Annotated in this window: 48 protein-coding genes (1 of these 48 only partly in view); 22 read left to right on the forward strand and 26 right to left on the reverse strand. The window is 73.0% G+C overall.

From position 1 onward, the window contains the following. The 6 genes from MFF61_RS19515 to MFF61_RS19540 all read right to left on the reverse strand — a co-directional run. A partial coding sequence (locus MFF61_RS19515; protein ID WP_238237206.1) for an alkaline phosphatase PhoX occupies window positions 1-1500 on the reverse strand: 1500 nt, incomplete at its 3' end. 150 nt (window positions 1501-1650) lie between these two features. Continuing rightward, window positions 1651-2355, reverse strand: coding sequence for an FAD-binding oxidoreductase (locus MFF61_RS19520; RefSeq protein WP_238237208.1), 705 nt, complete (start codon window positions 2353-2355; stop codon window positions 1651-1653). A gap of 1 nt (window position 2356) precedes the next feature. Beyond that, complete coding sequence (locus tag MFF61_RS19525; protein ID WP_238237209.1) at window positions 2357-2962, reverse strand: sulfite oxidase-like oxidoreductase; 606 nt, start codon at window positions 2960-2962, stop codon at window positions 2357-2359. Window positions 2963-3032: 70 nt separating this feature from the next. Then, window positions 3033-3197, reverse strand: a complete 165-nt coding sequence (locus MFF61_RS19530; protein WP_238237210.1) for a hypothetical protein — start codon at window positions 3195-3197, stop codon at window positions 3033-3035. Window positions 3198-3207: 10 nt separating this feature from the next. Then, window positions 3208-3501 (reverse strand): hypothetical protein, encoded by a 294-nt coding sequence (locus MFF61_RS19535; protein ID WP_238237212.1) that lies wholly within the window; start codon window positions 3499-3501, stop codon window positions 3208-3210. A gap of 4 nt (window positions 3502-3505) precedes the next feature. Continuing rightward, window positions 3506-3886 (reverse strand): hypothetical protein, encoded by a 381-nt coding sequence (locus MFF61_RS19540; RefSeq protein ID WP_238237214.1) that lies wholly within the window; start codon window positions 3884-3886, stop codon window positions 3506-3508. Window positions 3887-4191: 305 nt separating this feature from the next. Between MFF61_RS19540 and MFF61_RS19545 the strand changes: the two genes are divergently transcribed. Further along, window positions 4192-4482, forward strand: a complete 291-nt coding sequence (locus MFF61_RS19545; protein ID WP_238237216.1) for a hypothetical protein — start codon at window positions 4192-4194, stop codon at window positions 4480-4482. A 60-nt stretch (window positions 4483-4542) separates the two neighbouring features. On the opposite strand, the gene cysK is transcribed toward MFF61_RS19545, so the two are convergent. From cysK to MFF61_RS19560, 3 genes are all read right to left on the reverse strand, one after another. Further along, window positions 4543-5526 carry a cysteine synthase A gene (gene cysK / locus MFF61_RS19550; protein WP_238237218.1) on the reverse strand — a complete coding sequence of 328 codons (984 nt, stop codon included), beginning with the start codon at window positions 5524-5526 and terminating at the stop codon, window positions 4543-4545. Window positions 5527-5789: 263 nt separating this feature from the next. Next, the gene (locus MFF61_RS19555; protein WP_238237219.1) at window positions 5790-7547 is read right to left on the reverse strand and encodes an ABC transporter ATP-binding protein; all 1758 of its coding nucleotides are present in this window, start codon (window positions 7545-7547) and stop codon (window positions 5790-5792) included. A 45-nt stretch (window positions 7548-7592) separates the two neighbouring features. After that, window positions 7593-10646 (reverse strand): ATP-binding protein, encoded by a 3054-nt coding sequence (locus tag MFF61_RS19560; RefSeq protein WP_238237220.1) that lies wholly within the window; start codon window positions 10644-10646, stop codon window positions 7593-7595. A gap of 235 nt (window positions 10647-10881) precedes the next feature. Here MFF61_RS19560 and MFF61_RS19565 point away from each other — a divergent pair, with 235 nt between their 5' ends. Then, window positions 10882-11346: a phasin gene (locus tag MFF61_RS19565; RefSeq protein ID WP_238237223.1), complete on the forward strand. Its 465-nt coding sequence runs from the start codon at window positions 10882-10884 to the stop codon at window positions 11344-11346. A 102-nt stretch (window positions 11347-11448) separates the two neighbouring features. Here the strand turns inward: MFF61_RS19565 and MFF61_RS19570 are convergent, their stop codons facing one another. Then, entirely contained in the window at window positions 11449-11661 is a 213-nt protein-coding gene (locus MFF61_RS19570) for a hypothetical protein (RefSeq protein WP_238237225.1), read from the reverse strand. A 121-nt stretch (window positions 11662-11782) separates the two neighbouring features. Here MFF61_RS19570 and MFF61_RS19575 point away from each other — a divergent pair, with 121 nt between their 5' ends. Beyond that, window positions 11783-12067, forward strand: coding sequence for a hypothetical protein (locus MFF61_RS19575; RefSeq protein ID WP_238237228.1), 285 nt, complete (start codon window positions 11783-11785; stop codon window positions 12065-12067). Between the two features lie 112 nt (window positions 12068-12179). Here the strand turns inward: MFF61_RS19575 and MFF61_RS19580 are convergent, their stop codons facing one another. The 5 genes from MFF61_RS19580 to MFF61_RS19600 all read right to left on the reverse strand — a co-directional run bounded on the left by MFF61_RS19580 (window position 12180) and on the right by MFF61_RS19600 (window position 17230). Beyond that, entirely contained in the window at window positions 12180-13826 is a 1647-nt protein-coding gene (locus tag MFF61_RS19580) for a porin (RefSeq protein ID WP_238237229.1), read from the reverse strand. Between the two features lie 407 nt (window positions 13827-14233). Next, window positions 14234-16045: an ABC-F family ATP-binding cassette domain-containing protein gene (locus MFF61_RS19585; RefSeq protein ID WP_238237230.1), complete on the reverse strand. Its 1812-nt coding sequence runs from the start codon at window positions 16043-16045 to the stop codon at window positions 14234-14236. A gap of 127 nt (window positions 16046-16172) precedes the next feature. Next, window positions 16173-16373: a hypothetical protein gene (locus tag MFF61_RS19590; protein WP_238237232.1), complete on the reverse strand. Its 201-nt coding sequence runs from the start codon at window positions 16371-16373 to the stop codon at window positions 16173-16175. Window positions 16374-16427: 54 nt separating this feature from the next. After that, the gene (locus MFF61_RS19595) at window positions 16428-16742 is read right to left on the reverse strand and encodes a polyhydroxyalkanoic acid system family protein (protein WP_238237233.1); all 315 of its coding nucleotides are present in this window, start codon (window positions 16740-16742) and stop codon (window positions 16428-16430) included. 113 nt (window positions 16743-16855) lie between these two features. Then, window positions 16856-17230: a septal ring lytic transglycosylase RlpA family protein gene (locus MFF61_RS19600; RefSeq protein ID WP_373324767.1), complete on the reverse strand. Its 375-nt coding sequence runs from the start codon at window positions 17228-17230 to the stop codon at window positions 16856-16858. Between the two features lie 344 nt (window positions 17231-17574). On the opposite strand from MFF61_RS19600, the gene MFF61_RS19605 reads away from it, so the two are divergent. The 9 genes from MFF61_RS19605 (at window position 17575) to lpxB (ending at window position 28940) form a co-directional block, all read left to right on the forward strand. Further along, a complete protein-coding gene (locus MFF61_RS19605; protein ID WP_283206015.1) occupies window positions 17575-18765 on the forward strand; it encodes a site-specific DNA-methyltransferase in 1191 nt (396 codons plus the stop codon). Between the two features lie 151 nt (window positions 18766-18916). Beyond that, complete coding sequence (gene dxr / locus MFF61_RS19610) at window positions 18917-20080, forward strand: 1-deoxy-D-xylulose-5-phosphate reductoisomerase (RefSeq protein WP_238237235.1); 1164 nt, start codon at window positions 18917-18919, stop codon at window positions 20078-20080. A 161-nt stretch (window positions 20081-20241) separates the two neighbouring features. Then, the gene (gene rseP / locus MFF61_RS19615) at window positions 20242-21402 is read left to right on the forward strand and encodes an RIP metalloprotease RseP (RefSeq protein WP_238237240.1); all 1161 of its coding nucleotides are present in this window, start codon (window positions 20242-20244) and stop codon (window positions 21400-21402) included. A gap of 355 nt (window positions 21403-21757) precedes the next feature. After that, complete coding sequence (gene bamA, locus MFF61_RS19620; RefSeq protein WP_238237241.1) at window positions 21758-24247, forward strand: outer membrane protein assembly factor BamA; 2490 nt, start codon at window positions 21758-21760, stop codon at window positions 24245-24247. Between the two features lie 186 nt (window positions 24248-24433). Further along, on the forward strand, window positions 24434-25492 hold the full coding sequence (lpxD, locus tag MFF61_RS19625; protein ID WP_238237243.1) for a UDP-3-O-(3-hydroxymyristoyl)glucosamine N-acyltransferase: 1059 nt from the start codon (window positions 24434-24436) through the stop codon (window positions 25490-25492). 144 nt (window positions 25493-25636) lie between these two features. Continuing rightward, a complete protein-coding gene (fabZ, locus tag MFF61_RS19630; protein ID WP_238237246.1) occupies window positions 25637-26101 on the forward strand; it encodes a 3-hydroxyacyl-ACP dehydratase FabZ in 465 nt (154 codons plus the stop codon). Beyond that, on the forward strand, window positions 26098-26928 hold the full coding sequence (gene lpxA, locus MFF61_RS19635; RefSeq protein ID WP_238237249.1) for an acyl-ACP--UDP-N-acetylglucosamine O-acyltransferase: 831 nt from the start codon (window positions 26098-26100) through the stop codon (window positions 26926-26928). The genes fabZ and lpxA overlap by 4 nt, the downstream gene beginning before the upstream one ends. 3 nt (window positions 26929-26931) lie before the next feature. Further along, on the forward strand, window positions 26932-27777 hold the full coding sequence (locus MFF61_RS19640) for an LpxI family protein (RefSeq protein ID WP_238237250.1): 846 nt from the start codon (window positions 26932-26934) through the stop codon (window positions 27775-27777). After that, the gene (lpxB, locus tag MFF61_RS19645; protein WP_238237252.1) at window positions 27774-28940 is read left to right on the forward strand and encodes a lipid-A-disaccharide synthase; all 1167 of its coding nucleotides are present in this window, start codon (window positions 27774-27776) and stop codon (window positions 28938-28940) included. Before MFF61_RS19640 ends, lpxB begins: the two co-directional genes overlap by 4 nt. A 131-nt stretch (window positions 28941-29071) precedes the next feature. On the opposite strand, the gene MFF61_RS19650 is transcribed toward lpxB, so the two are convergent. The 3 genes from MFF61_RS19650 to gltX all read right to left on the reverse strand — a co-directional run bounded on the left by MFF61_RS19650 (window position 29072) and on the right by gltX (window position 32953). Continuing rightward, window positions 29072-29605, reverse strand: a complete 534-nt coding sequence (locus MFF61_RS19650; protein WP_238237253.1) for a peroxiredoxin — start codon at window positions 29603-29605, stop codon at window positions 29072-29074. Window positions 29606-29871: 266 nt separating this feature from the next. Beyond that, window positions 29872-31164 (reverse strand): citrate synthase, encoded by a 1293-nt coding sequence (gltA, locus tag MFF61_RS19655; RefSeq protein WP_238237255.1) that lies wholly within the window; start codon window positions 31162-31164, stop codon window positions 29872-29874. A gap of 364 nt (window positions 31165-31528) precedes the next feature. Next, window positions 31529-32953, reverse strand: coding sequence for a glutamate--tRNA ligase (gltX, locus tag MFF61_RS19660; RefSeq protein WP_238237257.1), 1425 nt, complete (start codon window positions 32951-32953; stop codon window positions 31529-31531). Window positions 32954-33076: 123 nt separating this feature from the next. Between gltX and MFF61_RS19665 the strand changes: the two genes are divergently transcribed. After that, window positions 33077-35287: a ComEC/Rec2 family competence protein gene (locus MFF61_RS19665; RefSeq protein WP_238237259.1), complete on the forward strand. Its 2211-nt coding sequence runs from the start codon at window positions 33077-33079 to the stop codon at window positions 35285-35287. 6 nt (window positions 35288-35293) lie between these two features. Here MFF61_RS19665 and MFF61_RS19670 read toward each other — a convergent pair whose 3' ends face one another. After that, window positions 35294-36013, reverse strand: a complete 720-nt coding sequence (locus MFF61_RS19670; RefSeq protein WP_238237261.1) for a hypothetical protein — start codon at window positions 36011-36013, stop codon at window positions 35294-35296. A 259-nt stretch (window positions 36014-36272) separates the two neighbouring features. Here MFF61_RS19670 and MFF61_RS19675 point away from each other — a divergent pair, with 259 nt between their 5' ends. Then, entirely contained in the window at window positions 36273-36938 is a 666-nt protein-coding gene (locus MFF61_RS19675; protein ID WP_238237264.1) for a hypothetical protein, read from the forward strand. Between the two features lie 9 nt (window positions 36939-36947). Here the strand turns inward: MFF61_RS19675 and MFF61_RS19680 are convergent, their stop codons facing one another. The 3 genes from MFF61_RS19680 to MFF61_RS19690 all read right to left on the reverse strand — a co-directional run bounded on the left by MFF61_RS19680 (window position 36948) and on the right by MFF61_RS19690 (window position 39696). Then, complete coding sequence (locus MFF61_RS19680) at window positions 36948-38573, reverse strand: AMP-binding protein (RefSeq protein WP_238237266.1); 1626 nt, start codon at window positions 38571-38573, stop codon at window positions 36948-36950. Then, window positions 38570-39169, reverse strand: coding sequence for a nitroreductase family protein (locus MFF61_RS19685; RefSeq protein ID WP_238237267.1), 600 nt, complete (start codon window positions 39167-39169; stop codon window positions 38570-38572). Before MFF61_RS19685 ends, MFF61_RS19680 begins: the two co-directional genes overlap by 4 nt. 62 nt (window positions 39170-39231) lie before the next feature. Then, window positions 39232-39696, reverse strand: a complete 465-nt coding sequence (locus tag MFF61_RS19690; RefSeq protein WP_238237268.1) for an Lrp/AsnC ligand binding domain-containing protein — start codon at window positions 39694-39696, stop codon at window positions 39232-39234. 120 nt (window positions 39697-39816) lie between these two features. Here MFF61_RS19690 and putA point away from each other — a divergent pair, with 120 nt between their 5' ends. Further along, a complete protein-coding gene (gene putA / locus MFF61_RS19695; RefSeq protein WP_238237269.1) occupies window positions 39817-42906 on the forward strand; it encodes a bifunctional proline dehydrogenase/L-glutamate gamma-semialdehyde dehydrogenase PutA in 3090 nt (1029 codons plus the stop codon). Window positions 42907-42915: 9 nt separating this feature from the next. On the opposite strand, the gene MFF61_RS19700 is transcribed toward putA, so the two are convergent. Continuing rightward, window positions 42916-44088, reverse strand: coding sequence for a lactonase family protein (locus MFF61_RS19700; protein ID WP_238237271.1), 1173 nt, complete (start codon window positions 44086-44088; stop codon window positions 42916-42918). Between the two features lie 253 nt (window positions 44089-44341). Here MFF61_RS19700 and MFF61_RS19705 point away from each other — a divergent pair, with 253 nt between their 5' ends. Beyond that, window positions 44342-44701: a hypothetical protein gene (locus tag MFF61_RS19705; protein WP_238237273.1), complete on the forward strand. Its 360-nt coding sequence runs from the start codon at window positions 44342-44344 to the stop codon at window positions 44699-44701. A gap of 60 nt (window positions 44702-44761) precedes the next feature. On the opposite strand, the gene MFF61_RS19710 is transcribed toward MFF61_RS19705, so the two are convergent. Beyond that, a complete protein-coding gene (locus tag MFF61_RS19710) occupies window positions 44762-46525 on the reverse strand; it encodes a carbamoyltransferase family protein (protein WP_238237274.1) in 1764 nt (587 codons plus the stop codon). A gap of 236 nt (window positions 46526-46761) precedes the next feature. On the opposite strand from MFF61_RS19710, the gene frr reads away from it, so the two are divergent. The 3 genes from frr (at window position 46762) to MFF61_RS19725 (ending at window position 49030) form a co-directional block, all read left to right on the forward strand. Continuing rightward, on the forward strand, window positions 46762-47325 hold the full coding sequence (gene frr, locus MFF61_RS19715; protein WP_238237275.1) for a ribosome recycling factor: 564 nt from the start codon (window positions 46762-46764) through the stop codon (window positions 47323-47325). A 71-nt stretch (window positions 47326-47396) separates the two neighbouring features. Beyond that, window positions 47397-48182 carry an isoprenyl transferase gene (locus MFF61_RS19720; protein WP_238237276.1) on the forward strand — a complete coding sequence of 262 codons (786 nt, stop codon included), beginning with the start codon at window positions 47397-47399 and terminating at the stop codon, window positions 48180-48182. Continuing rightward, window positions 48182-49030: a phosphatidate cytidylyltransferase gene (locus tag MFF61_RS19725; protein WP_238237277.1), complete on the forward strand. Its 849-nt coding sequence runs from the start codon at window positions 48182-48184 to the stop codon at window positions 49028-49030. Before MFF61_RS19720 ends, MFF61_RS19725 begins: the two co-directional genes overlap by 1 nt. A 14-nt stretch (window positions 49031-49044) precedes the next feature. Here the strand turns inward: MFF61_RS19725 and MFF61_RS19730 are convergent, their stop codons facing one another. Beyond that, window positions 49045-51078 (reverse strand): AI-2E family transporter, encoded by a 2034-nt coding sequence (locus tag MFF61_RS19730; protein ID WP_238237279.1) that lies wholly within the window; start codon window positions 51076-51078, stop codon window positions 49045-49047. Window positions 51079-51334: 256 nt separating this feature from the next. Here MFF61_RS19730 and MFF61_RS19735 point away from each other — a divergent pair, with 256 nt between their 5' ends. From MFF61_RS19735 to MFF61_RS19745, 3 genes are read left to right on the forward strand one after another with little or no spacing between them, the layout of a single operon-like run. After that, a complete protein-coding gene (locus tag MFF61_RS19735) occupies window positions 51335-52720 on the forward strand; it encodes a lyase family protein (RefSeq protein ID WP_238237281.1) in 1386 nt (461 codons plus the stop codon). Then, complete coding sequence (gene pcaDC / locus MFF61_RS19740; protein WP_238237283.1) at window positions 52711-53892, forward strand: bifunctional 3-oxoadipate enol-lactonase/4-carboxymuconolactone decarboxylase PcaDC; 1182 nt, start codon at window positions 52711-52713, stop codon at window positions 53890-53892. The genes MFF61_RS19735 and pcaDC overlap by 10 nt, the downstream gene beginning before the upstream one ends. A gap of 39 nt (window positions 53893-53931) precedes the next feature. Then, window positions 53932-55647 (forward strand): adenylate/guanylate cyclase domain-containing protein, encoded by a 1716-nt coding sequence (locus tag MFF61_RS19745; protein ID WP_238237284.1) that lies wholly within the window; start codon window positions 53932-53934, stop codon window positions 55645-55647. Window positions 55648-55780: 133 nt separating this feature from the next. On the opposite strand, the gene MFF61_RS19750 is transcribed toward MFF61_RS19745, so the two are convergent. Then, window positions 55781-56544, reverse strand: partial view of a transglycosylase SLT domain-containing protein gene (locus MFF61_RS19750; RefSeq protein WP_238237286.1) — the 3' portion only. Its footprint extends 265 nt past the window's final position; only the last 764 of its 1029 coding nucleotides appear in the window; its start codon lies beyond the right edge, outside the window; its stop codon occupies window positions 55781-55783.

Genomic DNA, 56544 nt, shown 5'->3' on the forward strand with positions numbered 1-56544 from the left:
CAGGTAGTCGTCGCCGCCGCCACCCCGGAGGGTGTCGTTGCCTTCGCGGCCCCAGATCAGGTCGGCGATCAGGCTGCCGGTGAGGCTGTCGGCGCCGGCCGTCCCCTCGATGGTGCGGTCGATCGTCATCAGGTTGAGCTGCCCGCCCTCGACGATCTCGGTCTCGCCGAAGGGGTAGTGCGCCTGCACGTCGAGCAGGAAGGCCTGCCGGCCCGGACCGCCGAACAGGGTGCTGACATCGAGGATGCCGGAGGATTCCTCATCCTGGGTGAAGGGCGCCGTCAGGCCCGAGAAGCGCGCCGGGTCGTGCTCGGCCAGCTGGGTCAGGCTGCGGCTCGCCGGGTCGTACTGCCACACCTTGGCCAGGCGCGCGTTGTTGCCGGGATCCTCCTGGATGTAGACCTTGCCGTCCGCATCGACGGTCATGTTGTCGAACATCACCTGGCCTTCGAGGCCGGTAAGCACCTGCTTGACCACGCCGCCGAGTTCCGGGCGCCGCGCGTCGGTGAATTCGAGCGCCCACAGACGCGACGGGCTCGTGATGCCGTTCGTCGTCACGAAGTAGAAGCGGTTCGGGTTGGTGGGATCCCAGGCGCCGTCCTCGGGACGCAGGAACTCGGTCACCCCCTCGGCGGTGCTCTCGGCCTGCAGCTGGGCGCCGGTCAGCCGCGAGACATCGCCGTTCGGCCCCATCTCCTGCAGCGCGAAGGGGGTGCCGGCGGCCGCGACCGTGGTCGCGTTCGTCTCCAGGGCGAAGGCCGGAACCCGGATGCCGTAGAGCTTGCCGTTCGTCAGGCCCGCCTTCTCGATCTCGTTGCCGGTCGCCTGCTTGTCGCCGACGTAGAGGTAGAGCTGGCCCGGCGTGGCGTCGTCGGTGCCGATCGTCACCGTCTTGGTGCCGGTGAACGGGTTGGCGACGGAGTTCTCCCAGGAGAACTTGCCGAGCTTCGGCAGCTCGTAGACGCGCCCGGCCTCGGGGCCGTTGACGATCCACGCGAAGGCGCGGCCCTCGGCGCCGGTCTCCTCGCCGTTCATGAAGATGCGGGTCTGCGTGCCGAGCCCGCTCGCGGCGTCGTAGAACGCCGAGACGTCCGGCAGGTCGGCCGAGCACAGCCGCGCGAAGGCGGTCGTGCCCTGCACGTAGGCGCCGGTTGCGGCATTGTAGGTGAAGACCGTCTGGCCGAGGTCGCTGGCCGAGATCACACGCTGGGTCGCCTTGTCGACGACGAGGCGGGAGACGAACGCGCCGGCCGATCCGTGCGCCCGGACGACGCCGGCGGTCGGGGCGATCTCGTGGTTCATCAGCACCGTGACGGTGCCGTTGCCGTTGTCGAACGCGCCCAGGCCGTCGGGCACGCCGACCATCCGGTAGGGCGCACCTCCCGTGCGGGTGGAGCCGGCAACCGCGTCACCCGCGCTCAGGATCGAGGTGAAGCTGACGTCGCTGTTGGTGGGAACGAGATAGGGCGACTGCGTCGTCGATGGCCCGGTGGCGTTCATGACAGGGATCTCGGGTCACCACCCCCTCGGTGGCGCAGAGTCAGTGCCCGATGGGGCGTGACAGTTTGATGATAGTAATTCCAAAGTGGAGGCCGGCCGCCGACGGAGAGCGGACGCGGTGGCGCGACGGACACATGACGTTCGGGCAGATCAGCCGCCGAAGCGTTCGGTGCGGATGCGGCCGGCGGGCACCCCGGCATCGATCAGGAGGTCGGTCGCGGCGCTCACGAATCGGTTGCTGCCGCAGACGAAGCAATGGGCCGGAGCGCCGAGCCGGCCCAGGGCCTCGCTCATCCGCGCCGCATCGAGCCGCCGGCCGCCCGGCACGCGGGTGAGGTTCAGCATCAGCCCGAAATGCGGCTCCTCGGCGTCGCGCCGCAGCAACTCCGCCCGGGCGATGACCTCCTCCGGCACCCGCGCGGAGTAGACGAGGAGCGCCGGCACCTCCGGGGCGGCATGGGCGCGATGGCGCAGCATCGCGAGGAGCGGGACGACGCCCGAGCCGCCGCCCACGAGGAGGAGCGGTCCCCCCTGCCCCGTCTCCCAGGTGAAGGCGCCGATGGGGCCGCGCAGCTCGATCGTGTCCCCGACCGCCGCCACCTCGGCGAAGAAGCCCGAGACCTCCCCGTCCTCCAGGTGCTCGATCAGCAGATCGAAGCGGCCGCTCTCGTCCGGTCGCGATCCGATCGAGTAGCTGCGCTGGGCCTGGTAGCCGTCGGGCGCGGTGAGGCGCACGTCCACGTGCTGGCCGGCGCGAAACACGAAGGGGTGGCGGGGCGCGAGCGTGAAGCGGCGCACCCGCGGCGTCTCGGCCGCGATCGCGACGATCGCCGCCTCCTGCCAGGCGACGGCCATGTCAGTCGTCCGTGAACCGCTGCTCGCGCCAGGGATCGCCGTACATGTGATAGCCGCGCAGTTCCCAGAACCCGGCCTCGTCCTTCGCGGTGAAGCGCAGACCCTTCACCCACTTGGCACTCTTCCAGAAATAGAGATGCGGCACGAGCAGGCGCGCCGGCCCGCCGTGATCGGGCGGGATCGGCGCGCCCGCATAGGCGGTCGCCACCATGCCCCTGCCGCCCACGAGGTCCGCCACGGGTACGTTGGTGGTGTAGTCGTCGTAGCCCTCCGCCAGCAGGAAGGCCGTGGGCGCCGCGATGCCGGCTGCCGCCAAGAGGTCGTCGATCGACACGCCCTCCCAGGCGGTGTCGAACTTCGACCACTTCGTGACGCAGTGGATGTCGCCTTGCCAGCGGGTGCGCGGCAGGCCCTCGAACTCGGCCCAGGTCCAGCGCTTGAGGGGCTTGGCGCCGTGCGAGAGCGTGAAGCTCCAGCGCGCGAGGTCGATCCGCGGCGTCGGCCCGAGCTGCAGGACCGGAAAGTCCTCGGTCAGGTACTGGCCGGGCGGCAGCCGCTCCTCGACCGGCCGGGGCGGCCGGCGCCCGGTAAATCCTCGCGTGGCCATGCGCGTCTCCTCGCGTGCACCTTCACCATGGGAGATGGCGGAGAGCGCGCGGCCGTCGAGGGGACGAACCTCAGCTCGTGCCCGGATCGACCTCGTCGCCCTGCTTGTCATCCGCATGGGCGCCCGACGCGTTGGCGTCGCCCGTCCCGTCCTTGGGCACCGCGGCAACGCCCTTGAGGTCGTCGGCCGTGACCGGACGATCGGTGCGGGCCGGCTTCTCCTTGTCCTGGTTCATCGCCCTCTCCTCACCAATCCACGCGGCCCTTGGTCTTCTCGGTCCGGTATTCGCCGGCAGCGACCGGCTCGCCCTCGCGCGGTCCCTGGGCGGCCTTCTGATCGGAGTGACCGCCGGAGCTGCCGCCCACGGAGGTCGGCGGGCGGCCCGGCGTGCCGGCCTTCGACCACTCGCCCGCGCGGCTCGCCTCGTCGCGGCCTTCGCCCTCCTGGCCGGTGATCGCGGCCTGCTGCGGGGTCTGGTGACCGTCGCCGGCCGCGGGACCACCAGGCCGGCCGACCACGTCGTCGGGTTTGCGCGTCATGACCTCACTCGTCCGGCTGGCCGACCACGGCCGTGGCGCGATCGATCGCCACCGCGGCGGCCTTGTCCGCGGCGGCGGGTTTGGAGGATGGGTCGCTGATCCGCCGCAGGTTCTCCGGCGGCGTCTCGGCCTCGGTCGCCTCGACCGCATCGGTGGCGCCGATCGCGTCGAGCCGGTTGAAGTCCGACGCCGTGCGGGCGATCCGGGCCTCGTCCGTCGGATCGCTCTTCAGGTCGTGCTGCGTCCGCTGGGCCACGCCGACGTCCAGGGGACTGTCCTGGCCCAGGTCCTGCCCGTTGCGGTCCGTGTACGGGTCGAAATCGTGCAGCGAGGGCCGCGCCTCATCCGTCTTGGGCCGGTCCCCGGGCCGATCTGCCTTGGCCATCCGCGACTCCTCATCCGTGGACCCACTGTCCGGACCGGGACAACTCGGGGCCGGAGCCGAAGTTGCGGCGGGTTCCGCGAGTCGCGGGCCGAACACGTCCGGCAGCAGGGGCGGCGATCCGGATCGTCCGGGCATCGCGGGAACCCGGAAGCTTCGCGGTTCCTGCGCCCCTGTCGGGCGCGCACCGCATGGCAATCGCGGCGAAAATCGGGCGGCGCCCTCTTTCATCCCGGCGCCGCCTGGCGCAGTCTTGCGGCATGACGCCGCCGGGAAAGAGCGGCCTTGCGCCCCATGGAGGTACGCCGATGGTGATGCCGAACCGTCTCGTGAAATCCGCCTGGATCGCCGCCGAGGTGACACGGGACTCGGCCGAGAAGGTGCTGGTGGTGGAAGCCTACATCGCCGTGAGCCCGCTGGAGAGCGGCTACGACCCGGTGCGCTACGGGCACCTCGTGGAGGATGTCCGCCGCATCCTGGCCGAGAACCCGGACATCGACCGGGCCTCGATCCTGAGCGTGCATCGGGAATCGCGCTGCGCCGCCCTGTTCCGCCGTGCCGTGCCGGACTGCGAGGGCAAACCCGAGCTGGTGGCCTGACGACGAGCCCCGGCCTTCGCCTGAAGGCCGGAGCCCCGCCGCGGGAGCCCCGCCGCGGGATCAGATCCCCTCGAACAGCGCCGACGAGATGTAGCGCTCGGCGAACGAGCAGGCGACCGTGACGATCCGCTTGCCGCGGAACTCCGGCCGGGCGCCGATCTCGAGCGCCGCCGCCACGTTCGCCCCGGTCGAGATGCCGCCCGGGATGCCCTCCAGCCGCGACAGCTGGCGGGCGGTGTCGAAGGCGGTCTGGTTCGACACGGTGACGACCTCGTCGATCACCTCGCGGGCGAGGACGTTGGGGACGAAGCCGGCGCCGATGCCCTGGATCTTGTGCGGGCCGGGATTGCCGCCCGAGAGGACCGGCGAGTCCACCGGCTCGACCGCGATGACGCGCAGGTTCGGCAGCCGCGGCTTGATGACTTGGCCGACGCCCGTGATGGTGCCGCCGGTGCCGACGCCGGCCACGAAGGCATCGAGCTGCCCCTGGGTGTCGTTCCAGATCTCCTCGGCGGTGGTCTTGCGGTGGATCTCCGGGTTGGCCGGGTTGTTGAACTGCTGCGGCATCACCGAGCCGGGAATTTCCTTCAGCAGCTCCTCGGCCTTGGCGACCGCACCCTTCATGCCCTGCGGGCCGGGGGTCAGCACGAGTTCGGCGCCGAGGAAGGCCAGCATCTTGCGGCGCTCGATCGACATCGTCTCGGGCATGACCAGGATCAGCCGGTAGCCCCGCGCCGCCGCCACGAAGGCGAGCGCGATGCCGGTGTTGCCGGAGGTCGGCTCGACCAGCGTGCCGCCGGGCTTCAAGGTGCCGGAGGCTTCGAGCGCGTCGATCATGTTGACGCCGATCCGGTCCTTCACGGAGGCGATCGGGTTGAAGAATTCGAGCTTCAGCAGGATCTCCGCCTCGACCCCGCGCTCCTTGGGCAGGCGGTTGAGGCGCACGAGCGGCGTGTTGCCGATGGTCTCGGTGATCGACCCGTAGACGCGGCCGTGACCGGGCTTGCGGCCACTATCCTGGGTGGTGGAGGCGGCGTCGGCCATGAACATTCTCCTGAGGGCAGTCACGCTGGGGCACGGGCGCCCCGATCACCGCGCACGCCTAGCCCAAATCGGCCAAGGCGTCGAGGCATCCCGGGCGGCACGGCAGCGTCTTGTGGAAGAATCCTCTTCCACTGCGGGCAGCGCTCAACGGCACTCTACTTGGCGTTCGGATACTTCTTCTCCACCGTGCTCCAGCCGGAGAGGAAACATCTCCGCCGCGCCGTGAGGCAGGAAACAGAACCGCTGCCGTCCGTCTCACGCGGTCAGGCGGGCTCCATCCGCCCGAGCTGCGGCAGCACCGCCTCGGGCGGGCCGGAGGCGACGAGGCGCCCGCCCTCCAGCACGTGCACCACGTCGGCGCGCGCGAGGCTGGTGAGCCGGTGGGCGATCATCACCAGCGTGCGGCTGCCCGACAGGGCGGCGAGGGCCGCCATCACGGCCGCCTCGGTCTCCGCGTCGAGGGCGGAGGTCGCCTCGTCGAACACCAGGACGTCGGGATCGTGATAGAGCGCCCGGGCGATGCCGATGCGCTGGCGCTGTCCCCCCGACAGGCGCGCCCCCCGTTCGCCGACCCGCGTCGCGTAGCCCTGCGGCAGCGCCGCGATCACCTCGTGGATGCCCGCGAGGCGGGCCGCCCGCTCCACGGCATCCGGGTCCGGATCCTCAATCCCGAGCGCGATGTTCTCGCTCACCGTGGCGTCGATGAGAAAGACCTCCTGCGGCACGTAGCCGATCCGGTTCTGCCACGCGGGCAGCGTGCGCGCATCGAGCGGAACGCCGTCGACCCGGATGCTGCCCTGCGCCGGCGTGAGCAGGCCGAGCAGGAGCCCGATCAGCGTGGACTTGCCCGACCCCGTGCGGCCGACGATGCCGACCGTGCTGTGCGCACCGATGGTGAGGTCGAGGTCGCGCAGCGTCGGCCGGCCGGGCTCGTACGCGAAGGAGACGCCTTCGAAGCGGACCGCCTCCCGGAAGGGCAGCCGCCCCGGCTCGCGCGGAGGCGTCTCGCGCTCCGCCGCCAGCTCGCGCACCACCAGCGACACGGTCGGCAGGTGGAAGCGCAGCAGCGAGAGGGAGTTGAAGATGTTCTGGAAGGCCGGGAGCATGCGGTAGCCCGCAAAGGCGAACAGCCCGAGCAGCGGCAGCAGCGCGGCGGTATCGAGACCGCGCGCGAGCGCGAACAGCACCACCACGATCACGCCGCCGAAGGCCAGGGCCTCGATGACGAAGCGGGGCATCTGCCCGGTGAGGTGGCTTGCCGCGGTGGCGCGCGCGAAGGCGCGGGCGGGCGCGTCGAAGCGCCCGGCGAAGGTCCGCGCCCGGCCGTAGAGCGTCAGTTCCGTCAGCGCGCCGAAGGTCTCCTGCACCACCCGGAAGCGCCGCTCGTTGTCGGCGGTCGCCCGGGCGCCGAGGCGCGCGAGCCGCGCGCGGATCACGAGGTAGAGCGCGCAGTAGAGCCCGCCGAAGCCGAGGCCGAGCACCAGCGCGAGGCCGGGCGCGTACAGAACGAGGAACAGCGCGATCGCCGAGGCCGACACCACCCGCGAGGCGACGACGAGGCTCGGCGTCAGCACGCCCGCGACCAGCCGGTCGGTCTCGGAGAGGACGTTCTTGGCGAGTTCCGCGCTGTTGGTGCGGGCGAAGAACAACCGGTCGCGCGCCACGTAGCGGGCGAAGAGCCGCCGGGCGAAACCGTAGCCCGCGAGGTGCGCGAACAGCAGCTGCGCGTAGGTCAGGACCGCGTTGACGACGCTCGTCGCCAGGATGGCGAGGAGCGCGGCGAAGCCCATCGCCATCAGGAAGGCCCGGTCGTCGCCGAGCCCGAGCGCCGCGCGGATCCCCGCGATGTGCGGCACCCGGTCGAGGGCCGCGGGATTGCCGACGAGGGTCAGGAACGGGATGACGGAGGCGACCCCCACCATCTCGAACAGGCCGGCGAGCCCCAGACCGGCGGCGATCAGGGCGAGGCGCCGCCGGTCCTGCGGTCGCATCGCGTGGACGAGGTCGATTAGCGCACGCATGCGGGGGCGGTACGCGGACGCGGCCGGGGAGGCAAGGCGGCGCGTTCAGCCGGCGAGCACCCGGCCCGGTGGAAACAGCACCTCCACCAGGGTGCCCTCGTTCTTGCGGCTCGTGACGGTGAACGTGCCGCGGTTGGCCTCCACCAGCGCCTTGGTCAGCGGCAGCGCGAGCCCGCCGCCGAGGCCGCGCCGCTCGGGCGTCGTCACCACCTGCCGGAAGGGCTGGAGCGCGGTCTCGATCTCGTCCTGGGTCAGCCCGGCGCCGGTGTCGCGCACCCGCAGCGCCACGCCGCCGCGGTCGGTCATGGCGGTCGAGACGATCACCTGCCCGCCCGCCTCCGTGTAGCGGATCGCGTTGCCGATCAGGTGAAGGGAGGCCTGCCGCAGCGAGGTGAGGTCGGCCAGAACCGGCCGCAGGCCGGCCGCGAAGCTCGTGCGCACCACCACGCGCTGGCGCGCGGCCTGGGCCTGCAACTGCGAGACGCTGCCGCCCACGAGGTCGTTGAGGGCGACGCCCGCGAAGGTCAGGTCGAGCCGGCCGGCCTCGATCCGTGCGAGGTCGAACAGGTCGGTGACGAGGCCGAGCACGTGCTCGCCCGAGGTGCGGATGTCGCGCAGGTAATCGCGGTAGCGGTCGGCGCCGATGGGACCGAACGGCTCGTCCAGCATCACCTCGGTGAAGCCCAGGACGGCGTTCAGCGGCGTGCGGATCTCGTGATTGAGGGCGGCCAGGAAGTCGGCCCGCCGGCCGCCGGCGGCCTCGGCCTCGCGGCGGGTCTTCTGCAGCTCGGCCTCGGTGCGCCGCAGGGGCGTGACGTCCCGCAGCAGCACCGCGTAGCGGCGCTCGCCCTCGGTCGACAGGGCGAGGGCCGTGAGGGCGAGAGCCTCCGCCCTTCCCTGCGCCGCCACCTCCGCGCTGCCGGTCTCGCCCAGGCGGGCGCGGTGCAGGGCCGCGCGGGCCTCCGGGCGGGATTCGGGCGGCAGGAGGGTCGCGAAATCCTCGCCCGCGACCTCGCGCAGGTCATGGCCGAACAGCGCCCGGGCGGCGCGGTTGAGGCGCAGCACCCTCCCCTGCTCGTCGAGGGTGAGGATGGCTTCCGTGGTCGCGTCGAGCAGGGCCTGCGCCTCGCCCAGATTGGCCTCGCGCAGGGCCAGCTTGATCTCGGCGGCCGCGAGGCCCTGGACCGGATCGGCATCGGGCAGGCGGCGGATGAGGAGCAGGCTCGCCGGCGCTCCCTCCCATTCCACCGTCGTGAGGGCGACGGCGACCGCGACGGTGCCGCCGCTGCGGGTGGCGAGCCCGATCGGATGCCCGGCCTCGGCCACCGGGAGGCTGGCGGGATCGCGGCCGCGGAACAACAGGCCGGGGCCTCCCGCGGCCGCGAGGTCTGGCCCCGATTCGTAGCCCGCCAGAGCGAGGAGATGCCGGTTGGCGAAGAGCACATCCTCGCCCCGGTGGATCAGCACGCCGGCCGGCAGGCGTTCGAGCAACCGGACGACCGGCGTCGCCGAGGCGGTCCGGTCGGTCCGCGCGGCGGCCGGCATCAGCCGGAACGGCGTGACCTCGCCGCGCCCGCGGGCCTCCCCGTCTGGCGGGACCGGGGCCGCATCCTCCTCGGTGGCATCGCCCGCGAAGCGCGCGCCCAGGGCCCGCGCGATCTCGCGGAAGGCCGCGTGCTCAGTCAGGGAGAGCTGGCTCGCGACCAGCGCCGGTCCGACGGCCTCCGCGGTCTCCGTCGCGACGGGGTCGGCGCCGGCCGCCTCGGCGGATCCGGCGGCGTCGACGGCCGGAATCGTATCCGGCCGCTCCGCAGCTTCGGGGGGCTCCGCATCGGCCGCGAGGGTCGGCTCCGGCAAGGCCGGCGCCGGTTCGGCCAGCGCCGGCTCAGCCGGCCGCTGGGGCTCCGGCTCGGCGGATGGCGCCTCGGCGCCCGGCGATCCGGCCGACGTCGCTGCGGGCGAGGACGGCGTTGCCGGGGCGGGATCGGGTGGAGGCCCGTCCGGCTGCTTCGTCCGGTTCGGCGTGCGGCGACGGTGGCCGTCGTCGGGGACGAAAGGCCAGCCGAGGCCGATGGTCGCGAAGGGCGCCGACATCATGCCGGCAAAGCCCGCGAAGGTCGCGCCCGCCAGCGTCGCGAAGGCCGGCAGATCGGCGACCGGGGCCGGCGCGGCGCCGGACGGCGCGGTCTCCACGACCGGCGAACCGGCGCGGCCGATGGCCACCACTTCGGCGGCGCGCTCGCGCAGGCTTTGCCGGACCGGGCCGGCCGGCGGCGCGGCCGGCAGGGGCGGCGCGGGCTCGATGCGATCGAGATGGATCACGCCGAAGCCGCTGAACCCCGCGAAGGCGCGCCCTTCGCCCAGGCGCGGCGCGCCCGACAGGGCGATCACCACCGCCCGCTCCTCCCCGGCGATCCGCCAGCGCACCGGCAGCATCCGGAAGGTCCGGCGCTGCTCCAGCGCCTCGCGCAGCAGGCCGGCCTCGTCCGGGACGATCGCCACCGCGAGCAGTCTGTCCCAGGCGCAGCCGACCGGCGATGTGCCGACCACCGCGGCGAGGGGCGCGGTCGACTCGGTCCAGAGCCCCGTCTCGTCGCTGCGCCACAGGAAGCGCATCGTGCCGCGCGGGGCCTCGTGCTGCGCGGCCGACGCGGTGGGCCGCTCCTCCGCGACCGGGCCTTGCGCCGCCTGAACGGGCGGACGGGACGGGCGCCGCGCGCGCAGGACCGGCAGGGGATCCACCGGGATGACGGCCAGAACCGGGGCGCCGTCCGGTCCCGGCACGGACAGGCCGGCACAGACGACCGGCGGCGAGAGGCGGCCCGCCTCGAAGCGCAGCCGCACGAGATGGGGCTTCGGCGTGCTGCCGGAGGCCTTCAGGGCGCGCAGCGCCCGCCCGAGATCGAGGGCCGGATCGAGGCGCCCCTGCGAATCCGCGATGGCGGCGGCGAGCCGGCGGGCGGCCGGGCTCGCGAACAGCACCTGCTCGGCACCCGAATCGAGGAGGAGGCAGGCGACCTCGCGTCCGCCCGTCAGGCGCGCGAGGCCGGGCGTCGCCATCGCGGCTTCGATCGTCGCCATCCACCGCGCGTCGTCCACGATCTCTCCTCGAACCCGCATGGCCGCCGATCGACCCGATTCTCGCCGTCCCGATCGGCTTCGAAGCATTAACGGAATCGTGCCCGGCACGCACGGGCACGAAATGCGCAGCCCCCGCGTTATCCTGACGTCAACCTTAACGGCCCGCGCCGGTCTGGCGTTCTGCGGCCGGTATGGTATTGTGCAGTGCACAACGGCCGCAACGGAGAGAAGCGGCGCTAGAGAGGAGACCCAGATGACGACGACCCCGTCCTACGAGATCCCGACCGAGATGCGCGACTTCGCGGAGAAGAGCGTCGATCAGGCTCGCAAGGCCTTCGATTCGTTCATCAGCGCGGCGCGCAAGACCGCCGACACGATCCAAGGTTCGGCCGAGATGGCGCGCACCAATGCTCAGTCGATGCAGAGCCGCAGCTTTGCCTTCGCCGAGCAGAACGTGAACGCCGCCTTCGACCTGGCCCAGAAGCTCGTCCGTTCGCGCGACGTGCAGGAGGCGATGCAGCATCAGGCGGAGTTCATCCGCAGCCAGTTCGCGGCGATCCAGAGCCAGGCCAAGGAGTTCGGCAGCATGACGCAGAGCGCCATGCAGCAGAGCGCCGAGCACACCAAGGCGGCGATGCAGCAGGGCGTGAACACCATGCAGCAGGGTGCGGAGCAGGCCAAGAACGCCGCCAACGACCTCGCCAACAACGCGTCCTGAGGCTCCATCCTGCCGCTCCGGCGGCAGGGTTCCGGGCTTCGCAACGACCGAATCCTGCGGCCGCGCCTCTCCGGAGCGCGGCCGCTTCGCGTTCGGGGCGCGTCAGCGGCCCGGATGGAGCGGACCGACCTCCGGCTCCATCTCGCCGTCCTCGTCCAGGCGCTCGCGCTCCGGGCCGGTCCCCGGATCGAGGTCGCGCACGAGCCGGGCGATCGTCAGGGCACGGTCCGCGCAGTCGGGGGCGAGGCGGGCGATCTCGTCGGTGAGGGTCAGGATCGCGTCGAGGGTGCGTTGCCACTGGCCGGAATGAGTCACGCCTGCCTCCCGGGCCGCGAGAACGGCCCTCGCGTTGCCGCAAGCGACGGTATCCGCTAGCGATGCCGCCCCACGCCGCGCCGGTCCGGACGCGGCGCCCACCACGATGAGGAACGCAGAGATGCGACGGTTCGTTCGCGCCCCCTTCGCGGCGGCGGCACTGATGGCAGCCCTGACCGGGACGGCGAGCGCCCAGCCCTACGATCCGTACGACGACGGCCGCCCGCCGCCGCGCCGGGGCGTCGGCTACAATTGCGATGCGGTGCAGCGGGGCCTGACCGGCCTGCAGCCGTTCTCCTGCCCGATGCCCGGCCCGCGGCCGCTCGGCACCCGCTGCTTCTGCGACATCCCGATCGCCTCGTTCAGCGCCCCGCAGCCGCCCGCGCCGGGGCGGGTGGTTCCCTGAGGCCGGGCAGCCGCCCTCCCCCGCCGCGCGTGGCGGGCCGGGACGGGCCGATGATCAAACAAAAAAGGCCCCGGCTTGCGCCGGGGCCTCGAAGCGTTGGATGCGGTGCGGCTTAGAAGTCGCGCTGCACGCGCATACGGACGTGGAACGTGTCCGTGGTGCTGGTCGTGGCGACCGCGACGCCCGCGGCGTTGACCGGCACGCCGTTGACGATGGCGGCGACGGCCTGACCCGGCGACTTGTTCTGATCGACCGCCCGGCCGTTCTTCAGGCCGACCTGGGTGTAGAAGCCCTCGACACCGATATCGAGGTCCTTCACCGGCGACCAGATCAGGCTCGCGCCAGCCACGAACTGATAGGTGTCGCGGATGGTCTGCGAGAAGGCGGTCGTGACCGGGTTCGGCGACAGGCCGTTGAAGTTGACCGCGGCCAGGTTGGCACGGCTCGCGCCGCCGAACGACATCTCGCCGTAGCTGCCGAACACCGCCGAGCGCCACGTGGGCGTCCAGTAGTGCAGGTACGACGCGGTGGCGGTCCAGCTCGTCGAGAGGTCGAGACGGCCCGTGACCGGGTCGAGGACCGCATCGGAGAAGAACTGGTTGAAGCCCGCACCCTGGATCGCCGCAGCCGCGCCGCTCGCCGAGTACGAACCCGCCTGCGCGGAGTAGCCGGTGTAGAGCTGCGCACCCTCGCCGTAGGCGCCCTGGAGGTAGAGAGCGTCGCCGGCGGCGATGAAGGGCATGTTGACCTTCAGACCGCCCTGAACCGCCCAGCCGTACTCGGACTGCGGACGCGGCGCGAAGGTGGTGCCCGCAGCCCGGACCACCGGGGCGGCCACCGAGGCGTTGAAGCCGTTGATCGCGAAGGAAGCGTTGCCGGTGTTGATCTCGTGCACAGCCGCCGAGATCTGCGCCGAGCCCCAGGCCGCGTCATAGCGCAGGGCGCCGACGAAGTCGGGCATGCGCGAGCGCTGCACGACGTCCGTGAAGGCGAGACCCACCGGGTTGCCGGCCGCGTCCGTGCCGATCACCGGCGAGACGTTGAAGTTGCCGGTGAAGATGTTGAACTGGCTGGCGAGGTTGGCGTTGGTCGCCGCGTTGCCGAACAGCGGGGTCTTGCGGAAGATCGGATCTTCGAGCGAGAGGGTCGCCGAGAAGCCGTTCCCGAACTGCGCCGTGTAGGCGATGAGGTTGGTCGAGGCGACGTCGGACCCGAGGGTGCCGGCGATGATCTCGAAGTCGTGGGCGTAGAAGTCGAAGAACGAGGACGCGCGACCGGCAGTGAGGCCGGCGAACTGCACGAAGGCCTTGTCGACGTTCACGTACTGCTGGGCGCGGCCGAACGTGTCGACGCCGAGCGCCGGGAAGGCATTGGCGATGCGCTGCTGCGTGCCCGAGGTCAGGTAGTTGCCGGTGCGGCTCGCCAGCTCGAAGCGCACGAAGGCGCGCAGGGTGCCGTAGGCGGTCTGCGTGCGGGCGTCGAGGTTCAGACGGCCGAGGCCGCGGAAGTTCGTCAGGTCGCCGTTGCCGGTGCTGCGGCTGAACGACTGGACGTAGCCGGCCTCGAAGCGGGCACGGCCGCCGACGCGCAGGCAGGTATCCGTGCCCGGGATGTAGAAGAAGCCCGCGCCATAGGCCGAGCAGATGCGGACGTATTCGACCGGGACAGCCTTCTTGACCGGCAGGTCGGCCGCTTGCGCCCCAGCCACGACGGTCAGACCGGCCGCTGACCCGAGCAACAAGCTCTTCACGAGCTTCATCGAGACCTCCAAAGTTTCGAGACCCTTGGGGTGAACGACTGTGTCACTCAGACCCGGGATGGATCCGAACCACGCCACTCTTATCCCCTTCGACTCAGCCCTCCCGCACGGGGCGTTGGCCGAACCGCCCCGGGCACTCCGCCCGGCGCAGGGTCACCATGTGCGAGGCCTCGGAACCGATCAACACCGTTCCGCTTGCCGGGCCGCGATGCAGCCGGCTTTCCGCCACGATGTTGCAGCCAAGCAACGAAAACTACCCCGTCCCCCGGATTGAGCGTCGATTCCAGGCCTGGAGCCGAGTGGAGTCGCATGAACTCTTGCGGTCCGGGCGAGTACCGAGGTGGGAATCAGTTTACGCGAGGGCCTTGGACGTCGCGCGGCGGCCCGCCTCGCGCAGAACCGTCGTGTCAGCCTTCGAGTTCTTCGCGCAGCAGTTCGAGGGCGAGCCAGCGCTCCTCGGCGGCCGCGAGATCGGCCTCCGCGGTGGCGAGCCCGCGCGACAGGGTCTCGAAGCGGGCCGCGTCGCGCGCGTAGAGCGTCGGATCCTCCAGCGCCGTGCGCAGCTTGCCCGCGGCGGCTTCGAGCGCGGCGATTCGGGCGGGCAGCGTCTTGAGCTCGTGCTGTTCGTTGAAGCCGAGACGGCGGCGCGCGGCGGGTTTCGCGGCGGAGCGCGGCTCCGCGGCGCGCGGTCCGGGCTTGGCCGGCAGGCGGGGCTGCGCCTGCACGCCCGCACCGCGCTGGGCGACCATGTCGCTGTAGCCGCCCGCATACGCGACCCAGCGCCCCTCCCCTTCCGAGACCAGAACGGTGTCGACCACCCGGTCGAGGAAGTCGCGGTCGTGGCTCACCAGGATCAGGGTGCCGGCGAAGTCGGCCAGCATCTCCTGCAGCAGGTCCAGGGTTTCGAGGTCGAGATCGTTGGTCGGCTCGTCGAGGACGAGGAGGTTCGCCGGGTTGGCGAGGGCGCGGGCGAGCAGCAGGCGGTTGCGCTCGCCGCCCGACAGGACGCCCACCGGCGTGCGCGCCTGTTCGGGGGCGAACAGGAAGTCCTTCATGTAGCCGACGACGTGACGGCTCTGCCCGCCCACCGTCACGGTGTCGCTGCCGCCGCCGGTGAGCACCTCCGCCACGGTGCGGTCGGGGTCGAGGGCGGCGCGCCGCTGGTCGAGGAGGTTGAGCGTCACGGTGGCGCCGAGGCGCACGCTGCCCTCGTCCGGCGCGAGGTGCCCGGTGAGAAGGTTCACGAGCGTCGTCTTGCCGGCGCCGTTGGGGCCGACGATGCCGAGGCGGTCGCCCCGGAAGAGGCGCAGCGACAGGTCGCGCACGATCGGCCGCCCGTCGAAGGCCTTGCCGGCCCGGACCGCCTCGGCGACCAGCGTGCCGGAGGCCTCCGCCTCGCTCGCCGCCATGCTGACGCTGCCCACCGGCCCCCGGTGGTCGCGATGGCGGCGGCGCAGCTCGTGCAGGCCGGCGAGCCGCCTCACGTTGCGCTTGCGCCGCGCCGTCACGCCGTAGCGCAGCCAATCCTCCTCGGCGGCGATGCGGCGCTCCAGCTTGTGACGCTCGCGCTCCTCCTCCTCGAACACCGCGTCGCGCCACGCCTCGAAGGCGGAGAAGCCCTGGTCGAGCCGGCGGGTCACGCCGCGGTCGAGCCAGACCGTCGCCCGCGACAGGGCTTCGAGGAAGCGCCGGTCGTGGCTGATCAGCACCAGCGCCGAGCGGCTGCCCTTCAGCTCCGCCTCCAGCCATTCGATCGCCGGCAGGTCGAGGTGATTCGTCGGCTCGTCGAGGAGCAGGATGTCGGGCTCGGGCGCCAGCGCCTGGGCGAGCGCCGCGCGGCGGGCCTCGCCGCCCGAGAGGCGCGCCGGGTCCTCCTCGCCGGTGAGGCCGAGGCTCTCCAGGAGATAGCGGGCGCGGTAGGGCTCGTCTCCTGGCCCCAGCCCCGCCTCCACGAAGGCGAGCGTGCTGGCGTGGCCCGAGAAATCCGGCTCCTGCGCGAGATAGCGCACGGTGGTGCCGGGCTGGAGGAAGCGCTTGCCGCGGTCCGGCTCGACGAGGCCCGCCGCGATGCGCAGCAGCGTCGACTTGCCGGAGCCGTTGCGCCCCACGAGGCAGGCGCGCTCGCCCGGCGCGATCGTGAGGTCTGCCTGCACGATCAGCGGCGTGCCGCCGAAGGTGAGGGCGATGGACTGGAGCGTGAGGAGCGGGGGAGCGGCCATGCGCGGGCTTATGGCAGCGCGCGGCGGCCAGCAAAAGCCGTTCGCGAACGCCTGCTGCGGCAGCCGGCCCGCCTCCGGGCATCCCGCCGCAGGGCGGGATGCGGGATCGTGCGGCCGGACGCGCCGGTCACATCGTGGGGTTGGCCGGGCCGGTCGGCGACGGGTCCGGGGTGATCGCCGGGGAGTTGCCCGGATCGTTGATCGGCACCTCCAGCGGCGTGCCGCCGGGCGCCTCGCTCGGCACCTCGCCCGGCCGCTCCGGCTCGCGGGTCGGCGTCGGGGGCACGGGATCGTAGGGCTGGTCCGGTGGTGCGCCGGGATTGGCCATAGGTGACTCCTGAGGGATGTCCCGAGGCAACCGGGCGCTGCGTCGCGGGTTCCGCTACTTCTTGGTCAGGAGCTTGGTGCCGTTCTGGTCGAGCGCCTGCTGGATCTTGCCGGCGAACAGCGAGAGGATGAGCGGCAGGTTCACCTCGACGCGCACCGTATCGGCCGCCACGTCGACGTGCCCGTCGACCTTCTGGTTCAGGGCCTGGACGAGGAACGACAGCCGCTCCCCCTCCCAGGTGGCGTCGGCCATGCGGATGCCGGCCTTCTGGAGCATCTCCTTGGCCTGCCCTATCCCTGCGTCAAGGCGACGGTGGGCTTCCTCCAGACCGAGCTGATGGGGGATCACGACGACCAGCGGCTTCGCCATTTCTTCGCCTCCGTTGTGATCCCGCCGTAATCGCTGGACCGCCGGACGAAAAGCCCGATTCAGCGTGGCGGTTGACGGGAGGCGAACGCCCGAGACCGAGGGCGGGTTTCGGCTCAGTCGATCCGTTCGAGCGCGACGCGGGTCACGCCGCCCATGCCGATCGCCCGGGCGGAGCCGCGGCTGAGATCGATGATGCGCCCGCCCGCGAACGGGCCGCGGTCGTTGATCCGCACCACGATCGAGCGGCCGTTGACCGTGTTGGTGACCCGGACCCGGCTGCCGAACGGCAGGCTGCGGTGGGCGGCCGTGAGGCCGTCGGGGTTGAAGCGCTCGCCGCTCGCGGTGCGGTGACCGACGGCATACCAGGAGGCCTGGCCGTTCTGGGCCTGGGCGGTGGACGCCGCCCCGACACCCATCAGCCCCGCGAGCGCGAGACCGCCCCCCACGCACACAGCCACCGATCGGCGCACAGCAAGCCCGCAGTTCATTCCGCATTCCCTCATGATTGGATCTGCGGCGACCAGTACAGGCCGAACAGGACCAAATTATGACCCAGCCAAGCGCGGCATTCCCGCGCCGCAATCCGGGCAGCGACCGGCCCGCGTCAGGAATGCGGTCGAAAAGTCGTAGCAAATAAACTGTTCTTTAAGATTTCTTGATTGGCCGGGCGAAATCCTGACCTTTTCAGTCTTGCGCGAAGCGGGGCGGCGCCGGGGTGATAGGCAAAAATTGCAGCCCCATTTCGAGACGCACGGCGTTCGGGCGGGCAACCCGCCCTTTACCCTGGCCGGGCCATGGTCGTGCCTGTCAGTTGCGTAACACGGTGTTCGCCATGGCTTCCCCGCGTACCGCGGTCGCCGGCGCCGCCGCCCGGAAACAGGTCTCGCGTACCGGGCGTGCGGCGTCGGCACCACGGATGGGTCTCGTCACCCCCGTCAAGCCTCTTCCCCTCGACGAGGTGCTCCTCGGCGACTGCATCGAGGCGCTGGGCGCCCTGCCGCCGTCGAGCGTCGATCTCGTCTTCGCCGACCCGCCCTACAACCTCCAGCTCGGCGCCGGCTCGCTGCTGCGTCCCGACCAGAGCGCCGTCGATGCGGTCGACGACGAGTGGGACCAGTTCGCCAGCTTCGAGGCCTACGACGCCTTCACCCGCGCCTGGCTCCAGGCCTGCCGCCGGGTGATGAAGCCGAACGCCACGCTCTGGGTGATCGGCTCCTACCACAACATCTTCCGGGTCGGCAGCGCGTTGCAGGATCTTGGTTTCTGGATCCTGAACGATATCGTCTGGCGCAAGGCCAACCCGATGCCGAACTTCCGCGGCAAGCGCTTCACCAACGCGCACGAGACCCTGATCTGGGCCTCCCGCAGCGCCCAGAAGGGCTACACCTTCCATTACGAGGCGCTGAAGGGCGGCAACGACGACCTGCAGATGCGCTCGGACTGGTTCCTGCCGCTCTGCACCGGCGAGGAGCGCCTGAAGGGCGCGGACGGGCGCAAGGTCCACCCGACGCAGAAGCCCGAAGCGCTGCTCGCCCGCACGATCCTGTCGGCCTCCAATCCCGGCGACGTGGTGCTCGATCCCTTCTTCGGCACCGGCACCACCGGGGCGGTGGCCAAGCGCCTCGGCCGCCGCTTCATCGGCATCGAGCGCGAGGCGGCCTATGCGGAGGCGGCGCGCGCGCGCATCGCCGCGGTCGAGCCGCTGTCGACGGCGGCCCTGCTCGCCGCGCCGACGAAGCGCGCCGAGCCGCGGGTGCCGTTCCTCTCCCTGCTCGAAGCGGGGCTGATCGCGGCCGGCACCACGCTCACCGACGAGCGCCGCCGCCACAAGGCGCTGGTGCGGCCGGACGGCACGGTGGGCGTCGGCCCGGCCTGCGGCTCGATCCACAAGATCGGCGCCCTGGTGCAGGGCCTGCCGGCCTGCAACGGCTGGACCTTCTGGCACGTGGAGCGCGCCGGCCGGCTCGTGCCGATCGACGACCTGCGGGCGAGGATCCGCGCCGGGATGGGCTCGGCCGCCTGAGGGACGCCGGCTCGAGGCCGAGGTCTGGACCTTTTCCCGTCCGGGATGCAAAAGCCGGGGCCTTGACCCGCCCCGGTTCGCGCGGCGGGGCGGGCGCCGGCGCGCCCGGGGCTGCGCCGGCGCGACGGCGTCCAGACGAGGAAACCTGCCCGTGACCTGCACCGTCACCGTGCTCGGGGCGACCGGCTCGATCGGGCGCTCCACCGCCGACCTGCTGGACCAGCATCGCGGCCGCTTCCGGGTCGGCGCGGTGGCCGGCGGGCGGGATGCGGCGGCGCTGGCGCGCGTGGCGCGCGACCTCGGCGCCTCCTTCGCGGCGCTCGCCGACCCGGCGGGCGGGCGCGACCTCGCGCAGGCCCTCGCGGGCAGCGGGATCGCCTGCGGCGCCGGCCCCGCGGCGGTGATCGAGGCCGCGACCCGGGACGCCGACCTCGTGGTGGCGGCGGTGAGCGGTGCGGCGGGCCTCGCCCCCACCCATGCGGCCATCCGGCTCGGGCGCACGGTGGCGCTCGCCAACAAGGAGAGCCTCGTCTGCGCGGGCGACGCCTTCATGCGCGACGCCAGGCGCTTCGGCGCCCGCATCCTGCCGATGGATTCCGAGCACAACGCGCTCGCCCAGGCGATCGGCGAGGGCCGGGTCGAGGACATCACCCGCATGACCATCACGGCCTCGGGCGGGCCGTTCCGCACCGCCCCGCGCGAGCGGATCGCGGCGGCGAGCGCCGCGGAGGCCGCCGCGCACCCGACATGGTCGATGGGGATGAAGATCAACATCGATTCCGCCACGCTGATGAACAAGGGCCTCGAACTCGTCGAGGCCCACCACCTCTTCGCCATCGACGCGGGCCGCCTCGACGTGGTGGTCCACCCGCAATCGATCGTGCACGGGCTGGTGACGTGGCGCGACGGGGCGGTCACCGCCGGGCTCGCCATGCCCGACATGCGCGTGCCGATCGCCCATTGCCTCGGCATCGGCGAGCGGCTGAGCATCGCGCGCGGACGCGCCGTCGACCTCGCGGCGACGGGCAGCCTCACCTTCGAGCGCCCGGACGAGGAGCGCTTCCCCTGCCTGCGCATCGCCAGGGCCGCGCTCGCGGCGGGCGGCGCCCAGCCGACCGTGATGAACGCGGCCAACGAGATCGCGGTCGCCGCCTTCATCGCCGGGCGGATCGGCTTCTACGACATCGCCGCCCTGGTGGAGGGCGCCTGCGAGGGCTTCGCGGCCCGCTACCCCGCCGCCCCCGCCGACGTCGAGGAGGCGCTCGCCATCGACGCCGAGGTGCGCCGCTGGAGCGAGGCCCGGCTCGCGGCCTGAGCGGTTAACCGTTCGTGACGGAGATGCGGGACGGCGACCGGCCTGCGCGGCGCCGCCGCGCTCTGGCGTCTGGCCCGAACCCGCCGCCCGCGGTATGAGAAGCGTTCCCAAGGCCGCGAGCGCCGGGGAACGGGAGCCGGCGCGGGACGCCGGAAGGATCGATGGACTTCCTCACTGCGCTGGGCGGCGCGACGACGGGCCTGCTCGGCACGATCGTCACCTTCCTGTTCGTTCTGACCGTCGTGGTGTTCGTGCACGAACTCGGCCACTTCCTGGTCGGGCGCTGGTGCGGCGTCGGGGTGACGAGCTTCTCGATCGGGTTCGGGCCCGAGCTCGTGGGCTTCGACGACCGCCGCGGCACGCGCTGGAAGATCTCCGCCATCCCGCTCGGCGGCTACGTGAAGTTCGTGGGCGACCAGAACGGTGCCAGCGTGCCGGACGCCGCGACCCTCGCGCGCATGAACCCGGCCGAGCGCGCCGTGAGCTTCCACGCCCAGAACGTCTGGAAGCGCATCGCCATCGTGGCGGCGGGGCCGATCGCCAATTTCCTGCTCGCCATCGCGGTCTTCGCCGGCTCGATCTACGCCGTGGGCCGCTACGAGGTGGCGCCGCGGGTCTCGGCCGTGCAGCCGGGCAGCGCCGCCGAGCGCGCCGGCTTCCAGGCCGGGGACGTGGTGCTGTCGATCAACGGCGCCGCGGTGACGAATTTCGGCGACATGCAGCGCACCGTCTCGTCGAGCGGCGGCGAGCCCCTGACCGTGGTGGTGGACCGCGGCGGCGTGCAGAAGACCCTCGAGGCGGTGCCCGACACCGTCCAGGAGAAGACCCCCTTCGGCACCCACCGGCTCGGACGGCTCGGCCTGCAGGGGCCGCGCGACCCGGCCGACGTCAAGCTCGTCCAGTACGGGCTCGGCGACTCGCTGCGCTTCGGCGTGTTCGAGACCTACTACGTGGTCGATCGCACCTTCGACTACCTCGGCAAGCTGATCAGCGGGCGCGAATCCGCCGACCAGCTCTCGGGTCCGATCGGCATCGCGCGGGTGTCGGGTCAGGCCGCCAAGGTCGGGGGTTTTGGCGCAGTGATCGGCCTGATCGCCGTGCTGTCGGTCTCGATCGGCCTCATCAACCTCTTCCCCGTGCCCCTGCTCGACGGCGGGCACCTCCTGTTCTACGGCATCGAGATCCTGCGCGGCCGCCCCTTGAGCGAGCGCGCCCAGGAGATCGGCTTCCGCATCGGGCTCGCCCTGGTGCTGATGCTGATGCTGTTCGCGACCTGGAACGACATCATCCAGATCGGCGCCTCCTGGAACCGCGGCACCTGAGGCCGACCGCCCGAACCTTGTGGAGAATTCGAGCGATCGCGTTGAATCTCTCCCAAGGGTTGGGGCGCTAGAGTCGGACCCTCGACTCCCGGTCCATTGTGGCAGTCCCGTTCTGGGCTTGTGCGAGGCTGGCCTGCTTCAGGCCTTGCTCACCCTGCTGCGCGAAAAGCTCCGGTTGAGCCCGTGACAGGAAGGCCACGTCCCCGCAAAATCCCCTCCTGCTGCCAGCTTGGCGATTGCGTCACCGGGGATTCCCGATAGAAGCGACCCAGGACCAGACGGCCATCGACCTCGCGAGAGGTTCGGCGACCCGCGGGTGCGAACCCGTACCGATAAAAATGAGACGGGCCATTTGATGATGTCGATGACGGGGAAGCGCGCGCGCGTGTCTGCCACAGGCGCCATGATCATGGCGGCCGCGGTGGCGGGCGGCGCCGCACAGGCGCAGCAGGTCGTCGTTCAGGGCAACAGCCGCGTCGACGCCGAGACGGTGCGGTCCTACGTGACCGGCGTGTCGCCCGAAGAGGGGCGGCGCAACCTGATCGCCAGCGGCATGTTCTCGGACGTGCGGGTGGCCCAGAGCGGCGGCCGCACCGTCGTGACGGTGCGCGAGAACAACACGATCAACCGCGTCGTCTTCGAGGGCAACAAGAAGGTCGAGAAGGGCACGCTGGAGAGCGTGGTCGAGGCCCGCTCCCGCGGCGCCTTCAACCCGGCGGTCGTGAACTCCGACATCGAGCGCATCCGCGAGATCTATCGCCGCTCGGGCCGCGGCCTCGCCAAGGTGACCTACCGGGTCGTCGATCTGCCGAACGGCAGCGTCGACATCGTCTACACCATCGACGAGGGCGACAAGACCGGCATCAAGCGGATCCAGTTCGTCGGCAACGAGGCCTATTCCGAGGGACGTCTCAGGGACCTGATGACGTCCACCGAGATGAACCTCCTGAGCTTCATCAAGACCTCGGACGTCTACGATCCCGACCGGATCGCCGCCGACCTCGATCTCGTGCGCCGTTACTACCTGAAGAACGGCTACGCCGACTTCCGGATCGTGTCGGCGGATGCGCGCTTCGACGAGGGCCAGGGTGGCTGGATCATCACCGTCACGGTCGACGAAGGCCGTCAGTACCGCGTCGGCGCGGTGGCGATCGACTCGCGCGTCGGCGGCGTCGACGGCGGGACCCTGCGCGGCGAGATCCGCACCGGCGTCGGCGACGTCTACAACGCCGAGGACGTCGAGAAGACGCTCACCGGCGTCACCACCGAGGTGGCGCGCCGGGGATACCCCTTCGCCCAGGTCCGCCCGACCGGCGAGCGCGACCGCGCCACCGGCACCGTCTCCCTCGGCTTCATCGTCGAGGACGGGCCGCGGGTCTACATCGAGCGCGTGAACATCCGCGGCAACACCCGCACCCGCGACTACGTCGTGCGGCGCGAACTCGATTTCGCCGAGGGCGACGCCTACAACCGCGTCCTCACGGACCGGGCCGAGCGGCGCCTGAACGGCCTCGGCTTCTTCAAGAAGGTCCGGTTCTCCAACGAGCCCGGCTCCGCGCCCGACCGCGTCATCGTCAACATCGACGTCGAGGATCAGCCCACCGGCTCGTTCTCGGTCGCGGGCGGCTACTCGACCGCGGACGGCATCATCGGCGAGGTCTCGGTCTCGGAGTCGAACTTCCTCGGCCGCGGCCAGTACGTGCGCGTGGCGGGCTCCGCCGGCCAGTACACCCGCGGCATCGACTTCTCGTTCACCGAGCCGTACTTCCTCGGCTACCGGCTGGCCGCGGGCTTCGACGTCTTCAACAAGTACAGCGACCTGACGCGCTACTCGCGCTACGTCACCGACGTGGTCGGCGGCCAGCTCCGCCTCGGCCTGCCGATCACCGAGGAGTTCGGCGTCACGCTGCGCTACTCGATCTACAACACCGACCTGAAGATCCCGAACACCCTCAGGCGGCCCTACAACGACTGCTCGTTCCCGCTCGCGGGCTACACGGCGATCAACGCGGCCGGCCAGGCGATCTATCCGAACTGCGCCTATGACGGCGAGGCCTCGATCGCCCTCAAGGATTCGGTCGGCTCGACCCTGACCTCGCTGGCGGGCGTCACCCTCGCCTACTCGACCCTCGACAACCTCGCCCAGCCGCGCAACGGCTTCTACGGCGAGCTGAAGCCGGAATTCGCCGGCATCGGCGGCGACTCGAAGTTCTTCCGCGTCACCACCGAGGCCCGCTACTACAAGGAGATCTGGGAGGACGTCGTCGGCTTCGTGCGGTTCCAGGCCGGCCACGTGCAGCCGACCGAGGGCAACACGCTGCGCATCACCGACCAGTTCTTCCTCGGCCCGTCGCTGGTGCGCGGCTTCGCGCCGAACGGCATCGGCCCGCGCGATGTCGGCTCGGGCGATGCGCGCTCGAACGCGCTCGGCGGCACGACCTATGTCGGCGGCACCCTCGAAGTGCAGTTCCCGATCTGGGGCCTGCCGCGCGACCTCGGCCTGAAGGGCGCGGTCTTCGCCGATGCCGGTACGCTGTTCGGCTACAAGGGCCGGCGCGCCTTCGACGTGAACGGCGACGGCATCATCAACGGCTTCAGCCCGGTCGCAGGCTGCAACTTCAACGCCTTCACGGTGGGCGTGGAGCCCGAATGCGTGAACGTGCGCGACAAGCCCACGCTGCGCTCCTCGGTCGGCGCCTCGATCCTCTGGAACTCGCCGCTCGGCCCGATCCGCTTCGATTACGCCTACGCCCTCACCAAGGACGAGGGCGTGTTCAACGGCCTCGGCCGGGTCGGCAAGGACCAGACGCAGGCCTTCCGCTTCTCGGGCGGCTCGCGCTTCTGAGCCCCGGTCCGGACGGATCGTCCGGACCGGCCTCCCATTCCGGTTGCAGGCCGCCGGTTGCAGGCCGGCGCCCCGCGGGGCGCCGGCTTTTTTCGTTTGTGCCCTCCCCCGCGAGCGGGTAGGCCGGGCGCCCGTCCCGGCGCGGGCGCGGGAGACACCGCGCCCCGGCTTCCCGCGAGCGCGTGCATGTCAGACCCGGTCTTCTTCTCCGCTTCCGGCCCGCTCTCCCTGCGGGAGATCGCCGACCTCGCCGGCGCGGTGCTGCCGGCCGGCCTCGACGGCGAGATCGCGATCCGGGGCGCGGCGCCGCTGGAGAGCGCGGGGCCGGACGATCTCGTCTACATGGACAACGCGAAGTACGGGCAGGCGCTGGAGCGCACCCGCGCCCGGGTCTGCCTCGTCTCGGCCCGCTTCGCCGCGCGGGTGCCGGAGGGCACGCTGGCCCTGGTCTCGCGCGAGCCCTACAGGGGCTTCGCCCGCGTGCTCGCCCGCCTGTTTCCGAGCGCGGCCCGCCCGACCTCGCTGTTCGGCGCCACCGGCGTGTCGCCGGGCTCGTTCGTCCACCCCTCCGCCCGGCTGGAGCCCGGTGTGGTGGTCGACCCCGGCGTGGTGGTGGGGCCGGGCGCGGAGATCGGCGCCGAGACGGTGCTGGCGGCCGGCGCGGTGATCGGCCCGGGCACCCGGATCGGCCGCGGCTGCGCCATCGGACCCGGCGCCTCGGTGCTGCACACCCTTATCGGCAACCGCGTCATCATCCACGGCGGCGCCCGCATCGGCCAGGACGGGTTCGGTTTCGCCATGGGCGCGGCCGGGCACCTCAAGGTGCCGCAGGTCGGGCGCGTCATCATCCAGGACGACGTCGAGATCGGCGCCAACACCACGGTGGACCGGGGCGCCAGCCGCGACACCGTGATCGGCGAGGGCACCAAGATCGACAACCTCGTGCAGATCGCCCACAACGTGGTGATCGGGCGTCATTGCGTGATCGTCGCGCAGGTCGGCATCTCGGGCTCGACCACGCTGGAGGATTACGTGGTCCTCGGCGGGCAGGTGGGCGTCGTCGGCCATCTGCGGATCGGCATGGGCTCGCAGATCGCCGGATCCAGCAACGTGAACAAGGACGTGCCGCCGGGCTCGCGCTGGGGCGGCACGCCGGCCAAGCCCGTCCGCGAGTGGTTCCGCGAGATGACGACGCTCAAGACGCTCGCGGCGCGCGGGCGCGCGCCGGAGGACGATGCCGAGTAGGCAGAGGTTCCCTCAAGCCGCCGCAAAGTCCTTGCATCGACGCGTCCCGACTCGCCAAAGACCAAGCCCGGGGTTCGGCGCTCGCGCCGGCCGGCCCCACCCGCATCCCTTCGGCCCGCAAGGCCGCGCATGGAGCCTGACACGATGACCGAGACGCCCACCGAACTGGGCACCGCCGACATCATGCGGGTGATGGAGCTTTTGCCCCACCGCTACCCGTTCCTGATGGTCGACCGCATCATCGACATCAACGGCGACGAGAGCTGCATCGGCATCAAGAACGTCACGATCAACGAGCCGCAATTCACCGGCCACTTCCCGACGATGCCGGTCTTCCCCGGCGTGCTGCTGGTCGAGGGCATGGCGCAGACCGCGGGGGCCATCTGCTGCGCCCACAAGCTCTCGGCCGACACCAAGCCGAGCCGGGTCTACCTGATGACCATCGACAAGGTGAAGTTCCGCAAGCCGGTGGTGCCGGGCGACGTGGTCGAGTACCACATGCGCAAGATCAGCCACCGCCGCTTCATGTGGTGGTTCCGCGGCGAGGCCAAGGTGGGCGGCACGCTGGTGGCGGAGGCCGAGATCGGCGCCATGCTGGTGACCGAATGAGCGCCGAGCCCGACGCCCCGGCCGAGACACGGATCCATCCGAGCGCCCTCGTCGAGGACGGCGCGGAGCTCGGGCGCGGCGTGACGATCGGCCCGTTCTGCCATGTCGGGCCGCAGGTCAGCCTCGGCGACGGCGTCGACCTCGTGAGCCACGTCGTGGTGGCCGGCGCGACCCGCATCGGCGCGCGCACCCGCATCTTCCCCTTCGCGTCGATCGGCCATCCGCCGCAGGACCTCAAGTACCGGGGCGAGGCCAACCGGCTGACCGTGGGCAGCGACTGCCTGATCCGCGAGGGCGTGACCATGAATCCCGGCACCACGGGCGGCGGCCTAGAGACGGTGGTGGGCGACGGCTGCGCCTTCCTGGCCAACAGCCATGTCGGGCACGATTGCCGGGTCGGGAACCGCGTCGTCTTCTCCAACAACGTCATGCTGGCCGGCCATTGCCAGGTCGGCGACTACGCGATCCTGGGCGGGGGCGCCGCGGTGATCCAGTTCGCCCGCGTCGGCGCGCACGCCTTCGTGGGCGGCCTCTCGGGCCTGGAGAACGACCTGATCCCGTACGGGATGGCGGTGGGCAACCGGGCGCATCTCTCGGGCCTCAACATCATCGGGCTGCAGCGGCGGGGCTTCTCGCGCGAGGACATCCACGCCCTGCGCCGGGCCTACCGCCTGCTCTTCGCGCAGGAGGGCACCCTGATGGAGCGCGTCGAGGACGTGGCGGAGGAGTTCGAGCAGCATCCGATCGTGCAGGAGATCCTCGCCTTCATCCGCGAGGGCGGCAAGCGCTCGGTCTGCATCCCCCGCGAGGCGCCGGGACCGGCCTGAGCGATGGCTGCCGGCACCGTCGCCATCGTGGCCGGGGCGGGGCGGCTGCCGCTCCTCGTCGCCGCCGCCCTGGAGCGGGCCGGGCGGCCGTTCCGCATCCTGGCGATCCGGGGCTTCGCCGATCCGGCGACCCGGCGGCGGGCGCACGCCACCGTGGACCTGCTCGACGTGCGCGGGGCGCTGGCCCGGCTCGACGCCTGGGCGCCCTCCGGGGTCGCGCTGGCGGGAGCGGTCGCCCGCCCGAGCCCCGCGGCGCTGCTCAACACCCTGGCGGCCCTGCGCAACCGCGAGGAGCTGCGCTCGCTCGCCTCGGGCGGGGACGATCACCTGCTGCGGGGCGTCCTCGCGCTCCTCGAAGACCACGGGCACCGCATCCTCGGCGTGCACGAACTCGCCCCCGACCTGATGGCGCCGGCGGGACCGCTCGGGCGGCACGGGCCCGATGCCGCCGCCAGCGCCTCGATCGCCACCGGCCGGGCGCTGCTGGCCAGCCTCGCGCCGCACGATGTCGGGCAGGCCGCCGTGGTGGCCGCCCGCCGCGTGCTGGCGGTCGAAGGGCCGGAGGGGACCGACCGGATGCTGCGGCGCGCCCGCGACCTCGCGCGCCGCCCGCTCGGCTTCGGGCGTCCGCCCGGCGGGCTCGTGCTGGTGAAGCTCGCCAAGGCCGGCCAGGACCTGCGGGTGGATCTCCCGGCGATCGGCCCCCGCACGGTGCGCAACGCCGCCGCGGCCGGCTGCGCGGGCCTCGCGGTCGGGGCCGGCGACACGCTGGTCCTCGACCGGCCCGAGACCGTGGCGCTCGCCGACCGCCTCGGCCTGTTCCTGCACGGGCTGGAGGGCGCCGCGTGAGCCGTCCCTGCCGCATCTGGCTCGTGGCCGGCGAGGAATCCGGCGACCAGCTCGGCGCGAAGCTGATCCGGGCGCTGCGCACGATCACCCCGGAGCCGCTGGACCTCGCGGGCGTCGGCGGCGACGCGATGGCGGCGGAGGGCCTGTCCTCGCTGTTTCCCCTCGAGGACGTGGCGGTGATTGGCTACCTCGCGGTGGCGGCCCGCCTGCGCCTGCTGCTGCGGCGCATCCGCCAGACCGTGGAGGCCTGCGTCGCGGCCCGGCCCGACGTCCTCGTCATCATCGACAGCCCGGGCTTCACCCACGCGGTGGCGAGCCGGGTGCGCAAGCGCCTGCCCGACCTGCCGGTGGTGGATTACGTCAGCCCGAGCGTGTGGGCGTGGCGGCCCTGGCGCGCCAAGACGATGCGCGCCTACATCGACCACGTGCTGGCGCTCCTCCCCTTCGAGCCCGACGCGCACCGCCGCCTCGGCGGACCCGCCTGCACCTATGTCGGCCACCCGCTGATCGAGCGCCTCGCCGAGCTGCGCCCAGACGCCGCGGAGGCGCGGGCGCGCCATGCCGACCAGCCGGTGCTGGCGGTGCTGCCGGGCTCGCGCCGCTCCGAGATCGAGCGCCTGATGCCGGTCTTCGGGGCGACGCTGGGGCGTCTCGGCGCCGAGGGCGCCCGCTTCACCGTGGAGGTGCCGGCGGTGGCCCGCCACCGCGAGCTCGTCGCGCGCCTCGCCGCCGCATGGCCGGTGGCGCCCCGGCTGGTGGACGGCGAGGCTGCCAAGCTCTCGACCTTCCGCCGCGCCCGGGCCGCGCTCGCCGCCTCCGGAACGGTGACGCTCGAACTCGCGCTGGCGGGCGTGCCGATGGTGGTGGCGTATCAGGTGCCGAAGATCGAAGAGATCATCGTGCGCCGGCTGATCCAGGTGCCGACGATCGTGCTGCCCAACCTGATCCTCGGCGAGAATGCGATTCCCGAACTCATCCAGGCCGAGTGCCGGCCGGACCGGCTCGCCGCCGCGCTGGCGCCGCTCCTGCGCGAGGGCGAGGCGCGGGCCGCGCAGGACCGGGCGCTCGCCCGGCTCGACGCCGTCATGCGCCTGCCCGACGGGGACGACCCGAGCCGAAGCGCCGCCCGGATCGTGCTGCAGGCGGCCGGACGTCACAGTTGAGTCAGGTGCCGGCCGGCGCGAGCGCGGTGCTCATGCACCCGATACGCCGGGAGCCTGCAGAAGCGGCTTCCGCCATGCGCAGGCTCACTCCCGCGTCGCCGTATGACCGGCAGGATCGGCGCGACCGACGCTCAGCCGGACCGCGCCTTGAGGTAGGCGAGCATGGTTCCGGCGTCCGAGACCGTGAGGCCGACCCCGGGCGGGTCGTCGCGAAACCCGGGCTCCACGAACAGTTGGCGGATCGTGCCGTCCTCGACATGCATCGCGTAGCGCCAGCTGCGCATCCCCATGCCCTGGCGGCCGCGCTTGACCAGCATGCCCATCTGCCGCGTGAAGTCGCCGTTGCCGTCCGGCAGCATGAACACCTTCGTGATGTCCTTGGAGCGCGCCCACTGATACATCACGAATGCGTCGTTCACCGACAGGCAGACGACTTGGTCGATGCCCAGGGCCGCGAATTCGTCGGCGTGCTGCTCGTAGCCCGGCAGATGCTGGTCCGAGCAGGCGGGCGTGAAGGCGCCCGGCACCGCGAACAGCACGATGGTGCGGCCGCCGAAGATCTCGGCCGAGGTGACGTCCTTCCACTCGAACGGGTTCGGCCCGCCGACCGCCTCGTTCCTGACGCGGGTGTGGAAGGTCACGGCCGGGACGGTGGCTGGTTGCATCGGGGCGACCCTCGCGTGGCGGAAGCGGCGCGCTGCCGGAGGGTGAGCCTAAGCAGACTTGCGTTGGCAAGCCAACGCTTCGTCCGCTTAGGTTCTTGTTTCTTCGCAGATTTTTATCGCAAAACCGGCGACCACTTTTGCGAAATCTGCTTAGTGCCGGGAGCGGACGGCCGCCACGAGAAAGCGGCGCCGATCGAGGAGGCCCGAGCGGAACGGGCGGCACTCACGCGCCGCCCGGCCGGTGATCGTCGTGGCGCCCCGGCGCGTCAGCCGCGCTGCGAGATCGACACGTATTCGCGCTTGGGCGGCCCGACATAGAGCTGGCGCGGGCGGCCGATCTTCTGCGAGGGATCCTCGATCATCTCGGCCCACTGCCCGATCCAGCCCACCGTGCGGGCGAGCGCGAACAGCACCGTGAACATCGAGGTCGGGAAGCCCATCGCCTTGAGGGTGATGCCCGAGTAGAAATCGATGTTCGGATAGAGCTTCTTCTCGACGAAGTACTCGTCCTTGAGGGCGATCTGCTCCAGCTCCACGGCGACGTCGAGCAGCGGATCGTCCTTGATGCCGAGTTCGGCCAGCACCTCGTGGGTGGTCTTGGCCATGATGCGGGCGCGCGGGTCGTAGTTCTTGTAGACCCGGTGGCCGAAGCCCATCAGGCGGAACGGATCGTTCTTGTCCTTGGCCTTGGCGATGTATTCGGGGATGCGCTCGGGCCGGCCGATCTCCTCCAGCATCTTCAGCGCCGCCTCGTTGGCGCCGCCATGGGCCGGCCCCCACAGGCAGGCGATGCCGGCCGCGATGCAGGCGAAGGGATTCGCCCCCGAGGAGCCGGCGAGCCGCACCGTCGAGGTCGAGGCGTTCTGCTCGTGGTCGGCGTGCAGGATGAAGATGCGGTCGAGCGCGCGGGCCAGCACCGGGTTGGCGTGGTACTCCTCGCACGGCACCGCGAAGCACATCCGCAGGAAGTTCGACGTATAGTCGAGGTCGTTCTTCGGATACACGAAGGGCTGACCGATGGAATACTTGTAAGCCATGGCCGCCAGGGTCGGCATCTTGGCGATCATGCGCATGGAGGCGACCATGCGCTGCTTCTCGTCGGTGATGTCCGTCGAGTCGTGATAGAAGGCCGAGAGCGCGCCGACGCAGGCCACCATGATGGCCATCGGGTGCGCGTCGCGGCGGAAGCCCTGAAAGAAGCGGTTCATCTGGTCGTGCACCATGGTGTGGCGCGTGACCCGGTAGTCGAAATCCGCCTTCTGGGCAGCGGTCGGCAGCTCCCCGTAGAGCAGCAGGTAGCAGGTCTCCAGGAAGTCGCCGTGCTCGGCGAGCTGCTCGATCGGGTAGCCGCGGTAGAGGAGGATTCCCTCGTCGCCGTCGATGTAGGTGATCTTGGATTCGCAGGCCGCCGTGGAGGTGAAGCCCGGATCGTAGGTGAACAGGCCCGTCTGGGCGTAGAGCTTGCCGATGTCGAGGACGCTCGGACCGATCGTGCCGTCCTTCTGCGGCAGCTCGATCTGCCGACCGTTCACCGAGAGGGTGCTGTTGCTAAAGCTCATGGGGTTTCGGACCCTTTCATCAACGGAATGAGCCGCGGGACGGGCGCCGGCGGGGTCGGCGCGAGACATGGTCGCGAACCTGGCGGCGGAGGATTGCTGCAGGTGCTCACTCGCCGACCGGGTTAGCGGATCGACGCACCGGCATCAACCGGACCGCCGGAAACGGGTGACAAAATTCAAGTTCTGTTCATATCCCTGTCCAACAGCCCCGGACCCGGTTGGATCCGGCCGCGATTCGCACAGGGGCGGGCAGCCGTCCCGACCGTGGCGGCGCGGCTCGCAACCGCAGCGCGCAGGGTCTTGATGCTGCACCGTTTTCGCCGCAAGAGCGACCGCCGCTCCGGCGCGGTGTGCGTAGCAGGAATCAGGCCGCCTTGGCCTGATCCCGCAGGCGCTCCAGGCTCTCGTCGCGCCCCAGCACCGCCATCACGTCGAACAGCGGCGGCGAGGTCGCCCGGCCGGTGAGCGCCGCCCGCAGGGGCTGGGCCACCTGCCCGAGCTTCACGCTCTCGGCCTCGGCGAACTGCCGCACCGCCTCCTCGGTGGAGGCGGCGCTCCAGTCGGCGAGGGCTTCGAGGCGCGGCAGGACACCCGCCAGCCGGGCGCGGCCCCCGTTGCCGAGGAGCCCGGCCGCGCGCTCGTCGAGGGCGAGCGGGCGCGGCGCGTAGAGGTAGTAGGCGCTGTCGAGGAGTTCGATCAGGGTCTTGGCCCGCTCCTTCAGCCCCGGCATCGCCGCGAGCAGGCGCTGGCGCAGGGCCGGGTCGAGGCGCGGCGGCAGGTTCCGCGCCGCGCCCTGCGTCGGCAGGATCGCCTCGATCGCCGCGACCAGATCCGCATCCGGCGTCGTGCGGATGTAGTGCCCGTTCAGGTTCTCGAGCTTGGCGACGTCGAACCGGGCCGGCGAGCGGCCGATCTGCTTCAGGTCGAAGGCCCGGATCATCTCCTCGGTGGAGAAGATCTCCTGGTCGCCGTGGCTCCAGCCCAGCCGCACGAGGTAGTTGCGCAGGGCCGCCGGCAGGTAGCCGAGGTCGCGATAGGCATCGACCCCGAGGGCGCCGTGGCGCTTCGACAGCTTGGCCCCGTCCGGCCCGTGGATGAGCGGGATGTGCGACAGGCTCGGCACGCGCCAGCCCAGCGCCTCGTAGATCTGGGTCTGGCGGGCGGCGTTGGTGAGGTGGTCGTCGCCGCGGATCACGTGGGTCACGCCCATGTCGTGGTCGTCCACCACCACGGCCAGCATGTAGGTCGGCGTGCCGTCTGAGCGCAGCAGGACGAGGTCGTCGAGATCCTTGTTCTGCCACACGACCCGGCCCTGGACCTCGTCCTCCACCACGGTCTCGCCCTCGGTGGGCGCGCGCAGGCGGATCACCGGCTTGACGCCGGGAGGCGCCTCGCTCGGGTCGCGGTCGCGCCAGCGCCCGTCGTAGCGCAGCGGCCGGCCCTCGCGCCGGGCGGCCTCGCGCATCTCGGCGAGTTCCTCCGGCGTGGCGTAGCAGTGATAGGCCCGCCCCGCGGCGAGCAGGCCCTCGGCCACCTCCCGGTGCCGCGCGGCGCGGGCGAACTGGTAGATCACCTCGCCGTCCCAATCGAGGCCGAGCCAGGACAGGCCGTCGAGGATCGCGTCGATGGCGGCCTGCGTCGAGCGCTCCCGGTCGGTGTCCTCGATGCGCAGCAGCATCCGCCCGCCGTGCCTGCGGGCGTAGAGCCAGTTGAACAGCGCCGTGCGGCCACCGCCGATGTGGAGGAAGCCCGTGGGCGACGGGGCGAAACGCGTGACGACGGAGGACATCGGCGAAGCAGAACCAGTCAGACGAGGATGGGAGTGCGGGCGGGCGGGATGCGCGGTCGACCCGCCGGCCTCGCGTCCTGTAGCATGCGCGCGACCGGCCGTTAAGGAACGCACGGATCCGGAATGGCGCGGGAACAGGCAGGCAGGGGGCTGGCTCTCCGCGGCGCGGTGGCGCTGCCGGCCGGCTGGGCCTCGCCGCAGGACCTCGTGCGCGGCGCGGGCGCCCGGGCGCTGGCCTGCCTCGCCGAGGAGGCCGGGCAGCGCCGGCTGTTTCCCTGGCTCGCCGTGGCCTTCGGGGCCGGCATCCTGGTGTTCTTCGCGGCGGCCGACGGGCTGCCCGCCCTGTGGGCGCCGCTCGGCGCGGCCGGGTTCTGCGGCCTCGCGGCGATCCTCGCCCGCGCCCGGCCGGTCGCGCTCGCGCTCATGCTGGGGCTCGCGGCGGGGTTCCTCGGCTTCGCGGCCGCCGCGATCCGGGTCGCGCAGGTGGCCGCCCCGGTGCTGCCCCGCACCACCATCGCCCCGCTCGCCGGCTTCATCGAATCGCTCGACGAGCGCGAGGAGGGCGCGCGCGTCGTGGTGCGCGTCCATCGCCTCGGCGAGATGCCGGCGGGCGAGCGGCCGGAGCGCGTCCGCGTCTCCCACCGCAAGGCCGACCGCCTGCGCCCGGGCGACTTCATCGAGGCGTGGGCGCGCCTCCTGCCGCCGCCGGAGGCCGCCCGCCCGGGCGGCTACGATTTCGCCCGCGATGCCTATTTCCGCGGCGTCGGCGCCGTGGGGTCGCTGCTGGGGCCGGCGACGGTGGTGCCCCCGCCCGTGCCCCCTCCCCCGGCCCTGCGGCTCTCGGCGGCCATCGACGCGGCGCGCAACGCGCTGACCCGGCGCATCACCGACGCGAACGGGGGCCAGGCCGGCGCGGTGGCGGCCGCCCTCGTCACGGGCAAGCGCGGGCTGATCGAGCCCGACACCAACGAGACCCTGCGGGCGGCGGGCATCTACCACGTGGTCTCGATCTCGGGGCTGCACATGGTGCTGGCGGCCGGGGTGATCTTCTGGCTGGTCCGGGCGCTGCTCGCCCTCGCGCCCGGCCTTGCCCTCGGCTGGCCGATCAAGAAGATCGCCGCCCTCGCGGCGATGGTCGGCGTCACCGCCTACTGCGTCTTCTCGGGCTGGGATCTCGCGGCCGAGCGCTCGCTCGTCATGACGCTCGTGATGCTCGGCGCGATCCTGGTGGACCGCCCGGCGCTCAGCCTGCGCAACCTCGCGCTCGCCGCCCTGGTGGCGCTGGCGCGCGAGCCCGAGGGGCTGCTCGGCCCGAGCTTCCAGATGTCCTTCGCGGCGGTGGCGGGCCTCGTCGCCTGCGCGCGCCTCGTCGACGGCAGCCTGCTGCGGCGGGAGGCGGCGGGTCCCCTCGGGCGGGCCTTCGGCTGGGCGGCCGCCGCCCTTCTCGGCACGCTCGCGACCACCCTGGTCGCGCAGGTCGCCACCGCGCCCTTCGCCACCTACCATTTCCAGACGGTCCAGCCCTTCGGGCTCGTCGGCAACGCCCTCACCCTGCCGCTCGTCTCGGTGGCGGTGATGCCCGCGGCGGTGCTCGGCATCCTGGCCTATCCGTTCGCCCTCGACCGGCCGGTCTGGTGGGCGATGGGGCTTGCGGTGCGCGGCATGCTGGACATCGCGGCCTGGATCCGCGGCTTCGAGCACGCGACGCTGGTGGTGCCGGCCTTCGGGCCGTGGGCGCTGGGGCTGCTGACGCTCGCGCTCCTCCTCCTCACGCTGCCGGCCTCGCGCCTGCGCTGGCTCGGCCTCGGGCCGGCGGTCGCCGGCATCGTGCTGGCGGCCACGCCCCCGCGTCACGACCTCTACGTCGACCGCGAGGGCGCGGGCGCCGCCGTCCGGGGCGCGGACGGGCGGCTCTCGACGCTCGGGCGCCCGCCGCCCTTCGTGCTGGAGCAGTGGCTGAAGGCCGACGGCGACGCGCGCCCCCGCACCGACCCGTCGCTCGCGCGCGGCGAGGCCTGCGACCGCCTCGGCTGCGTGGCGACGGGGCCGGAGGGCCGGCGCGTGGCACTCGTGAAGGACAAGCGGGCCTTCGAGGCCGATTGCGCCCGGGCGGACGTGGTGATCGCCCGGGCCGCCGCCCCGCCGGGCTGCGCGGCGCGGCTGGTGATCGACCGCGCCTTCCTGGCCGCGCACGGCGCCACGCTGGTGCGCTTCACACCCGACGGCTACGCGCTCACGACCGCGCGCCGCCCCGGCGAGCGGCCCGTCTGGCGCCTGCCGCCCCCGGCCGCGGCGCCGGCGCCGGAGGCCGACGAGACGGAACTGGAGCCGTGAGCCCGATCACGGGCGCCCCGGCCCCGCCGCCTCCCAGGCGGTGACGGGCGGGGGCACGGCGCGCGCCGGCAGGTAGGCCTCCTCCAGGCTGCCGTGGACGCCGCAGAACGGGGCCGTCGGCGCCGGGCTGTCGTTGCGGCGCTGTTCGAGCGTCAGCACGCTGCCCGCCTGGCGCAGCCGGAGCGTCCAGCCGTCGGCCCCGTCGTCCTCCTCCGCCGCCGTGTCCCAGGCGACCTCCATCGCCTCCCCGGCCAGGCGCCCCACCCCGACGAAGCCGCAGGTGTAGGATCCGCCGATCGGGTCGTCGCCCCGCGCCCGCACCGTGAAGCGCCCGTCCGCGCGCGGCGCGATGACGATGTCGCCCGCCCCCGAGATCCACGCGCCCGCCCATCCGGTCCGCGGCCCCGCGACGGCGTCGAGCCATTGCCGCCCGCTCCGCAGGTAGACCGGCAGGCGCGCCTCCGGCCGGGCGCGCACCGCCTCGCGGCCGGCCAGGAAGGCGGCATGGGCGCGCCGGAGCCGCTCGGCGAGGGCGGGGTCGGCCCGGACGCGCTCGCGGGCCGCCGCGTAGGCCGCCGCCAGGGCCGCGTCGAGCCGTTCCGCCCCGTCCTCCGTCGCCGGGCCGGCCGGGGCCGCGGGCGGAGCCCCGGCCGAGGCCGGGCGCCCCGCCGGGACGACGGCGGCCGCGAGCAGCAGCGCCAGCAGGTGATGAGGGCGAAGGAGCACGGGTCAGGTCCTCGACGTCGGGCGATCGCGCTGCGAGCCTAGATCCGGCGGATTGCCGGGCCGTGTCGTGCCGCTTGCATCGGGAGGCGCTCGCGCAACACCGTGGTCACGGACCGGACACGAGCCGCGCCGGACGACATTCCGGCGCAATCCGCGCCCGGGCGCCGACCTCGTACGGCAACAGGGCCGTGCGAGACAGGCGGCGCGGCGCCCGGAACGGATCCGGCGCCGTGACCGACCCTGCGACCGGAGGCGTCTCATGATCCGCATCGTGTCGTTCGGCCACGGGGCGCGCCGCACGGCTGCGCTCCTCGGCGCCGCTCTCCTGGCGACCGGCCTGCCGGGGCTCGTCCTCGCCGGGCCGGGCCGCGACGTCCTCGGCCCGGTCGTCGCGCGAGCCGATCCCGAAGGGGCCTGCTATGAGCGGGTCTACGATGCGGCGCATCTCGACCGGCATCGCGGTCAGACGATCGCCGCCGTCACGGTCCGGCTGACCCGGGACTCCATCACCGACCCGGAGGTCGCCGGTTTCCGGATGCTGACCCGCCTCACCCTGCGCAACGCCGAGACGCTCCACAGCCAGGCCGCCTGCTGGTGGGAGGCCGGCGCCAATCTCGGCAACCGGCGCGAGCGGCTGGTCGCCTTCGTCCGACACGACGACGCCACCCGCTGCATGGCCATGGTCGAGCCCAGCAGCGCCGAGGAGGCGGGGGATTACCTCATCGCGTCCGACCCGGCGGGGCGGACCCTGATGATCCAGAACGGCTTCTCGCAGATGCGGGCCGGCCCGGCCGGCGCCCGCGCGATGCGCGACGTCTCGTTCGGGCCGGCCGACGCGACCCTGAAGCTCCACCGCGTCGCGGCGGCGCGCTGCGCCGGCCTCGCGGAGGTGCTGGCGGAGCCGGTCCAAGTCCAGAACCGCTGACCGGCGCCCTCACGCCTCGTCGCGCAGCACGCGCCGGATGATCTTGCCCGTCGTGGTGAGGGGCAGGGCCTGCCGGAACGCGATCTCGCGCGGGTATTCGTGGGCCGAGAGGCGCTGGCGCACGAAATCCTGGATCTCGGCCGCGAGCCCCTCCGAGGCCGCGAAGCCGGGCCGCAGCACCACGAAGGCCTTGACGATCTCGGTGCGCAGCGGGTCGGGCTTGCCCACCGCCGCGGCGAGCGCCACCGCCGGGTGGCGCAGCAGGCAATCCTCGATCTCGCCGGGGCCGATGCGGTAGCCCGACGAGGTGATGACGTCGTCGTCGCGACCGACGAAATGAACGTAGCCGTCTGGGTCCACGCGCCCCTGGTCGCCCGTGGTCATCCACTCGCCCAGGAACTTCGCCGCGGTCGCCGCGGGATCCTGCCAGTAGCCGAGGAACATCACCGGATCGGGCCGCGCCACCGCGATCTGGCCGATCTCGCCGGGATCGGCCGGGGTGCCGTCCGGGCGGATCACCGCCGCGCGGTGTCCCGGCACCGGCCTGCCGGTCGAGCCCGCCCGCGCGACGCCGAGCGCCGCGCAGGAGGCCAGCACCAGGTTGCACTCGGTCTGCCCATAGGCCTCGTTGACGGTGAGGCCCAGCGCCTCGCGCGCCCAGGCGAAGGTCTCCGGCCCCAGCATCTCGCCCGCGGAGGCCAGCGTGCGCAGCGGCGCGAGGGCGAAGCGGTCGCGCGGGCGCTCCACCGTGCGCAGCATCCTGAGCGCCGTGGGCGGCACGAAGGCGTTGGCGACCCGCAGGTCCGCCATCAGCCGCAGCGCCTCCTCGGGATCGAATTTCTCGTATCGTCGCGCCACCACCGCCACCCCGTGGTGCAGGCTCGGCAGCAGCGCGTTGAGCAGCCCCCCGGCCCAGGCCCAGTCGGCGGGCGTCCACATCCGGTCCCCGGGCTTGGGCAGGGACGCGGGCAGGAACTCGTGCATCATGGCGAAGCCCGGCAGGTGGCCGAGCAGCACCCGGTGGCCGTGAAGCGCGCCCTTCGGCGGCCCCGTCGTGCCGGATGTGTAGATCATCAGCGCCGGATCGTCGGCCGCAGTGTCGACGGGCGCGAACTCGGGCGAGGCTGCCTCCAGGAGTTGCCGGAAGCCGAGCGCCCCCTCCTCCGGCCCGTCGACCGAGACGCGCAGTGTCAGATCGGGCAGCGCGTCGCGGATGAGGGCGAGCTTGGCGAGCCCGCCCGCCTGCGTGACGACGGCCCGGGCGCCCGCATGGGCGAGGCGATGCACGAGAGCGTCCGGCCCGAACACCACCGCGAGCGGCAGCGCCACCGCGCCGAGCTTGTAGACGGCGAGGTGCGCGACCACCACGGCGGGAGATTGCGGCAGCAGCACCGCGACCCGGTCGCCCCGCCGCACGCCCTGCGCCCGCAGCGCGTTGGCGAACCGGTTCGAGGCGTCGCGGAGAGCCGCGAAGCTCCAGGTCTCGACACGGCCGTCCGGCGCGACGTCGAGGAGGGCCGGCCGCTGCGGATCAGCCGCGGCCCAGCGGTCGCAGACGTCGACCGCGATGTTGTAGCGCGCCGGAATCCGCCAGCGGAAATCGCCGACGAGGCGGTCGTAGCCGGAAACGCTCACGCCTCGCGCGGCGGGAACCCGCCCTCGTGGCTGAAGTCGGTGATCGGGCGGCGGCCGTTCGGGGTCTCGCGGGCGCGCTGCTCTTCGGTCAGCGTCGCCGGATCGGCCCGACGCCCGACCGCGAAGGCGGCCTCGACGCGGTGATGCGGCGGCAGGTTGAGGACGCCCGGCGCGCGCTCCTTGTCGAAGCCGGTCATGCCGTGGGCGTGCCAGCCCATCCGGATCGCCTGGAGCTGGAACAGGGCCGAGGCGGTGCCGGTGTCGAAGGAGGCGCTCCACGAGGGCTGCAGGCCGTCCTTGGTGTTCATCATCCCGTTCGAGACCAGGAACAGCAGGGCGGCGGTGTCCTTCACCCATTTCTGGTTGCCGGGCACGAGCAGGCCGAACAGCGCGTCCCAGTGCGGCGTGTCGCGCCGGGCCCAGATGAAGCGCCAGGGCTGGGAATTGTAGGAGGAGGGCGCCCAGCGCGCCGCCTCGATCATCGTGAACAGGTCGGCCTCGCTGATCGGCTCGCCCGTGAAGGCGCGCGGCGACCAGCGCTCGAGGAAGAGCGGGTCGATCGGGTAATCGGCTGTGCGCGAAGGGCCTGACGTCACTGTACGTCTCCGGAACGGACCAGCGTTCCTGCCAGCCCGGGCCGCCGATGTCACGCCCGCCGTCAGAGCGGCAGGATGCCGTCGCTCTTCACCTCCTCCATCACCGCATAGGTGCGCGTCTCGGTGACGCCGGGCAGCGAGAGCAGCACCTCGCCGAGGAAGCGGCGGTAGGCCGGCATGTCGGCGACCCGGGTCTTGACCAGATAGTCGAACCCGCCCGCCACCATATGGCATTCCAGCACCTCCGGCGCCCGGCGCACCGCCGCCGCGAAGCGCGCGAAGATGTCGGGCGTGGTCTTGTCGAGGGAGACCTCCACGAAGACGAGGAGGCCGAGGCCCAGCCGGTGCGGGTCGAGCCGCGCCCCGAACCCCGCGATGATCCCCTCCTTCTGGAGGCGGCGCAGGCGCTCGCCCGTGGCGGTCGGCGACAGGCCGACCCGCTCCGCCAGTTCCACGGTCGCGATGCGTCCCTCGCGCTGCAGCACGCCGAGGATGGCGCGGTCGAGGCGGTCGAGCTGATCCGTCATTGTTGCTGCCATCCGGCTATTTCGCCGCCGATCCGGCGGCTATATGAGCAATATTGCCATCGAACGGCGGCGTCACTGCGGCTAGGGTGTGGATCGAACCGAACCGCAGAGTCGCACCCGATGTCCGCCCCGCTTCCCCGCTTCGTGAGCCCCTACGCCCCCGACGACGCCGATCTCGCCCGCCGCTTCCTGTCCGGTGCCGCCCTCGGCCCGGAGCGGGAGGCGCGGGTGGACGCGCTGGCCCGCGATCTCGTCGCGGCGATCCGGACGGAGAACGGCCGCCTCGGCGGCGTCGAGGCGCTGCTGCGGGAGTATTCGCTCTCCACCAAGGAGGGCCTCGCCCTGATGGTGCTGGCGGAGGCGCTGCTGCGGGTGCCGGACGCCGCCACCGCCGACCGGCTGATCGAGGACAAGCTGCGCGGCGGCGGCTTCGAGCAGCACGCCACGCGCTCGGACGCCCTGCTGGTCCACGCCTCGGCCTGGGCGCTCGGGCTGTCGGCCCGCATCATCGATCCGGGCGAGACGCCGGAGAGCGTGCTGCACGGCCTCGCCCGGCGGCTCGGCCAGCCGGCGGTGCGGCAGGCGGCGCGGCAGGCCATGCGGGTGATGGGCAACCACTTCGTGCTCGGCGAGACGATCGGGGCGGCGCTGCGGCGGGCGGGCAGCGGCCAGGGCCGGCTGTTCCGCTACTCCTTCGACATGCTCGGCGAGGGCGCCCGCACCGCCGAGGATGCCCGCGCCTACGCCGAGGCCTATGCGGGAGCGATCGAGGCGATCGGCCGGGCCGCCGGCAACGCCGCCCTGCCGGACCGGCCGGGCATCTCGGTGAAGCTCTCGGCCCTTCATCCGCGCTACGAGGCGATGAGCGCCGGACGGGTCATGGCCGAACTCGTGCCCGTGCTGCTCGCCCTGGCCCAGGCGGCGCGCCGCCACGACCTCAACTTCACGGTGGATGCCGAGGAGGCCGACCGGCTCGAACTCTCCCTCGACGTGATCGCGTCGGTGCTCGCCGATCCCTCGCTCGCGGGCTGGGACGGGTTCGGCCTCGCGGTGCAGGCCTACCAGAAGCGCTGCCTGCCGGTGATCGACCACGTGGCGGATCTGGCCCGGCGCCTCGACCGGCGCCTGATGGTGCGCCTCGTCAAGGGCGCCTACTGGGACACCGAGGTGAAGCGCGCCCAGGAGCGCGGGCTCGCCGACTTCCCGGTCTTCACCCGCAAGAGCATGACCGACCTCAGCTACGCGGCGGCGGCCGAGCGGCTGCTCGCGCACCGTCCCCTGCTCTTCCCGCAATTCGCCACCCACAACGCGCTGACGGTGGCGGGCATCGTCGAGCGCGCGGGTCCGGGCGCGGGCTCCTACGAGTTCCAGCGCCTGCACGGGATGGGGGACGCGCTCTACGAGCGGCTGCTCGCCGCGGTGCCGGGCACCGCCTGCCGCACCTACGCGCCGGTGGGCGGCCACCGCGATCTCCTCGCCTACCTCGTGCGGCGCCTGCTCGAGAACGGCGCCAACTCCTCGTTCGTCTCGCAGGCGGCCGATCCGGCGGTCCCGGTCGAGACGCTGCTGCGGCGCCCGGCCGAGACCGTGGGCGCGCCGGAGCGGGCGCGCCACCCGACGCTGTGCCGCCCGCGCGATCTCTTCGCGCCCGACCGCCTGAACTCGGCCGGGATCGAGTTCGGCGAGCGCGCCGCGCTGGAGCGCCTGCTCGCCGAGGTGCGGGGAGCGGCAGGCCCCGCCGAGGCCGCCTCCCTCATCGACGGCACGCCGCAGGCCGGCGCGGCGCGCGCCGTCACGAGCCCGTTCGATGAGGGGCTCGTGGTCGGCACCGTGGCGGAAGCGTCGCCGGAGAGTGCGGACCGCGCCGTCGCGGCGTCTCTCCGGGGCTTTCGCGCCTGGAGCCGCACGCCGGCGGCGCAGAGGGCCGCCGCCCTGGAGCGGGCCGCCGCCGCGATGGAGGCCGCGCGCGGGCGCCTCATCCACCTCCTGCAGGCCGAGGCCGGCAAGACGCTGGACGATGCGCAGGCCGAGCTGCGCGAGGCGGTGGATTTCTGCCGCTACTACGCGGCGGAGGGCCGCCGGCTGTTCGGCGCGGATCTCGGGCTGCCCGGGCCGAGCGGCGAGAGCAACCGCCTCTCCTTGCGCGGGCGCGGCGTGGTCGTGGCGATCTCGCCCTGGAACTTCCCGCTGGCGATCTTCGTCGGTCAGGTCGCGGCCGCGCTGATGGCCGGCAATGCCGTGGTGGCCAAGCCGGCCGAGCAGACGCCGCTGATCGCCGCGGAGGCGGTGCGCCTCCTGCACCGCGCCGGCATCCCGCCGGCCGCGCTCCAGCTCGTGCCGGGCGATGGCGCGGTGGGCGCGCGGCTCGTGGCGCATCCGCGCATCGCCGGCGTCGCCTTCACGGGCTCGACCGAGGTCGCGCGCGCCATCAACCGGGCGCTCGCCGCCAAGGACGGGCCGATCGTGCCGCTGGTGGCCGAGACCGGCGGCATCAACGCCATGCTGGTCGACGCGACCGCGCTCCCCGAGCAGGTGGCCGACGACGTCGTGACCTCCGCCTTCCGCTCCGCGGGCCAGCGCTGCTCGGCCCTGCGCCTCCTCCTCGTGCAGGAGGACGTGGCCGACCGCATGATCCGGATGATCGCGGGCGCCGCGCGCGAGCTGCGGCTCGGCGACCCGCGCGACCCGGCGGTGCAGGTCGGGCCGGTGATCGACGGGGAGGCCAAGGCCCGCCTCGACGCGCATGCCGCGGCGATGGGCCGGGAGGCGCGTGCGCACCTCGTCGGCGAGGCGCCCGCGCGCGGCAGCTTCGTCGCCCCGCAGATCTACGAGATCGCCGGGCCGGAGGCGCTGCGCGAGGAGGTGTTCGGCCCGATCCTGCACGTGGCCCGCTACGCCGCCGCCGACCTCGACCGGGTGCTCGACGCCCTGGAGGCGACCGGCTACGGTCTGACGCTGGGCCTCCACTCGCGCATCGACGCCACCGTCGCGCGGGTGACGGACCGGCTCTCCACCGGCAATGTCTACGTCAACCGCAACATGATCGGGGCGGTGGTGGGCGTGCAGCCCTTCGGCGGCAACGGCCTGTCGGGCACCGGCCCGAAGGCCGGCGGTCCGCACTACCTGCCGCGCTTCGCCACCGAGCAGACCGTGACGGTCAACACCGCGGCGGCCGGCGGCGACGCGGCGCTCCTGGCGATGGAGGGGTGAGCGGCCCCCTCACCGCGCCACCCCGCCGAGCGAGGCGGGCTGGCCCGGCAGCGCCAAGGGGGCGCCCGCGTCGATCAGCCGGTCGCCGTCGAGGCGGTAGGTCTGCAGCGTCCGGTCGGCGTAGTTGCCGACATAGACGTGGCTGCCGTCCGGGCTGAAGGCGACGCCCTCCGGCACCGCGCCGTTCGGCGCCCGGTCGACCACGCTCACGCGCCCGTCCGGGGCGATGCCCAACAGGACCGTCGTGCCGCCCGACGTGTAGGCCGGCGCGGCGTGCGGGGCGGCCGAGCCGCCCACCACCACGACCACGGCGTGCCGGCCGTCCGGCGCGACCGCGACCGTCTCCGGCGTGTCGCCGACGCCGAGATGGTCGACGGCGACGGGCCGGTCGCGGTCGAGGCGGATCACGCTCGCGGTATCGACGTGGCCGTCGCTCGCCACCGCTCCGGTATTGGCCGTGATGAGCAGCCGGCCGTCGGGCGTCGCGGCGACGGCGTAGATCCCGGCCCCGGCCGGCACGTCGAGGGCCGGATCGTAGCTCACGCGCTCGCCCTCCACGGCGAGCACCCCGACCGTGCCGGCCTTGGTCAGCTCGGCAGCGATCTTGGCGACGAAGGCCCTCCGGCCGTCCGGCGCGAAGGCGACGGCCGTGGCCTCGCCACCCACGCCCACCTCCCCCACCACCTGCACGTCCTGGCCGGCAATCCGCAGCACCGACACGCTGCGCCCGGCGCGGTTCGCCACCAGCGCGAGCGTCCCGCCGCGGTTGATCGCAAGGCCCGAGGGCTGACGCCCGACCCGCACGGTCGCAAGGGCCCGGGGCGGGGTCGCGTCGAGGTCGATCAGGTGGAGACGGTCGTCGGGCTCGGCCCACCAGTTCTCCCCGTCCCGGCGCATCGTCACGGCGCTGGCGACGAGGCCGAGCCGGCCGTCCGGCGTGATACCGAGGTTGCTCGGCGGACCGTAGACGGAGTTCGAGAGCGCCAGGACATGGGCGATGCGCGGCCGGCCCGGGTCGGACACGTCGAGGATCGCCACCGCATCCGCGCCGTCCGGACCGTTGCGGGAGCCCTCCGGGGCAAAGACCGTCTTGCCGTCGAGGCCGACCAGGATGTGCTGCGGACCCGCCGCCGCGGCGAGCGGCCACAGCAGGGCGAGACACCCGATTCCGATCCACCGCATGTCGCGCACTCCCCGAGATCGACGATCCGTTAACCCTGTCCGCGTGTCCCGGAACCCACACCCCCGTGCAACCGTCGCCGGGCGCCGGCGCCTCCCGGAAAATGCCGCAAACCGGGCCCACCCCTTGGCTCATCCGACGCCACCGGATCCGGACGCGTCGAAATCATCCCGCGCGGTCAGCGCGGCCTCCCCCTCTTCGCGGTTCCTTAAGGGGCCGCCGGCATCCTGCACGGACATCTTCGGGAGATCCTGCGTGCGCGCTCTGTTGTCTTTCGGCCCCACCCGCCTCGGCGCCTGCGCGGCGCTCGCCGCCACCCTGGCCGCGGCGGTGCCGCAGGCCGCGACCGCCCGCGACGGCACCGGCGCCGCCCTGATCGGCGGCGCGGCGGCCGGCGTGCTGGGCGGCCTCGCCGCCGGCGCCATCATGAACGGCCCCCCGCCGGCCCCGCCGCCGCCGGTCTACGTCGTGCCGCCGCCGCGCCGGGTCTACGTGGAGGAGCCCACCGAGACGGTGATCGTGCGCCGCCGCGGCCCGGTCTGCCATTTCGAGCGCCGCAAGGTCTGGCTGGACGACGAATCCTTCACCTATCGCCGCGTCGAGGTCTGCGAGTAGGACCTCACCCGCAGACGACCGGACGGGGCGCCTGCGGGCGCCCTTTTTCGTGCGCGCCGCTCAGGCCGGCGGCAGCATCGCCGGATCCTTCACCAGGAGCCAATCCTCGACCACGAGGGCGTCGAGGCCCGTGGTGTAGAACATCAGGATCGCGTCCTCGGCGGTGTGGAGGATCGGCTTGCCCATGACGTTGAAGCTGGTGTTGAGCAGGATCGGCACGCCGGTGCGGTCCGCGAAGGCGGCGATCAGGCCCGCATAGGCCGGGTTGCGCGCGGGCGTCACGCTCTGGAGGCGCCCGGTGCCGTCCTCGTGCACCACCGCCGGCACCCTCGCCCGCACCGCCGGGCGCCACACCAGGGTGCGCTCCATGTAGGGGCTGTCCTGGTAATCCTCGAACCAGTCCGGCCCGGCCTCGGCCAGGATCGAGGGCGCGAAGGGCCGGAACGCCTCGCGGTACTTCACCTTGGCGTTCAGGATCGCCTTGGCGTCCGCGGGGCGCGGATCGGCCAGGATCGAGCGGTTGCCGAGCGCCCGCGGCCCGAACTCGGCCCGGCCCTGTACCCAGCCGACGAGGCCGCCCGCCGCCAGGATCCCGGCGGCGGCCTGCGTGACGCCCGCATGGCCGAGCCGCCGCAGGCGCGGCTCCTGCCCGGCCATGCGCGCCAGCGGCTCGGTCGAGACGGCGGAGCCGAGATAGGGCGTCAGGGCCTCCTCCCGGTCCGGCCCGGTCCAGTCCGGATGGTCCTCGGCATAGGCGAGCCACGCGGCGCCGAGGGCGTTGCCGTCGTCGGCCGGCGCCGAGGGCACGTGGAGCCGGTCGTAGGGGCTGCGGGCGAGCACCCGGCCATTGTACGAGGAGTTGAGCGCACAGCCCCCCGTCAGCACGAGGTTCTCGCCCGGCGCGAGCCGTCCCGCCTCCGCCACGAGCCCGTCCATCATCTCGCAGAAGGCGTCCTGGCCGCAGCGCGCGAGGTCCGCCCAGCCCGCCTCCCGCGCGTCGGCCGGGCGCCGGGCCAGGATCTCGGCGACCGTGGCCTGCACGGTCGCGGCCTCGGCGAAGCGCAGCCGGCCATCCTCGATGCGGTAGAGCCGGCGCAGCAGCACCATCAGGTCGGGGTCGGAGCGCCCGTAGGGCGCGAGCCCCATGACCTTCCACTCCTCCCCCGCCGCCTGATCGAAGCCCGCGAGATCGGTGACGAGGCCGAAGAAGAAGCCGAGCGATTCGCGGCCGCGGTGGCGCTTCACCTCCGCGATGCGGCCGGCCTGCATCCGGTAGAGCGCCGAGGCGCCGGTCTCGCCCATCCCGTCGACGACGAGGCAGGCGGCGTCGCGGAACGGGCTGCCCCAGAGGCCGAAGGCCGCATGGGCGAGATGGTGGGGATAGCGCCGCAGGGCCGCGATGCGGCTCTGCCCGCCATGCGCCCGGTCGAGGCCGAGCAGCGTGCCGTAGCCGGCCCGGGCCTGCGCCACGCCGAGTTCGGCGATGAAGGTGCGCTCGCTGCGCTCGGGCACCAGAGAGCGGTTCAGGTCCGGCGCGTGCGCCGCCAGGGTCTCCAGGCCGAAGGCCCCCGCGGCCGCCGAGCGCGCCAGGAAGGCGCTGAACTCGGGCCCCCAGCTCGTCGCCACCACCAGCTCGGCGCCCGCCGGCAGGTGGCGCGCGAGCAGGCCGGCCATGCGGGGGGCCGAATCCGGCTCGCAGTTCGGCGCCCGCTTGTACTGGAGGTAGCGTTCGGTGGCCTCGGCGAAGAGCACCGCGCCGTCCGGGCCGACCAGCGCGAGGGCCGGGTCGTGGAAGGTCGTGGCGAGGCCGAGATAGTAGCGCATCGGGTCCGTCCTCGGCGTCGCGCCGCCGGGATCGGCGCGCTGTCGGTGCCGCGGCCCGTCGCGGACCGCCTGATCGTGTGGCCGGGCGGTCTAGCAGCGCCGGCCGCGCCTGTCAGGCCGCGCGCTCCGGAGCCATTTGCGGCAGGTCGGGTTTTGGTCCATTGAAGCCGGAACGGGAGGCGGGCGCGATGGGCCCCTCAGCCTCCGCGATCCGGACCGTCTCGGGAAGAGCAGGAATGGCTACGCCCACTTTCGATCTCGCCGATCTCAAGCGCCGCATGCAGGGCGCGGTGAACGCGCTCAGGCACGACCTCGGCTCCCTCCGCACCGGACGCGCGAGCCCGAACCTCCTCGATCCGATCCAGGTCGAGGCCTACGGCGCCGCGATGCCGATGAGCCAGGTGGCGACGATCAGCGTGCCGGAGCCGCGCCTGCTCAGCGTGGCGGTGTGGGACCGCGGCATGGTCGGCGCCGTCGAGAAGGCGATCCGCGAATCCGATCTCGGCCTCAACCCGATGACCGAGGGACAGACCATCCGGCTGCGCATCCCCGAGATGAACGAGCAGCGCCGCAAGGAGATGGTCAAGGTCGCGCACAAGTACGCCGAGGAGGCGCGCGTCGCCGTCCGGCACGTGAGGCGCGACGGCCTCGACCTCCTCAAGAGGCTGGAGAAGGACGGCGCGATCAGTCAGGACGACGAGAAGCGTCAGGCCGATCAGGTGCAGAAGGCCACGGACCAGCACATCGCGGAGGTCGACCAGACGCTCGCCGCCAAGGAGAAGGAGATCATGCAGGTCTGACCGGCCTCGCAGGATCGTTCGAACGAGTGCGCGGTCCGCGGGCCGGGGCGGCGCGAGAGAGCGGGACCGGAATGGCGGGCGACAGCAAGACGGCATTCCTGGCGGGCGCGACCGAGGCCGCGCCCGGGCCGGCGCACGCGCCGCCCCCGGTCCCGGCGCATGTCGCGATCATCATGGACGGCAACGGCCGCTGGGCGGCCCGCCGCGGCCTGCCCCGGGCGGAGGGGCACCGCCGCGGCGTGGAGGCGGTGCGCCGGGCCGTGCGCGCCGCCCTCGACCTCGGCATCGCCTATCTCACGGTCTACAGCTTCTCGTCGGAGAACTGGCGCCGGCCCGCCACCGAGGTCGCCGATCTGATGGGGCTGCTGCGGCTGTTCGTTCGCCGCGACCTCGCCGACCTCGACGCGAACGGCGTGCGGGTGCGGATCATCGGCGAGCGCGAGGGCCTGCCGGGCGACATCGCGGCGCTTTTGCGCGAGGCCGAGGAGCGCACCGCCCGCAACACCCGCCTCACCCTGGTGGTGGCCTTCAACTACGGCGGTCGCCAGGAGATCGTGCGGGCGGCGCGGGCGCTGGCCCGGGCGGTGCAGGAGGGGCGCCTCGCCCCGGAGGAGATCGGGCTCGACACCGTGGCGGCCGCCCTCGACACGCGCGACATCCCCGACCCCGACCTCGTGATCCGCACCTCGGGGGAGCAGAGGGTGTCGAACTTCCTGACGTGGCAGACCGCCTACTCGGAATTCGTGTTCATTCCGGACCTCTGGCCCGATTTCGACCACGCGGCCTTCGCGGCGGCGGTAGGTGAGTACCAGGGCCGCGACCGCCGCTTCGGCGGCCTCGGCGCGCAGGCCCGCTGATGGCGACCGACGGCAGCGCCCCCGGGGCGCGGCGCCCCTGGCCGGCGAGCGAACTCGGCGTGCGCGCCGTCTCGGGCGTGGTGCTCGGGCTTCTCGTCCTCGCCGCGACCCTGACGGGCGGCTGGCTCTTCGCGCTGATCTGGCTGCTCGCCGGCCTCGCGGTGGTGGGCGAGTGGCTGGCCATCACCCGCACGGCGCCCCACCGGCTGCTTTTGGGCCTCGCCGGCCTCGCCCTCGCGGGGCTGATGGCGGGGGCGCGGCTCGACACCTCCCCCCTGGTGCTCCTCGGCTTCGCCGGGCTCGCGATGCTCGTCCTGGCCCTCCTGGCACGGCCGGCGGCGGGCCGGCTCTGGGCGCCCCTCAGCCTCGCCTGCGCGGCGGTGGTGGCCCTGGTGCCGGTGCTGCTGCGCGACGATCCCCGCATCGGGCTCGCCGGACCGCTCTGGCTGTTCGGCACCGTCTGGACGACGGACATCGCCGCCTACTTCACCGGCCGGGCGCTCGGCGGACCGAAGCTGTGGCCCGCAGTGAGCCCGAAGAAGACGTGGTCGGGCTTCTGCGGCGGCCTCGTCGGGGCGACGATCGTCGGCGGGGCCATCGCGGCGGGAGCCGCGCATCTCGGCGCGCAGGAGAGCCTGCCGCTCGCCGCCGCGCTCGGCCTCTCGGCGCTCGGCTCGGTGCTGAGCCAGGGCGGCGACCTCGCCGAGAGCGCCCTCAAGCGCGCCTACGGGGCCAAGGATTCCGGCCGCCTGATCCCGGGCCACGGCGGCGTCATGGACCGGCTCGACGGCTTCTTCGCCGTGGCGGCCCTGGCCGGGCTCCTCCTCGCCCTGCGGGCGGCGGCCTGAGGCGCCGCGGCCCTTCAGGCCGGGGCGCCCGCCGGGACCGGGTGGGGCGCCGCGTCCGGGCGCCGCGGCGGGTCGCTCACCGGGGCAGGCGCGGCCTCCTGTCCGGCGGCCTCCAGGCAGGCCTCGATGCCCTGGCGCAGGGACGACACGTAGGCATCGGCCCCCAGGGAGGCGCGCGCCTTCGAATCGGCCATCACCTCGTCGTCCGCCGGCCACAGCCCGACGAGGATCTGGGCGTCCGGCAGGCGGCGGCGGATCCGCTGCACGAGGTAGCGCAGGTGGGCGGGCGTCCCGCTGATCTCCAGGTAGGAGACGCAGACCATCCGGGCGCCCTCGGCGTCGAGGCTGTGGATCTGCGCGCGCGACACCGCCTCGAACGGCACCACCCGCGTGCCGATCCCGCGCTTCTCCAGGAGCTGCGCCAGCATCGCGGAGGCCGCCTCGTCGAGCGGACCGCGCCCGGCGACACACAGCACCGCCCCCTTCTGGCGCCAGGCCGCGGGCAGCGCCTCCGGGGGCGGCGCGTCCGGCACCGCGGGCGACGCGTCGCAGGGCAGGTCGGCGTCGCGCCGGGACAGGAGGCGCCCGGCGAGCCCAGGCTGACCCGTCGGCGTCTCGTCCTCCCGGTCCGCGAGGTCGGTGACGAGTTCGTCGATGGCGGTGCGGATGCGCTCCAGCCGGTCCTCCGTCAGCACGCCGCGGCGCGCGTCCGAGGCGGCGAGCTGCAGCCCCTTGAGCACGACCTCGTCGTAGTAGGAGGAGAGCGAGCAGGTGGCGAGGATGGTCTCGGCGAGTTCCTGCGCCTCGTCCGGATCGTCCGCGAGGAGGCGCTGGTAGAAGTTCTCCACCGGTGTGAGCGCCGGCTGGTCGCCGAACAGCACGTCGAGGAATTCGAGTTTCTCGACGTGCCGGCCCAGCACCACGAGGCAGACGGTGAGCGGCGTCGACAAAAGGAGGCCGACCGGCCCCCACAGCCACGTCCAGAACAGGGCCGAGACCAGCACCGCGAAGGGTGACAGGCCGGTCGAGTGCCCGTAGAGCAGCGGTTCGATGACGTGGCCGACCAGGGGTTCGAGCACGAGGAACAGGATGGCGGTGGCCAGCACCATGTTCCAGCCCGGATCGACCGCCGCGGCGAGCGCGAGCGGCAGCAGCGCCGACAGGAAGGCGCCGATATAGGGCACGAAGCGCATCAGCCCCGCGAAGATGCCCCACAGGATCGGGCCCGGCACGCCGATCAGCCACAGCCCGATGCCGATGGCGAGGCCGAAGCTCGCGTTGAGCGCGAGCTGCATCAGGAAGTAGCGGCTGAGCCGGCGCGCCGCATCGTCCATCGCCACGGTCGTGCGGTGCAGGTCGCTCGATCCCACGAGGCGGATCAGCCGGTCGCGCAGGTCCTCGCGCTGCGCCAGGATGAAGATCAGCACCACGAACACGATGCCGGTGGTGGCGAGCGGCCCGATCGCCGGCGCGAGCACGCGTTCGGCGAGCTGGAGCGGCGTCAGGTCGGGCGAGCGCACCTCGACCAGGACGGGCTTCTCGGGATTCTGAACCCGGGGCTCGGCGGGTTTGGCCTCGGCGGGCGGTGCCTTCTCCTCCGGCATGGCGCCGGCCTGCTGGATGTGGCGGCCGATGCTGCGGACGTAGCCCGCGAGGTCGCCCAGCACCCCGGCCTTGAGCGTGTCGAGCTTGCGCTCGATGGTGCGCTGGTAGCGCGGCAGCCCGGTGCCGAGTTCGGCCGCCTGCATGCCGATGATCCCGGCCAGCGCCGCCGCGATGCCGAGGCAGGTGAGGACCGCGAGCAGGATCGCCGCCATCCGCCCGATCCGCAGCTTGCGCAGCAGGTTCACCAGCGGGCCGAGCACGAAGCTCAGCAGCACCGCGATCGCGATCGGGATCAGGATCTCGCGGCCGAGATAGAGCGCCGCCACCAGGATCGCCGCGATGATCAGCGGGGTGGCCAGCCCCTGGCCCGGCGTCTCCGCTGCCGGGATGCGGGTCGGCACGGCCGGGACGAGGGTTTTCTGCAGACCGCTGCCGCGCGCCATTTGCCCGCCTCACTCTGGAACTCGGCCGCCAAGCCGGGCCGTACGCATGGGTCAGGAACGGCGCGGACCCGGAATAGATCCCGCACGGCGGCACGGCGGGATATGGAAAATGCATGCCGCAACGGAAGATAGCGCCGTCGGCGCCGCCTCCGGGCGGCCCCTTTCCACCCACCCGCATGGCGCGGGCGGCCTTGGCCTTCAAGGCCGTTTCCCGATATGAGCCGGGCGGACGGGGCGCAACCATCTGGCGGGACCCATGACGCTCTCGGCGCTCGATTCCCTTCTCCTCGGCCCGCTCGTCTCCACAGAGGCCATGCGGGCGGTCTTCGCCGACGAGGCCCGGGTCGCCGCGATGCTGCGGGCGGAGGCGGCGCTGGCGCGGGCGCAGGGCCGGGCCGGGCTGGTGCCGGACGCCCTCGCGCCGGCCCTCGACGCGCTCGATCCCGCCGCCCTCGACCCGGCGGCCCTGGGCCGGCGCACGGCCGTCTCCGGCGTGCCGGTGATCCCCTTCGTCAAGGCCGTGCAGGCGGCGCTGGCCCCCGACCTCGAACCCGCCTTCCACAAGGGCACCACGACGCAGGACATCGCCGACACCGCGCTCGCGCTGCAATTGCGCGAGGCCTTCGCGCTCGTGGCGGAGGACCTGCGCGCCATCGTCGCCGGCCTGTCGGACCTCGCCCGGCGCCACCGCGAGACGCCCTGCGTCGGGCGCACCTACGGGCAGCAGGCGGCCCCCGTGACCTTCGGGTTCAAGGCCGCGATCTGGGCGCTCGGCATCGCCGAGGCGGCCGCCGACCTGCCGCGCATCCGCGACCGGGCGCTCACCGCCTCCCTCGGCGGCCCGGTGGGCACGCTCGCCTCCCTGGGCGAGGCTGCCGAGGCGGTGGGCGAGGATTTCGCCCGGGGGCTCGGCCTCGGCTACGATCCCGCGCCCTGGCACACGCGCCGCGCGCGCATCGCCGAGGCGGGGTCCTGGCTCGCTCTGCTGATGGGGACGCTCGCCAAGGTCGCCACCGACGTCGCGCACCTCGCGAGCACCGAGGTCGGCGAGGTGGCCGAACCCTTCGTGCCCGGCCGTGGCGGCTCCTCGGCGATGCCCCACAAGCGCAACCCGGTCTCCTCCACGGTGATCCTGGCCGCCTTCAGCGCCGCCAAGGGGCAGGTGGTGACGCTCCTCGACGGCATGGCGGCGGCCCATGAGCGCCCGGCCGGGGCGTGGCACGCCGAATGGCATGCGCTGCCCGCCCTGTTCGGCCTCGCCTCCGGCGCCCTGCGCGAGGCGCGGGCGCTCGCCGAGGGGCTGGTGCCGGACCCCGCGCGCATGCGCGCCAACCTCGACCTCACCCGCGGCCTGCTGTTCGCCGATGCGGCCGCCGCCCGCCTCGCCCCGCGGCTCGGCGCCAAGGCCGCACACGCGCTGGTGGAGGCGGCGGCCGGCGCCGTGCGCGAGGGCCGCGGCGACCTCGCCGCGGTGCTGGCGGCCCGGCCCGAGGCCGCCGGCATCGACCTGCAGCCGGCCTTCGACCTCGCGTCCGCCATCCGGGCCGGCGCCCGGACGGCCGACCGGGCGCTCGCCGAGGCCGCGCGCCTCATCTCCCTGCCGACCCGACCCTCCCACGCGGACGCATCCCCATGCCCCTGATCCAGGCCAACGGCACCGAGCTGAACGTCGACCTCTCCGGCCCGGGCGGCGCGCCCGTCGTCGCCTTCTCGAACTCGCTCGGAACCACGATGGCGATGTGGGATCTGCTGGTCCCGCATCTGCGCGGCCGCTACCGGGTGCTGCGCTACGACACCCGGGGGCACGGCGCCTCGCCGACCCGCGACGCGCCGACCGCCGTCGAGGATCTGGCCGACGACCTCCTCGGGCTCCTCGACGCGCTCGAGATCGACCGTGCCCACGTGGTCGGCCTGTCGCTCGGCGGCATGACCGGGCAGGCGCTCGCCATGCGGGCGCCCGAACGGGTGCAGAGCCTCACCCTGATGGCGACGGCCGCCTGCATGCCGAGCGAGGCCTCGTGGAACGAGCGCGCCGAGACCGTGCGGGCGCACGGCACCGCCGCCATCGTGGACGCCACGATGGAGCGCTGGTTCAGCCCCGGTTTCCCGGCGAGCGCGCCTGACGCGGTGGAGCCCGTGCGCCGTCAGTTCGTCGAGACCGACCGGACGGGTTACGCGGTCTGCTGCAACGCCATCGGGCGCATGGACCTGCGCCCCGGGCTCGACCGCATCACCGCGCCGACCCTGGTGATCGCCGGCCGCGACGACCCGGCGACGCCGCCGGAGAAGTCGGAGGAGATCTGTGCCGGCATCCGCCACGCCGAACTCGTGGTGCTGCCCCGCGCGCGCCACCTGCTGGCGGTGGAGCAGCCCGCGGCGGCGGCGAGCCATCTCCTCGCCTTCCTCGACCGCCACCGGGCGCCGGACGAGACCGCCACCGGCGCAGTCCCGGTCGAGGAGGGCTTGGCCAACCGCCGCAGCGTGCTCGGCGCCGCCCATGTCGACCGCTCGCTCGCGGGGGCGGGCGCCTTCGCCGGGCCGTGGCAGGATTTCATCAGCCGCATCGCCTGGGGCGAGATCTGGGGCGACCCGCGCCTGCCCTGGAAGAGCCGCTCGCTGGTGACCCTCGCCCTGATGGTGGCGCTCGGGCGCGAGGAGGAGTTCAAGCTCCACGTCCGCCCCGCCCTGCGGAACGGCGTCAGCCTGCCGGAACTGCAGGCGCTGCTCCTGCAGACCGCGGTCTATGCCGGGGTGCCCGCCGCCAACAGCGCCTTCCGCTGGGTGCGCGACGTGCTCGGCGACGAGCTGGCCTGAGCCGGGGAGCGGCCGGGGCCGCCCCGGACCCGTCCGTCCATGACCCCCTCCCCTGCGGTCCAGGTGCCCCCGGCGGGCCTCTGGCGCGGCTCGTGGCGCCAGAGGGCCCGGCTCGTCTCGGGCTTGGTCCTGTTCGCCTTCGCGGGCACGCACTTTGCCAATCACGCGCTCGGGCTGGTCTCGCTCGACGTGATGCGGGCGGCGGAGGGCTGGCGCACGGCCGTGACGCGCTCGCTACCCGGCACGGTCGTGCTGGCGGGCGCCCTCCTCGTCCACGTCGCGCTCGCGTTCGAGTCCCTGGCGAGCCGGCGCAGCCTGCGGATGCCGGTCTGGCAGGCGGCCCAGATCCTGCTCGGGCTGGCCATCCCGTTCCTGCTGGTGCCGCACATCCTCGGCACCCGCGTGACGAACCTCGTCACCGGGCACCGCACCGATTACCCCCACGTGATCGCCCATCTGTGGCCCGACGGGATGGTGCGCCAGACGCTGCTGCTCGGCCTCGTCTGGGCGCATGGCTGCCTGGGCCTGCACCAGTGGCTGCGGCTCGCCGCCGGCTACCGGCGGATCGTCCCGCTGCTCGCGGTCGCGGCACTGCTGCTGCCACTGGCCGCCACCCTCGGCATCGCCGTGCAGGGCCAGTTCATGGACCGCGATCTCGCGGCCGCGGAGCGCTTCGGGGCGCCCGACCTCGCCCGGTTCTGGGAGGCGCGGCCCACGCCCGAGGCCGTCTCGGCCCTGCGCGCACCCGTGCTCGCGGTCATCTACGCGGCGGCGGCCGGTGCCCTGGCGCTCGGCGGCTGGCGGATCGCGGCCGCGTGGCGGGCGCGGCGCATCGTCGTGACCTATTCCACCGGCCAGAGCGTGCGGGCCGCCGAGGGCCAGACGCTCCTCGACATCAGCCGCTCCGCCCGCATCCCCCACGTGGCGGTCTGCGGCGGGCGCGGGCGCTGCTCGACCTGCCGCGTGCTGGTCACGCAGGGCGGACAGAACCTCGACCCGCCCGGCCCCTCGGAGGCCGCGACGCTCGCGGCCATCGCGGCGCCGCCGGGGGTGCGCCTGGCCTGCCAGGCCCGACCGCGCGGCGACGTCGCGATCACCCGCATCCTGCGCCCGCGCGGGCGCGAGGCCGCGGCGGCGCAGATGGGGGATCCGGACCTCGCGGGCATCGAGCGCGAGGTGGCGATCCTGTTCGTGGACGTGCGCGGCTTCACGTCGCTCTCCGAGCGCAAGTTCGCCTTCGACGTCGTCTACATCCTCAACCGCTTCTTCGAGGCGGCGGGGCGGCCGGTCATCGCTCATGGCGGCTGGATCGGCGGCTATGCGGGCGACGGCCTGCTCGCCCTGTTCACGCATCCGGACGGGATCGACGCCGCCTGCCGGGCCGCCTACGCGGCGGCGGCCGACATCGACCGGGCCGTGGACGGGCTGAACCGCCAGATCGCCGCGGAGCTGCCCGTGCCCCTGCGCGTGGCGATGGGCCTGCATGCCGGCCCGCTCGTGCTCGGGCGCCTGGGCTTCGGCGAGAGCCTGTCGGTCTCGGTGATCGGGCCGGCCGTGAACATCGCGAGCCGCCTGGAGAGCCTCGCCAAGGCGGCCGAGGTGCAGCTCGCCGCCTCCGCCGAGACCGCCCGGCGGGCCGGCCTCGACGCCGCAGGCCTTCGCGCCGAGCGGGTGCAGATCCGCGGCAGCAGCGCCCTCGACATCCTCTACGTGGAGCGGGCCGGCGCGCTCGCCGGACGCCTGCCCTCGGCCTGACCGGCACCGGTAAAATTTCTGCAACCCCGTCGGAACCGGCAGCAGCCGTGCGAATTGAAGAACCGAAGGGGTCGCGCGCCTTGCCGCCGCGCGGTGCCCTATGGCTGCCGTGAGAGCGCTTCGCTACGGGAACTCACGGCATCATCAGGATCGCGGCCGGCGGGGCCTCACCGGGCCTGCGCGTGTCGATGCGATCCGCCAGGGACGCCGCCGACTGGAACCGGTCGAGGCGCCGATCGATCATGCCGTCGAGTCTCTCGTAGACTTCGGCGACCGAGAGGCTGCGCGTCTTCTTGCCGTCACGCTCGAAAAAAAGGCTGCGGTTGGCCTTCGCGGCGGCCCTGAACGCGGCCTGGGCCGGGTGATCGGGCTTCTCCGCGGTGAGCTGCATGAAGCGGCTCGCGCTCGCCGCCCCGAGCAGGTGGGCGAAGTAGCATTCCGAATGCGTGAGGTCGCGCCCGACGCGCTGCGCCACCCGGGCGCGGTCGCGCTTCATCATCTCGCCCGCCATCAGCCCGGCGATGTAGGGGTCGCGGCGCAGCGCCAGGATGCGGCGGCGCGCGGCGGGATCCGCCACGACGAGGCTGCCACCCCGGCGCTGGATCAGGCCGGCCTCCTGCGCGAGACCGTGTCTGGGCCCGTAGGCGCGCAGCAATTCGAGCCACGTGCCGGTCAGGAACTGGAACAGGCCCTCGGCCGTGGAGGTGGCGGCCCGGGCATGCGGCAGGAAGCTCGATTCCTTGTCGGCGAGCGCCATCAGGTAGACCGGGTCGACCTCGGTGTCGCGCGCGGCGCGGAGGATGGTCTCGACGAGGCTGCGCGGCACACGCGTCATGCCGAAGCTGAGGAGATCGTCCTCGCCCGCCTCGGACGACAGCCGGTCGAGGTCGGTCTGGA

Source organism: Methylobacterium isbiliense, assembly GCF_022179325.1.
In the GTDB taxonomy this organism is placed as follows: domain Bacteria; phylum Pseudomonadota; class Alphaproteobacteria; order Rhizobiales; family Beijerinckiaceae; genus Methylobacterium; species Methylobacterium isbiliense.

Excerpts from the sequence above, each read along its gene's own strand:
- pcaDC (WP_238237283.1), top strand. The coding sequence starts at position 52,711 with ATGCCCCTGATCCAGGCCAACGGCACCGAGCTGAACGTCGACCTCTCC.
- MFF61_RS19595 (WP_238237233.1), bottom strand. The coding sequence starts at position 16,742 with ATGGCGAAGCCGCTGGTCGTCGTGATCCCCCATCAGCTCGGTCTGGAG.
- putA (WP_238237269.1), top strand. The coding sequence starts at position 39,817 with ATGTCCGCCCCGCTTCCCCGCTTCGTGAGCCCCTACGCCCCCGACGAC.
- MFF61_RS19545 (WP_238237216.1), top strand. The coding sequence starts at position 4,192 with ATGGTGATGCCGAACCGTCTCGTGAAATCCGCCTGGATCGCCGCCGAG.
- cysK (WP_238237218.1), bottom strand. The coding sequence starts at position 5,526 with ATGGCCGACGCCGCCTCCACCACCCAGGATAGTGGCCGCAAGCCCGGT.
- MFF61_RS19590 (WP_238237232.1), bottom strand. The coding sequence starts at position 16,373 with ATGGCCAATCCCGGCGCACCACCGGACCAGCCCTACGATCCCGTGCCC.
- MFF61_RS19565 (WP_238237223.1), top strand. The coding sequence starts at position 10,882 with ATGACGACGACCCCGTCCTACGAGATCCCGACCGAGATGCGCGACTTC.
- MFF61_RS19690 (WP_238237268.1), bottom strand. The coding sequence starts at position 39,696 with ATGACGGATCAGCTCGACCGCCTCGACCGCGCCATCCTCGGCGTGCTG.
- MFF61_RS19710 (WP_238237274.1), bottom strand. The coding sequence starts at position 46,525 with ATGCGCTACTATCTCGGCCTCGCCACGACCTTCCACGACCCGGCCCTC.
- MFF61_RS19650 (WP_238237253.1), bottom strand. The coding sequence starts at position 29,605 with ATGCAACCAGCCACCGTCCCGGCCGTGACCTTCCACACCCGCGTCAGG.
- MFF61_RS19530 (WP_238237210.1), bottom strand. The coding sequence starts at position 3,197 with ATGAACCAGGACAAGGAGAAGCCGGCCCGCACCGATCGTCCGGTCACG.
- rseP (WP_238237240.1), top strand. The coding sequence starts at position 20,242 with ATGGACTTCCTCACTGCGCTGGGCGGCGCGACGACGGGCCTGCTCGGC.
- MFF61_RS19585 (WP_238237230.1), bottom strand. The coding sequence starts at position 16,045 with ATGGCCGCTCCCCCGCTCCTCACGCTCCAGTCCATCGCCCTCACCTTC.
- gltA (WP_238237255.1), bottom strand. The coding sequence starts at position 31,164 with ATGAGCTTTAGCAACAGCACCCTCTCGGTGAACGGTCGGCAGATCGAG.
- MFF61_RS19555 (WP_238237219.1), bottom strand. The coding sequence starts at position 7,547 with ATGCGTGCGCTAATCGACCTCGTCCACGCGATGCGACCGCAGGACCGG.
- MFF61_RS19675 (WP_238237264.1), top strand. The coding sequence starts at position 36,273 with ATGATCCGCATCGTGTCGTTCGGCCACGGGGCGCGCCGCACGGCTGCG.
- MFF61_RS19745 (WP_238237284.1), top strand. The coding sequence starts at position 53,932 with ATGACCCCCTCCCCTGCGGTCCAGGTGCCCCCGGCGGGCCTCTGGCGC.
- MFF61_RS19730 (WP_238237279.1), bottom strand. The coding sequence starts at position 51,078 with ATGGCGCGCGGCAGCGGTCTGCAGAAAACCCTCGTCCCGGCCGTGCCG.
- lpxD (WP_238237243.1), top strand. The coding sequence starts at position 24,434 with ATGTCAGACCCGGTCTTCTTCTCCGCTTCCGGCCCGCTCTCCCTGCGG.
- MFF61_RS19520 (WP_238237208.1), bottom strand. The coding sequence starts at position 2,355 with ATGGCCGTCGCCTGGCAGGAGGCGGCGATCGTCGCGATCGCGGCCGAG.
- fabZ (WP_238237246.1), top strand. The coding sequence starts at position 25,637 with ATGACCGAGACGCCCACCGAACTGGGCACCGCCGACATCATGCGGGTG.
- MFF61_RS19665 (WP_238237259.1), top strand. The coding sequence starts at position 33,077 with ATGGCGCGGGAACAGGCAGGCAGGGGGCTGGCTCTCCGCGGCGCGGTG.
- MFF61_RS19725 (WP_238237277.1), top strand. The coding sequence starts at position 48,182 with ATGGCGACCGACGGCAGCGCCCCCGGGGCGCGGCGCCCCTGGCCGGCG.
- MFF61_RS19735 (WP_238237281.1), top strand. The coding sequence starts at position 51,335 with ATGACGCTCTCGGCGCTCGATTCCCTTCTCCTCGGCCCGCTCGTCTCC.
- MFF61_RS19575 (WP_238237228.1), top strand. The coding sequence starts at position 11,783 with ATGCGACGGTTCGTTCGCGCCCCCTTCGCGGCGGCGGCACTGATGGCA.
- MFF61_RS19700 (WP_238237271.1), bottom strand. The coding sequence starts at position 44,088 with ATGCGGTGGATCGGAATCGGGTGTCTCGCCCTGCTGTGGCCGCTCGCC.
- MFF61_RS19640 (WP_238237250.1), top strand. The coding sequence starts at position 26,932 with ATGGCTGCCGGCACCGTCGCCATCGTGGCCGGGGCGGGGCGGCTGCCG.
- MFF61_RS19525 (WP_238237209.1), bottom strand. The coding sequence starts at position 2,962 with ATGGCCACGCGAGGATTTACCGGGCGCCGGCCGCCCCGGCCGGTCGAG.
- MFF61_RS19580 (WP_238237229.1), bottom strand. The coding sequence starts at position 13,826 with ATGAAGCTCGTGAAGAGCTTGTTGCTCGGGTCAGCGGCCGGTCTGACC.
- MFF61_RS19720 (WP_238237276.1), top strand. The coding sequence starts at position 47,397 with ATGGCGGGCGACAGCAAGACGGCATTCCTGGCGGGCGCGACCGAGGCC.
- MFF61_RS19605 (WP_283206015.1), top strand. The coding sequence starts at position 17,575 with ATGGCTTCCCCGCGTACCGCGGTCGCCGGCGCCGCCGCCCGGAAACAG.
- MFF61_RS19535 (WP_238237212.1), bottom strand. The coding sequence starts at position 3,501 with ATGACGCGCAAACCCGACGACGTGGTCGGCCGGCCTGGTGGTCCCGCG.
- MFF61_RS19540 (WP_238237214.1), bottom strand. The coding sequence starts at position 3,886 with ATGGCCAAGGCAGATCGGCCCGGGGACCGGCCCAAGACGGATGAGGCG.
- gltX (WP_238237257.1), bottom strand. The coding sequence starts at position 32,953 with ATGTCCTCCGTCGTCACGCGTTTCGCCCCGTCGCCCACGGGCTTCCTC.
- MFF61_RS19600 (WP_373324767.1), bottom strand. The coding sequence starts at position 17,230 with ATGAACTGCGGGCTTGCTGTGCGCCGATCGGTGGCTGTGTGCGTGGGG.
- lpxA (WP_238237249.1), top strand. The coding sequence starts at position 26,098 with ATGAGCGCCGAGCCCGACGCCCCGGCCGAGACACGGATCCATCCGAGC.
- bamA (WP_238237241.1), top strand. The coding sequence starts at position 21,758 with ATGATGTCGATGACGGGGAAGCGCGCGCGCGTGTCTGCCACAGGCGCC.
- frr (WP_238237275.1), top strand. The coding sequence starts at position 46,762 with ATGGCTACGCCCACTTTCGATCTCGCCGATCTCAAGCGCCGCATGCAG.